The following is a 57,671-nucleotide window of genomic DNA, read 5'->3' as shown; positions in this document are numbered from 1 at the left end:
CTTCGCGCAGTTTGTGCAATGCGCCGGCCTTGACCCCGGCGATATGCCAGGTGCTGGTCTTGCGGAATTCCACCAGCAGGATCGGGCAAGGGAAACTTTCGAACAGCTGGCGGGCAATGTCCTGCAATGGTTCCAGGTCGGTACGGCCGAAATACAGGGTCAGGGTGAAGCCTTCGGTTTCACCGTAGGGGTGATTGGCCAAGGCACTTTCCAGGCTGCGCGCCATCTCGTCGAGGGCCAATCCGTATAACGACTTTCGGGTCAACTCACTGATACTTCTGACCGAGGGAATAACGTTGTGACCGCGCGCCTCGGCCAACAACGAACAATAATAACCGTGGCCTAGATATTTATAGTTACGGCATAAGTTTATGACTTGTACGCGCTTGCCGCTGTCTGTCTCGCGAGACTGTTCCAGGTATTCCTGGGCCGTCACGACATCCTCGCTTGGCAGGTACGAAGCCCAGTCATCACGCCGTTCCACGATGATCACCAACTGACTTGACTTATTGTCCAGCTGCAGTGGATAAATAACGCCAGTTGCACTTGAGTTTGAACGTTCCCCGGACCAAGCCGGTAAAGGTTCCTGAAACGAAGACATGTTGGAAGCCCTGTGTTGGGTAGACACGGTTTCTATTAAGCACGAAGTTTTTCGAATGTCCCGTTTCATTACGCAACTTTTACGGCGGCCCTATGCAGATCGAATTTCGCCTGGCAACTGTCGACGACTTGCCGGCCCTGCTGGCACTGGAAAACCAGTGTTTCGCCCTGGACCGGCTCACCCCGCGCAGCTTCCGCTGGATGCTCTCCCACGCCAACGCCAGCCTGCTGGTGGCCCAACGTGACGGCCAATTGATGGGCTATGCGTTGCTGCTGTTCCATCGTGGTACGTCACTGGCGCGCCTGTACTCCATCGCCATCGCCGCACAGGCACGCGGCCAGGGGCTTGGCGCGCGCCTGCTGGAACAAGCCGAACGTTGCGCCCTGGACCACGAACGCGCCTACCTGCGGCTGGAGGTGCGCACCGACAACCCCACGGCCATCGCCCTGTACGAACGCCATGGCTACCGGCGCTTCGCCCAGGTGGACGACTACTACGAGGACCACGCCAGTGCCCTGCGCTACGAGAAACGCATCCTCCAGCACCCGGCGGGCGAGACGCGGCCAGTCCCCTACTACGCCCAGACCACCGACTTCACCTGTGGCCCGGCCTGCCTGCTGATGGCCATGGCCGCCCTGCAGCCGCAACGCCTGCCCACCCGCCGCGAGGAACTGCGCCTGTGGCGCGAGGCGACCACCGTGTTCATGACCTCCGGCCACGGCGGCTGCAGCCCCCACGGCCTGGCCCTGGCCGCCTGGCGCCGGGGTTTTCGCGTACAACTGCGGCTCAATACTGAAGGGCCGTTGTTTCTCGACGGCGTGCGCCAGGCGGGCAAGAAAGAGGTCATGCGCCTGGTCCACGAGGATTTCTGCGCCGAGTTGCAGGGCAGCGACGTGCAGATCGCCCGGCAGGCGCCCGACCTGCCTCGGGTGCTGGCCGAAGGCGGCCTGGCACTGGTGCTGATCAGCAACTACCGGCTGACCGGCAGCAAGGCGCCGCACTGGGTGCTGGTCACCGCTTGCGACGACGATTTCGTCTACCTGCACGACCCCGATATCGACCATGGCCGCCATCGCCAGGCCCTGGATTGCCAGCACCTGCCGGTGAGCCACCAGGAGTTCCAGCGCATGAGCCTGTTCGGCGGGCGCAAGCTGCGCGCGGCGGTTGAGGTGTACGCAACGGCGGCGTAAACGAAAAAAGCCCCGGGTTACCGGGGCGGTAAGCGGTTGGTGAGGCACAGTTGATTACAGCTTTTCCTCCCCATCGGCGTTAATGTATAGCCCCTCTTCACAGCCTGGAATGGACACCATGGCGATCATCCTCGATGACCCCGACCTCGAGCAGGTCGAACACTACCGTGACGACTCGCACCTGCGTGGCGAGTTGAACGCCCTGACCGAACAGACGTACGGCTTCGATTTCGAAGCCTGGTACGTGGCGGGCTTCTGGGAGGACAACTACCAGCCCTGCTCGCTGGTTCGCCAAGGGCGGATGCTGGCCAATGTCTCGGTCAGCCCGCTGGCCTTCATTCACCAAGGGCAGTACCTGCACTGTGCGCAGATCGGCACGGCGATGACCCGGCCCGAGGCCCGTGGCCGGGGCTACAGCCGCCACCTGATGGAGTGCCTGGTGCAACGCTGGGCGTCACCGTGCGACCTGTTGTTCCTGTTCGCCAATGGCACCGTGCTGGACTTCTACCCGAAGTTCGGTTTTCGCCGGGTGATCGAACGGGAGCATTACCTGGAATGGTCCGGGGCACGGAGCGCCAGCAGTTTCAGCCCGGTGGACCTGGACGACGGAGGGCAATTGCAGCGCTTCATGGCGGCGGTGGCGGGCAGTTGCCCACAGGCGCGCTTGAGCCTGATGCCCAATGTGGCGCTGACGATGTTCTATTGCGACGGGCCGTACCGGGAAGCGTTGTTCTATTCACCTCGGCATGAGGCCTATGTGGTGGTGGAGCAGGAAGGCGAGCGGATGGTGCTGGTGGATGTGTTCTGTGCGCGGGTGATCGAGTTCCAGGAAGTACTGCCTGAACTGGTTCGATCAGAAACGCGGGAGGTGGTATTGGGCTTCACGCCTTTGCGGGTGGAAGGTTTCGCCACGCGGGTTGTGGATAACGACGATGCGCTGTTCGTCTGGGGGGCGTCAGAGACGCCGCTCGATAACACGCCGATGCGATTTCCAATGCTCTCGCATACCTGATATCGACATTGCTCCTGGCACCCGCTGCGCGGGTGATCGCGGCTGAAGCCGCTCCTACCCCGACCGCGCCAACCTCAAGCCTTGCGCGATCCCTGTAGGAGCCAGCCTTGCTGGCGAACACCAGCAAAGCCGGTACCAGGTTCGCGGCGATCCGAAAAGCCCACAGGGGCTGTTACTGTTCACCAGGTCAGGCAGATCTTGCCGAAATGCTTGTTGCTTTCCTGGTACTTGAACGCCTCGACCATCTGCTCCAACTCGAAATGCTTGTCCACCACCGGGCGTAGGCCATTGGCGTCGATGGCCCGGACCATCGCCTGCTGCTGCGCGCGGCTGCCCACCAGCACACCCTGCAGACGGATCTGCCGCACCAGCGCCTGCACCAGCGGCAACTGCCCCGCCACCCCGGTGAGGATACCGATCAACGACACATGCCCACCGATGCGCGCGGCGATCATCGATTGCTCCAGCGTCGCCGGGCCGCCGACTTCGATCACATGGTCGACGCCGCGGTTGTCGGTCAGCTCACGTACTTTCTCACCCCAGGCCGGGGTGCTCCTGTAGTTGATCAGGTGATCGGCGCCGAGCGCCTTGAGGCGCTCCAGCTTGGCATCGCTGGACGACGTGGCGATCACCGTGGCGCCCGCCAGCTTGGCGAACTGCAAGGCGAAGATCGACACGCCCCCCGTGCCCTGCACCAGCACGCTGTCGCCCGGCTTGAGGTGATCGTCGCTCATCAGCGCGCGCCAGGCGGTGAGGCCGGCGGTGGTCAGGGTCGCGGCCTCGGCGTGGCTGTAGCCCTTGGGCGCGTGGGTGAACGATGTGGCGCGCGCCGTTACCTGCGCGCGGGCGTAGCCGTCGACACCATCGCCCGGCACGCTGGCGAAGCCTTCGACCTGGGCCTGGCCGTCGAGCCAACTGGGGAAGAAGGTGCTCACCACCGCGTCGCCAACCTTGAATTCACTGACACCGGCGCCGACCGCGATCACCTCGCCGGCGCCATCGGCCATGGGAATGCGCCGCTCGCTCGGGCCCCACATGCCGCTGACCACGGCGAAGTCGTGGTAGTTGAGGGAGCTGGCGTGCAGGCGCACGGTGATTTCGCCGGCCTGGGGCGCGGCGGCTTCGCAGGTGCCGAGCTGGACCTTGTCATAGCCGCCACCGGGCAGGACGTAGAGGGCCTTGGTGCTCATGGGTGGGGTCTCCATCGGGAAAAAGGTGCAGTGCAGCTTAGGCCCTGACAGGCCTGTTCGCCTGTAGGAGCGGCTTCAGCCGCGATGCGGGTATCGCGCTGTCTGGCACCCGCTTCGCGGGTGATCGCGGCTAAAGCCGCTCCTACAGAGGTCGTATCAGGTCAATGGGTTGAGAGAGCAACGCTTGCAGCGCCCGGCAGTCCGCCGCATGCCAGTCGGCCAGCGCCGGCCATGGATTGTCCGGCAGGTTCACCAGCACGGTACGGGTGCCCGCCGCCCGGCCACAATCGAGGTCGAAGCGGTAGTCGCCGACCATCACCATCTCGCCAGGTTCGACAGCCCAGGCCTGGGCGATCTGCAGCAACCCGTCCGGGCTCGGCTTGGGCGCCGCCTCGTCACGACCAAGAATGTGTTCCACCGGGAAGCAGTCATCCAGGCCGATCGCCTCAAGGGTGACATGGGCCAGCTCGCGGGCATTGCGGGTGAGGATCGCCAGTCGGCAACCGCGCGCGTGCAACTCGCGCACCAGCTCCACCGCCCCGTCCGCCGCCTTCGAGGCGATTGCCAGGTCGCGTTCGTGTTCCAGCAGCCAGGCATGCTTGGCCGCAGCTTCCGCCGCCGGCAACGCCGCCAGGTGGGTGAGGATGTCGTGCGACGCCGGGATGTCCAGGGCTTCGCGAATGGCCGCGAAGTCATGCACGGCTACGGTCAGGGTGCCGTCCATGTCGAACACCCAGTGGCGGATCTGCCCCAGGCTCATGCCCAGTCCTTGCGATGGCGGATCAAGCCTTCCTGGGTCGAGGACGCCACCAGTTGCCCGGCGCGGTTGAAGATGCAGCCGCGGGTGAAACCACGGGCATTGCCGGCCCAGGGGCTGTCGGTGGCGTACAGCAGCCAGTCGTCGGCGCGCAGGTCGCGGTGGAACCACAGCGAGTGGTCGAGGCTGGCGATCTGCATGTCCTTCTGCCACACCGACTTGCCGTGGGGCAGCAGCGCGGTGGTCAGCAGGCCGAAGTCCGAGGCGTAGGCCAGCAGGTACTTGTGCAGCGCGGGGATGTCCGGCAGCGTGCCGTCGGCGCGGAACCAGGCGTACTTGACCGGGTCGCCCGGCTTGGGGTTGAACGGGTCGCGCTCGGTGACCGGGCGGATCTCGATGGGCTTGGCGCACAGTACCTTGTCGCGGATACGCTCGGGCAACTGGTCGGCCATGGCGCGGGCCAGTTCCACTTCGCACGGCAGGTTCTCGGGGCCGACCACATCGGGCATTTGTGCCTGGTGCTCAAACCCCTCTTCGTCGTACTGGAACGACGCACTGCAGGTGAAGATCGGCTGGCCTTTCTGGATCGCCGTTACCCGCCGGGTGCTGAAGCTGCCGCCATCGCGCACACGGTCCACCGAGTACACCACCGGCATGCTGGCATCGCCCGGGCGCAGGAAGTAGCCGTGCAGCGAATGCACATGGCGGGCGTCCTCGACCGTCTGGCTGGCCGCCGACAGCGACTGCCCAAGCACCTGGCCACCGTACAGTTGACGGAAGCCCAGGTCCTGGCTGCGTCCGCGGAACAGGTTTTCCTCGATCGATTCGAGGCTCAGCAGGTCGACAAGGTCGTCCAGTACGTGGCTCATGGAAGGTTCTCCTGGCAAGGCATTACGGCGCTGTTATAACGGCAGATGATACAGCGTTTGTCATTCACCCCGTCGATGCTCGCGTATTCAGCCGCGCAGGTTCTGCTGCCACTGCGCGCGGTCGATGCGGTACAGCACGTGGGGGCGCAGGGGGTGGCCAACGGGCAGGCGCGGGTGCTCGAAAGCACCGGCCGGGTCGTGGCGCATGCCGATGGCCTGCATGACCTTCTGCGACGGCAGGTTGCCTTCGGTGGTGAACGACACCACTTCGTCCAGGTGCAATTGGGCGAATGCGCAGCGCAGGCAGGTCCACGCCGCCTCGCTGGCGAAGCCCAGCCCCCAATGGCGCCGCGCCAGGCGCCAGCCAATCTCCACCGCCGGGCCGAACGGCGCGTCGAAATTGACATTGAGCAGCCCGGTCATGCCGATGAATGCACCGCTGTCCTTGCGCTCCAGCGCCCACAGGCCGAAACCGTACTCGTTGAAGTGGCCGCGGATCCTGCCGATCAGCGCGGCCGCCTCCACGCGCGTCATCGGCGCGGGGAAATAGCGCATCACCTGGGGGTCGGCGCACAGGGCGGCGAACTCGCGCAGATCGTCGTCCTGCCATTGGCGCAGCACCAGCCGGGCACTTTCCAGTTCAGGGATGGGGGTCATCAGGGCGGCTCCGAAATCGCGGCTTGCCAGTGTATAGCGTAGGCCGTCGGCGCATCTTCACCCAGGCGCCGGCCAGCGGATGTTTTTTTCACATCCGCTTCACTGCTCTCCAACGGCCCGCTTCGCAGAATGCCGGCAATCACAGCGGCCACAATCGACGCCGCACTGCCAATGGAGCGACGCATGCTTTCCAGCAATACCCTGGACAACCCGGCCAACCCGCCCCGCCCAGCACGCCGCCGATCGCGCAAGGTGCTGGGCGCCGCCCTTGGCCTGATCATGGCCCTGGCCGGGGTGACCACCTGGCTGGCGACGAGGACGCACATCGTGGACCTTGGCAACGAACAGCAACTGAGCGACAGCGGCCTGCTGCAGGACTGGAAGGACGGCGCGGTGATCGTGATGATCCGCCACGCCGAACGCTGCGACAGCGCCCCCGGCCCGTGCCTGGACGACCCCACCGGTATTACCGTGAAAGGCAGCCAGGCGGCGCGGCGCGTCGGCCTGGGCCTGGAGCAACTCGGGCTGGCCAACGCCGACCTGCTCACCAGTCCCAAGCTGCGCACGCGCCAGACCGCGCACTTCATCCTTGGCCAGGCGGTGGACAGCGCCGACTGGCTGGAAAGCTGCGACCGTCAGTTCGCCAGCGAGGCCTTGGCCCGCAAGCGTGTGGGGCACAATCTGGTGCTGGTCACCCACAACGGCTGCATCGACCACTTCCAGCGCCAGCACAACGTACCCGGTGGCGAACGCGAGAGCGGCTATGCCAGCGCCCTGTTCGTCTCGGTCAATGCCGAGGGCAAGGCGCGGATCCTCGGGCGCATGAACGAGCCCGACTGGCAGCGGGTGCTGGCCAGCAGCGGCCGTTGAACTAACGCCAGGCCAGCATCACCACACCGATCGTGATCAGGCTGATGCCGGCCCACTGGCGCAGGTCGAGCCGCTCACCCAGCAAGGTCACCCCCAGCACCGCCACCAGGACCACGCTCAACTTGTCCACAGGCGCCACCTGCGCGGCCTGGCCCAGCTGCAAGGCGCGGAAGTAGCAGATCCACGACGCCCCGGTGGCCAGGCCCGAGAGCACCAGGAACAAGTAGCTGCGCGGCGAAATCGAGCCCAGCGCCTGGTACTGCCCGGTGGCGTAGAGGATCAGCGCCAGGCTCACCAGCACCACCACCGTGCGCAGCAGGGTGGCGAAGTCGGAGTTGATGCCGGCCACCCCGACCTTGGCGAAGATCGCCGTCAGCGCCGCGAACAGCGCCGACAGGAGGGCCCAGAATGTCCAGGATGACAGCAGACCGTTACCCATGCCCTTCCCCATGTCGATTGCGATGCGCAACAGGATAGCGCCCCGCCCGGCACTGCTGGCAAGATCAGCACTGGCCCCGACCACGACACCTCCATGCCGCTGCCACTGATCTACCACGACGACTACAGCCCCGAGTTCCCCGCGGACCACCGCTTCCCGATGGACAAGTTCCGCCTGCTGCGCGACCACCTGGTCGACAGCGGGCTGACCACCGACCAGGCCCTGCTGCGCCCGGAGATCTGCCCCAACGACATCCTCGCCCTGGCCCACGACCGCGACTACATCGAGCGCTACATGAACGGCGAGCTGTCGCGGGAGGACCAGCGCCGCCTGGGCCTGCCCTGGAGCGAGGCCCTGGCCCGACGCACCGTGCGCGCGGTCGGCGGCTCGCTGCTCGCCGCCGAGATGGCGCTGCGGCACGGCATCGCCTGCCACCTGGCCGGCGGCACCCACCACGCCCACTACGACCACCCGGCCGGCTTCTGCATCTTCAACGACCTGGCGGTGATCAGCCATTACCTGCTGGCGGCCGGCCGCGTGCACCGGGTGCTGATCTTCGACTGCGACGTGCACCAGGGCGACGGCACCGCGCGAATCCTCCAGGACACCCCCGAGGCAATCACCGTATCGCTGCACTGCGAGCAGAATTTCCCGGCGCGCAAGGCCCAGAGCGACTGGGACATTCCCCTGCCACGGGGCATGCACGACGACGCCTACCTCAAGGTGGTGGACGATGCGCTGAACTACCTGCTGCCGCTGTACCAGCCGGACCTGGTGCTGTACGACGCCGGCGTCGATGTGCACAAGGACGATGCCCTGGGCTACCTGCACCTGACCGACGAAGGCCTGGCCGCCCGCGACGAACGGGTGCTGCGCCAGTGCCTGGGCCGCGATATCCCGGTGGTCGGGGTGATCGGTGGCGGCTACAGCAAGGACCGCGCGGCCCTGGCCCGGCGTCACGGCATCCTTCATCACAGTGCGGCGCGGGTCATCGGTTGTTCACAATGACTGTGGAACCGCCTGTGGATAACCTGCGGGAAAGCCCGTCCAGCCCTTTAACCACCTGACCTGCAAGAAGTTGATCGTTTTTTGAGCAGTGTTTCATCCAGGCCTGCTGGGGTAGAATGCGCGCTCTTTTCCACAGCCTGTCGCCCGCCATGAACGATCCCCGCCCCACCTCCCAACCCTCAGTCGCCGTGATCGGTGGCGGCCCCGCCGGCCTGATGGCCGCCGAGGCGCTGGCCAGCCGCGGTGTGGCGGTGCAGGTGTTCGACGCCATGCCGTCGGTGGGCCGCAAGTTCCTGCTGGCGGGCGTGGGCGGCATGAACATCACTCATTCCGAGCCCTACCCGGCGTTCGTCGGCCGCTATGCCGAACGCCGCGACGCGATCGACGCCCTGCTGCGCGACTTCGACGCCGATACCCTGCGTCAGTGGATTCATGGCCTGGGTATCGAAACCTTCGTCGGCAGCTCGGGCCGGGTGTTCCCCCGCGACATGAAAGCCGCGCCCCTGCTGCGCGCCTGGCTCAAGCGCCTGCGCGATGCCGGGGTGGTTATCCACACCCGCCACCGCTGGCTGGGCTGGAACGCCGATGGCAGCCTGCGGATCGCTTATCCACAGGGCGAGCTGGCAGTGCACGCCGATGCCGTTGTCCTCGCCTTGGGGGGCGGCAGTTGGGCGCGGCTGGGTTCGGACGGCGCGTGGACAAACCTGCTGGGCGAACGGGGTGTGGATATCTCACCCTTGCAGGCAAGCAACTGCGGCTTCGAGGTCAAAGGCTGGAGTGCGTTGCTCAAGGACAAGTTCGCCGGCGCGCCGCTGAAGAACATTGCCCTGAGCGTGCCCGGCATGGCACCGCGCAAGGGCGAATTCATCCTCACCGCGCAAGGGGTGGAAGGCAGCCTGGTGTATGCCTGGTCGGCTGCCGTGCGTGAAGCGATCAACCGTGACGGGCATGGCACGCTGCTGCTCGACCTGCTGCCGGAGCGCCCTGTGGACAAGATCGCCCAGGCCCTGGCCAAGCCGCGTGGCTCGCGGTCGATGGCCAAGCACCTGCAGGGTCAACTGGGGATCGACGGGGTGAAGGCGGCGTTGCTGCGTGAACTCACGGACCAGGCGACCTTTGCCGACCCCGAGCGGTTGGCGGCGGCGATCAAGGCACTGCCGATCACCCTGGTGCGCACGCGGCCGCTGGACGAGGCGATCAGCAGTGCTGGCGGGGTGCGTTTCGAAGGGTTGGATGAGGGCTTGATGGTGGCGAAGCTGCCGAGCGTGTTCTGCGCGGGGGAAATGCTGGACTGGGAGGCGCCTACAGGGGGGTACCTGTTGACGGCGTGCTTTGCCAGTGGACTCAGGGCTGGCCAGGCAGCAGCAAACTGGCTCTTGTCGCGCACCTGAATCGCTCATTGTAGGAGCGGCCTTGTGCCGCGAAAGGGCCGCAAGCGGCCCCGGCGATCTTTGCTTAACGCTGATATCTGGGGCCGCTACGCGGCCCTTTCGCGGCACAAGGCCGCTCCTACAGGGATCTCGCAGGGCTTCACCTACCTCACGGCTTGGGCTTGCGCGGCTTGCCGCCGAAGCTCGGCACCTTGCGCACCGCCTTGACCGACGGCGCCGATGCGCCCGACTCGGTGCTGTCCATCCAGCGCCCCAGGCCACGCTTGGCGCTGTTCTCCTTGGGTTTCTTGGGTTTCTTCGGTTTCTTCAGCACCTGCCCGCTGGCATCGGTCACCGGCACCCGGTGCTCGGGAATGAAGTCCGGCTCTTCATGGCGCGGCAGCACCTGGCGGATCAGCGTCTCGATCGACGCCAGCAGTTGCACTTCGTCAGCGCACACCAGCGAGATCGCCTCGCCCTTGTTGCCCGCGCGCCCGGTACGGCCGATGCGGTGCACATAGTCCTCGGCGACGATCGGCAGGTCGAGGTTGACCACCAGCGGCAGGTCGTCGATGTCCAGGCCACGGGCGGCGACGTCGGTGGCCACCAGCACCTGGACCTCGCGGGCCTTGAAGCTGTCCAGCGCCCGCTGGCGGGTCGCCTGCGGGCGATCACCATGGATGCCGTCGGCGTTGACGCCTTCGGCGAGCAACCGCTCGACCAGTTGGTCCACGCCATTGCGGGTCTTGGCGAACACCAGCACCTGCTTCCAGCGCTGCTTGCGCAGCAGGTGGCAGAACAGGTCGGCCTTGCGCTTCTTGTCCACCGGCACCAGCCACTGCTTGACCGTGCTGGCGGCGGCGTTGCGCGGGCTGACTTCGATGCTCAGCGGATCGTTCAGCGCCAGGCCCGCGAGCAGGCGGATCTGGTCGGAGAAGGTGGCGGAGAACAGCAGCGTCTGGCGCTTGCGCGGCAGCGCCGCGTACACCGCCTGCAGCTCCTCGGCGAAGCCCAGGTCGAGCATGCGGTCGGCTTCGTCGAGCACCAGGGTCTGCACCTGGCCGAACTTGATCGCGTTCTGGCGGAACAGGTCGAGCAGGCGGCCCGGGGTGGCCACCAGCAGGTCGACGCCACGGCGCAGGCGCATCATCTGCGGGTTGATGCTGACCCCGCCATACACCGCGTAGGTCGACAGCGGCAGGTTCTCGGCGTACTCGCGCACATTGGCGTGAACCTGCTCGGCCAGCTCGCGGGTCGGCACCAGCACCAGCGCGCGCACCGAGTTGGCGGCGACCTTCTCGCCCTCCAGGGCCAGGCGCTGCAGCACCGGCAGGGCGAAGCCCGCGGTCTTGCCGGTGCCGGTCTGGGCCGCGGCCATCAGGTCGCGGCCGGCGAGCACGGCGGGAATGGCCTGGGCCTGGACCGGGGTCGGGGTGGTGTAGTCCAGTGCCTGCAGGGTGCGCAGCAGCGGTTCGATCAGGCCGAGTTTGGCGAAATTCATGGCAATACCGTCAGGGGGTTCAGCGAAGGCGGCAAGTTTACCCCAGCGCCACGGCCATCCAAAGGCCCTGTATACGCGGGTTTATCTGCGAATGGGCTGCGCAACAGCCCCTTGCGATGTCCAAAAAGCAAACGTTTTCAACCAGTTACAAATAGCCTGAAAAAGCGTTTCAGCTTCGCCCCGCCTTGCCGATAACCCCTGCACGAATCAGCAGGGCTCCCCACAAGAACAACGCCCAGCGATTGAGATCAAGTGAGCGACATCATTTTCTGGGAGAGCGTGCATGAACAGCTGGTTCGCCAACATCAGCGTCAACCTCAAACTCGGCCTGGGCTTCGGCCTGGTCCTCGTACTGACCGGCCTGCTGGCCCTGACCGGCTGGAACAGCCTGGGCAGCCTTATCGACCGCAGCAACTGGATGAGCGACATCAGCCAGCTCAACAATGACCTGACCAACCTGCGCGTGGCGCGCCTGCAATGGATGCTGACCAACGGCGACGACGCTTCGGCGGCCAACGTCCAGGCCAAGCTCGACGCCTTCGGCAGCCAGCAGCAACACCTGGTCAACTCCTTCAAGAGCCCGGAAAACGTCAAGCTGCTGCGCGAGCAAGGCCAGAGCATCAGCGAGTACCGGGTTTCGCTGGAGAAGATGCGCCAGGGCTACAAGACCACCCTCACCGCCCGCGATGCGATGAACCAGGCCGCCGGCCGCGCCAACGAGGCGATCGAGGCCATCAGCGCCGCCGTGCTGTCCAACGCCGAAAGTGATGCCAGCCGCCTGGCCCAGTACCTGCTGATCAGCAAGGCCAAGCAGCAACTGGTGCAGGTGCGCCTGGACGTGCGCAGCTACATCGCCGACCTCACCACTGAAACCGAGCAAGCCGCCGTGCGCCAGCTGGAGAGCGCCCTGGCCGAGATCGACAGCCTCAAGCGCCAGCTGCCAGGCGAAGCTTCGCGCATCCAGCAGTTCGAAAGCGCCGTGCTCGCCTACCGCGACGCCGTGCGCCAGTTCCGCGACGCCACCGCCGCCATCGGCGTGGCCCGTGCCGAAATGACCGTGCAGGGCGCCGACATCGTCAAGCGCAGCGACGAGCTGTACAAGATCCAGATCGAACGCCGCGACGCCGAAAGCATCCAGGCCCGCAGCCTGCAGACCACCGCCACCCTGCTGGCGCTGTTGGTCGGCATTCTCGCGGCCTTCATCATCACCCGCCAGATCACCCGCCCGCTGCGCGAGACCATGGACGTGGTGAACAAGATCGCCAGCGGCGACCTCACCCAGAACCTGCGTGTCACCCGCCGCGATGAGCTGGGCGCCCTGCAAGAAGGCATCGCACGCATGGGCACCACCCTGCGCGACCTGATCACCGGCATCCGCGATGGCGTCACCCAGATCGCCAGCGCCGCCGAAGAGCTGTCGGCGGTGACCGAGCAGACCAGCGCCGGCGCCAACAGCCAGAAAGTCGAAACCGACCAGGTGGCCACCGCCATGCACGAAATGGCCGCCACCGTGCAGGAGGTCGCGCGCAACGCCGAGCAGGCCTCCCACGCCGCGACCAACGCCGACGACGAAGCCCGCACCGGTGACAAGGTGGTCAGCGAAGCGATCAGCCAGATCGAACGCCTGGCCCGCGAAGTGCACCGCTCCACCGAAGCCATGACCCTGCTGCAGCAGGAAAGCCAGAAGATCGGCAGCGTGATGGACGTGATCAAGTCGGTGGCCGAGCAGACCAACCTGCTGGCGCTCAACGCCGCCATCGAAGCGGCCCGTGCCGGTGAAGCCGGCCGTGGTTTCGCCGTGGTCGCCGACGAAGTGCGTGGCCTGGCCCAGCGCACCCAGCAGTCCACCGAAGAGATCGAAGGCCTGATCGCCAGCCTGCAGAACGGCACCCAGCAGGTCGCCGAAGTCATGAACGGCAGCCGCAGCCTGACCGACAGCAGCGTCGAGTTGGCGCGCAAGGCCGGTGGCTCGCTGGAGAGCATCACCCGCACGGTGTCGAACATCCAGTCGATGAACCAGCAGATTGCCGCCGCCGCCGAGCAGCAGAGCGCCGTGGCCGAGGAGATCAGCCGCAGCATCCTGAATGTGCGCGATGTATCCGAGCAGACCGCCGCAGCCAGCGACGAGACCGCCGCCTCCAGCGTCGAGCTGGCGCGCCTGGGTGGTCACCTGCAGACGCTGGTCAGCCAGTTCCGCGTCTGACCTCAAGAGCCTGGGGCCGCTTTGCGGCCCTTTCGCGGCACAAGGCCGCTCCTACAGGAATGTGCGATCCCCTGTAGGAGCGGCCTTGTGCCGCGAAAGGAGGGCAACGCCCTCCCAAGGCTGCAACGATTTACTTGACGATCATCCCCACCCCACGGCCACGCGGGTCGGACGCGGTCTCCAGCGTCTCCCCGGTCACCCGGATCGCCTGGATGTCGCCCATCTCCCAGCCCTGGTCCTCCAGCACATAGCCCATCTTCTTCAAGTCATCGGCCACCTGCCCGGTCAGCGGTGCGTAGCTGTCGAAGTAGATCGTGTCCTTGGGCAGCAACTGGTGATGCACGCGCTGCGCCGCCACCGCCTTCTCCAGCGGCATCTGGTAGTCGTACAGGTTGTTCATCACCTGGAAGATCGAAGTGAAGATCCGCGAACCACCCGGCGTGCCCACCACCAGCACCACCTTGCCATCGCGGGTCACCAGGCTCGGGCTCATCGACGACAGCATGCGCTTGCCCGGGGCGATGGCGTTGGCGTCACCGCCGACCACGCCAAAGGCATTGGCCGCGCCGGGCTTGGCGCTGAAGTCGTCCATCTCGTCGTTGAGCAGGAAGCCCGCGCCTTTCACCACCACGCCGCTGCCGTAGTCGAGGTTGAGGGTGTAGGTGTTGCTCACCGCATTGCCCTGTTTGTCGACGATGGAGAAGTGCGTGGTCTGGTGCGGCTCCAGCCCCGGCTTGACCTTGTCGGTCTCGGAAATGGCGCTCGGGTTGACCTGGGCGGCGCGCTTGGCCAGGTAGTCCTTGGCGATCAACTGGTCGACCGGCACCTGGGTGAAGGCCGGGTCGCCCAGGTAGTCGGCGCGGTCGGCGAACACCCGCTTCTCGATTTCGGCCAGCAGGTGGATGTACTGGGCGGAGTTGTGCCCGACCCCCTTGAAGTCCGCCGCGCGGTCCTCCTTGATGCCCAGCAGCTGGGCCAGCGCCACGCCACCGGAGCTGGGTGGCGGCGCGGTGTAGACCACGTTGCCGCGCCAGTCGATGGCGATCGGGTTGCGCCACACCGCCTTGTAGTCCTTCAGGTCTTGCTTGGTGATCAGCCCCTTGTCGGCCTGCATCTGCGCCACCAGCAGGTCGGCGGTCTTGCCCTGGTAGAACTCGCTCACTCCCTGGTCGGCGATGCGCTCCAGGGTCTTGGCCAGTTCCGGCTGCTTGAACAGCTCACCGACTTTCATATTGCCGAAATAGTCGTTGAAGTTGGTGGCGGTCTTGAACATGCCCTGGGCGTCGTCGCGGTACTGGTACTGCTTCTGGGCAATCTTGAAACCGTTCTGGGCGTAGCCGATGGCCGGGGTCAGCAGCTCGCTCCACTTGAGCTTGCCGAACTTCTGGTGCGCCTCCCACAGGCCCATCACCGTGCCTGGCACACCGGCGGCGCGGGCACCGACCAGGCTCAGGTTCTCGATCACCTCGCCCTTGTCATCCAGGTACATGGTCTTGGTGGCAGCCTTGGGCGCCACTTCGCGGTAGTCGAGGAAATACGGCTTGCCGTCGACGAACAAGGTCATGAAGCCACCGCCGCCGATGTTGCCGGCCTCGGGGTAGGTGACGGCCAGCGTGAAAGCAGTCGCGACCGCGGCATCCACCGCGTTGCCGCCCTTCTTGAGAATGTCGGCGGCCACCTGTGCGCCATATTGATCAGGCGCGGCCACAGCACCACCTTCCAACGTCACGGCAAAGGCGGAAGAACAGCTCAGGATCGCGGCCCCGAGGGCCAGCGACTGGGACAGAACGATACGCATGGGCACTTCCTAGTGTTGTTTTTGTTGATCAGTCATTAAGGCCGAAGGCATTCGACTAAGCAATTCACGTAGGAAAATTCCGGCGCCAAAGGATAGGGCCTGTCGCGTTCAGGCAACTTCTAGCAGGCGTAGACCGCCAATTTTTTCTGGATGAAGTCGAGGAAACACTGGATACGCAGGGCCAGTTGGGTGTTGCGGTAGTACACCGCGTGGATCGGCTGGCGATAGCCGTTGTTGTGCTCGGCGAGCAGCACCTGCAGGCGGCCCGAGCGAATGTCCTCGTGGGTCATGAAGTGCGACAGGCTGACGATCCCTTCGCCGGCCAAGGCCAGCTGGCGCAGCGTCTCGCCACTGGAGGCGAGCAACTGCGGGCGGATCGCCCAATGGTCGCCCTGGGCATGGCGCAGCGGCCACTGGTTGAGCGAATCGAGGGTACTGAAGCCCAGCAGACAATGGCCATTGAGTTCATCGACCGTCTGCGGTGTGCCGTTTCGCGCCAGGTACTCGGGGCTGGCGAGCACCTGCACCGGGCTGCAGCCCAGCGAGCGGGCATGCAGGCTGGAGTCGGCCAGTTCGCCGATACGGATGGCCACGTCGGTGCTTTGCTCCAGCAGGTCGATGATCAGGTCATCGGTGTTCAGCTCCAGCTCGATGCCTGGGTACTGCTGACGAAACTCGCCGATCCACGGCAGGATCGCATGCAGCATGAAGGGTGCCGCGGCATTGATGCGCAGACGCCCGGACGGCGTCTGGCGGTGCATCGACAGGCGCTCTTCCATGTCGTCGATCTGCTCGAGAATAAGCCGCGCGCGCTCGAGGAAGAACCGCCCCTCTTCGGTCAGGTCCATGCGCCGGGTGGTGCGGTTGACCAGGGTGGTGCCGAGCTTGTCCTCCAGCCGCGACAACGTGCGGCTGACCGCCGATGGCGTCTGGCCGATCTGCTCGGCTGCGGCCGAGATCGAGCCGCAGTCGATGACGGCGACGAAAACCTGGAGTTCTTCGGAGCGAGTTTTCACGCGAGTGAGCCTGGTGGGAAGATGCCGTGATTGATAGCCGTTGATCAACGTACATGCAAGCGCCTAGCCCCCTGTAGGAGCGGCTTCAGCCGCGATGCAGGCACCGCGGTTCTGGCACCCGCTTCGCGGGTGATCGCGGCTGAAGCCGCTCCTACAGAGGTCGTGTCAAAGCGTTCAGGCCTTGCCGAACACCTCGCCCAGGTGCTGCTCATACGCCGCCAGCGCCGCCGGCACATCCGGGCGCTTCATCACATCCACCGCCAGGAAGGTCGGCAGCCCGCTCATACCGAGGAACTGGTTGGCCTTGTGGAACGGGAAATACACCGCATCCACGCCTTTGCCTTCGAAGAAATCACTGGGGTCGTCGAACGCCTGCTGCGGCGCGTTCCAGGTCAGCGACAACATGTACTGCTTGCCCTGCACCAGGCCACCGCTGCCGTACTTCTGCGAGGCATCGGAACGGGTCCGGCCATCGCTGGCATACAGGCTGCCATGCCCGGCGGTGAACACCTCGTCGACATACTTCTTCACGGTCCACGGCGCGCCCATCCACCAGCCCGGCATCTGGTAGATCACCACATCGGCCCAGAGGAATTTCTCGACTTCTTCCTGGAGGTCGTAACCACCGTCGATGAAGGTCTGTTTCACATCGAAGCCAGCGCGGTCCAGATGGGCCAGGGCGGCGTCGTGCAGGGTCTGGTTCAGGCGACCGTCGGAATGGGCGAACTGTTTGCCACCGTTGAGCAGGAGGATCTTTTTCATCACGGGCCTCGAAAGTATCGGTATCGATCCGAGGCGGGGGTGCCTGCCGACCGAGTCATTTGGAATGGCGGCAGGTTAAGGAGACACAAGCAGGGGAAAAAGCGGCGTGAGGTCAAAATACATTTGCCTCATAGTCACGAATGATAAACATATTGTTGATTTAGAATGCCTTCATCCCGTCATCCATAGAGGCAAACCCAATGAGCGAGCCGTACGCCTTCATCCTCAAAGCCAAGACCCATCCGGAAAAAGCCGAAGCCTTCGAGCAGTTGTTCCGTGCCTACGTCGAGCCCAGCCGCCTGGAGCCGGGCTGCATCGAGTACCACATGCTGCGCGACAAGGAAGACCCGAGCCTGTTCGTGTTCTTCGAGGTCTGGGCCAGCAAGGCCGACCTGGACGTGCACTCGGCGCTGCCGCACATGGTCGCGTTCGGCGAGAAACGCATGGAGTTTCTGGAGCGCGATTTCGATATCCAACTGATCGACATGCTCAGCGCCTCGTCGGCCAGCCGCTGAATCGGCAACGACGAAGGGGCCACGTGGTGGCCCCTCATGCTCAATGCGCCACGGCCAGCTCGCGCAGCGCCGCCGAGGCGAGAAAGCCCGAACGCGAGGCGTAGCGATGGTCACGCTTGACCTTCTCGTCGATCCGCTGCAGCAGGTTCTCCGGCAGCGTCGCGTTGAAGCGTACCGCCTTGCCCAGGTACGGGGTGACGTCGAACTCCACCACCGCCCAGACGCCGCCAGCGTAGTCGGGGTTGGCCACATGCACGTCCACTTCCTGGGCCTGGGGCAGCGCCTCGCCATCGGCCACCAGCCCTTCGAAATGCAGCGCCAGGGCCTCCTGGACGTTGTCCAGCGCCTGGGAAACGCTGGCACCGGCGGAGAAGCAGCCAGGCACGTCGGGCACGATCACGCCGTAATCCGAGTCCTCGTCCTTGTGCAGCACAACTGGAAATTTCATGGTTTGTCTCCATTGATCTTCGGGGTGACAGATCACCCTGGATAGCATCATCGGCCTCATTTCAGGCCCGCCTGTTTAAGGATGCTGTGGGCGGTGCCCCTGGGCAGGTCGCTCTTGGGATGTGGCACCGTGACGCGCCCCCGCTTGAACGGGTGCCTGAACTGATGATGGCTGCCCTTCACCTCGACTTCGTACCAGCCATCGGCCTCGATGAGCTGAATCACGTCCCTGCTGCGCATTCGGCATTCCTTTGGCAGGCGATGTGTAGCGTACACATCGGCATGGGTAAAAACAAAGCCAAATACACACCATGCACACCGCAACCGACAAGCGGCGCATTCCTTCAGCCACGCGAGCCTTGTCTGGTTCACAAGTAGGCGATTTGCAGCTTGCCCCCGGCCAGCCCGATTCCCCACAATCTGCGCCATGCCGCACCATGACAGGGAGTTTCACGTGCCATCGATCTACCAGCTCAAACCTCGCTTCCAGGCACTGCTGCGCCCTTCGGTCCAGCGCCTGTATGACCGTGGTATCACGGCCAACCAGGTCACCGTCAGCGCTGCCGTCGTCTCCGTCCTGCTGGGCCTGCTGCTGGCCAAATTGCCCCACCTGACCTGGCTGTTCATCCTCGTGCCGATCTGGATGCTGCTGCGCATGGCGCTCAACGCGGTGGACGGCATGCTGGCCCGCGAGTTCGGCCAGCAATCGAAACTGGGCGCCTACCTCAACGAACTGTGCGACGTGATCGCCGATGCCGCGCTGTACCTGCCCTTCGCCTTGCTGGCAGGTGTCTCGCCCACTTTGGTGGTACTGGTGGTGCTGTTCGCGGTGATCAGCGAATACGCCGGAGTAATGGGCCCCCTGGCCGGCGCCTCGCGCCGCTATGACGGGCCGATGGGCAAGAGCGATCGAGCGTTCGCCTTCGGCGTACTGGGCACCGGCGTCGCCATCGGCCTGTTGAATGCTGCATGGATCAACGGCCTGCTGCTGGTCATCCTGCTGCTCTCGCTCTATACCCTGTACAACCGGGTTCGCCACGGCCTGATCGAAGCCCGCTGAGCCCTCCGCTGTCGAACAAGGATATTCGCCATGCGCCAAGCGCAATCGCTGCATTTCTCCAGCCATGACGGGGTCGAGCTGCACTACCGTCACTGGCCCGCCACCCGCAACGAACACCAGCCTCGCCGCGCCGTGGTGATGTTCCACCGCGGCCACGAGCACGGCGGGCGCCTGGCGCACCTGGCCGACGAGCTGGACCTGCCCGGTTACGACTTCTTCGCCTGGGACGCCCGCGGCCACGGCCAGTCGCCGGGCGCTCGCGGCGACAGCCCGGGCTTCGCCACCAGCGTGCGCGATGTGCAGACCTTCATCGAGCATATCCAGGCGCAGCACGGCATCGCCGAGCCGGACATGGTGGTGCTGGCGCAAAGTGTCGGCGCCGTGCTGATCGCCACCTGGGCCCACGACTACGCGCCGAGGGTGCGCTGCCTGGTGCTGGCCTCGCCGGCATTCAAGGTCAAGCTCTATGTGCCCTTCGCCCGGCCCGGGCTGAAGCTGCTCAAGGCCTGGCGCGGCAACTTCTTCGTCAACAGCTACGTCAAGCCGCGCCTGCTGACCCACGATCCGGAGCGGGTCATGTCGTATGTGGCCGACCCACTGATCAGCCGCCCCATCTCGGTCACCATGCTGCTGGGCCTGTATGACGCCGCCGACCGCGTGGTGGCCGACGCCCAGGCGATCCAGGTCCCCACGCAACTGCTGATCTCCGGCGCCGACTTCGTGGTCGAGCGCAAGCCCCAGGAGCAGTTCTTCGAGCGCCTGGGCAGTGCGCGCAAAGAGAAACACATCCTCCCCGGCTTCTTCCACGACACCCTCGGCGAGCGCGACCGCGCCCATGCCCTGGCGCGGATCAAGCGCTTTGTCGAACACTGCTTCGATGCCCCGGTGCCCGCGCCTTCGCTGCTCGACGCCGACAAGGCTGGCGCCAGCTGCGCCGAGGCCGAGAGCCTGGCCGCGCCGCTGCCGCGCAACTCGCCACGCGATCTCTACTGGCGCGCCACCCGCGCCAGCCTGCGGCTGGGCAAGGGCCTTTCCGAGGGCGTGAAGCTGGGCTTCGACACCGGCTTCGACTCCGGCTCCACCCTCGATTATGTCTACCGCAACCAAGCGACCGGCAAAGGGCGGATCGGCGAATTGATCGACCGCAACTACCTCGACGCCATTGGCTGGCGCGGCATCCGCCAGCGCAAGCTGAACGTCGAAGAACTGCTGCGCCTGGCCATCGCCAGGCTGCGTGAGCTACACCGCCCGGTGCGCATCGTCGACATCGCCGCCGGCCATGGCCGCTACATCCTCGAAGCGCTGCAAGGCCTGCAGCAACTGCCCGAGTCGATCCTGCTGCGCGACTACAGCGAGCTGAACGTGCAACAGGGCAGCGCGCTGATCAACGAAAAGGGCCTGGGCGACATCGCCCAGTTCATCCAGGGTGATGCCTTCGACCGCCAAAGCCTGGCCAGCCTCGACCCGCGCCCTACCCTGGCGGTGGTCTCGGGCTTGTATGAGCTGTTCCCCAGCAATGAAATGGTAGGCAACTCGCTGGCGGGCCTGGCCGATGCCGTCGAGGACGGCGGCTACCTGGTCTACACCGGCCAGCCCTGGCACCCGCAGTTGGAGATGATCGCTCGTGCCCTGACCAGCCACCGCGGCGGTGAGGCCTGGGTGATGCGCCGGCGCAGCCAGGCGGAGATGGACCAGTTGGTGGAAGCGGCCGGATTCCGCAAGATCGCCCAGCGCATCGACGAATGGGGCATCTTCAGCGTCAGCCTGGCGCAGCGGGTGCGTTGATGGCGCGTGAAGCGGGGCTGGTTCGCCGGGGCGTGCTCTGGCTGTTGCTGCTCGGGCCGTTCTTTTTCCTCAGCTACGGCCTGACCAACACCTACACCGCAGGCCGTGATGACATCGGCAGCCTGGTGTTCGCCTGGGAACGGCACATGCCGCTGTGGCCGTGGACGATCATCCCGTACTGGTCAATCGACCTGCTCTACGGGTTGTCGTTCCTGCTGCCGCTGACACGCCGGGAGATGGACCGCCATGCCCTGGCCCTGCTCACCGCGCAGTTCATCAGCGTCGCTTGCTTCCTGCTCTGGCCGCTGCGCTTCACCTTCGAGCGCCCCGAGCTGTCGGGGCTGTTCGGCTGGTTGTTCGATGTGCTGATGGGCTTCGACAAGCCCTACAACCAGGCGCCGTCGCTGCATATCGCGTTGCTGGTGATCATCTGGACGATGTTTGCCCGGCATACCCAGCAGCGTCTGTGGCGCTGGCTGGTGCATGGCTGGATGGGGTTGATCGGCCTGTCGGTGCTGACCACCTGGCAGCATCATTTCATCGATGTGCCGACTGGGGCACTGGCCGGTTTCGTCTGTCTGTGGTTGTGGCCACGGCAGGGGGCTTTACCTTGGCAGACAGCCCGATTTGCGCGTGCCCCCAAACGTTGGCGGCTGGCACTGCGCTACGCGCTGGGGGCCATGCTGCTCGCGGTGATCGCATTCAAGCTCGGACATGCGGCATTGTGGTTGCTGTGGCCTGCCGTGTCGCTGCTGCTGGTGGGGCTGAACTATGCCGTAGTCGGGGCAGGTGGTTTCCAGAAAGGCGCGGATGGCCGACTGTCCATTGCCGCGACCTGCTTGCTGGCACCCTACCTGCTGGCCGCCTGGGCCAATTCGCGGCTGTGGACATGGCGGCATCCCCAGCCGGACGAAGTGTGTGATGGCGTGCACCTCGGGCGCCTGCCTGGGCGCAGCGATGCTTCATCATTCGCCGGCATTGTCGATTTATGCGCTGAGCTCCCCGGCCCATTCGCCGGCAAGCCGGCGCCTACACAGAGCGCGTCGCCACGGCGTTACCACAACCTGCCAACACTCGACTTGGTCGCCCCCAGCAGCCAACTGCTGCAGCAAGCAGCCAAGGCCATCGAAGACCTGCGCCAGCAAGGCCCTCTGCTGGTCTGCTGCGCCCTGGGGTATTCACGCAGCGCCAGCGCGGTGGCCGCCTGGCTGGTGCTCAGCGGTCGCTGCAACGATGTTGATGAGGCCGAAACGCTGATCCGCAAGGCCCGCCCCGGCGTAGTCTTTCACCCGGCCCATCGCCTCGCCCTGCAACAGTTGGAAGCGCACCCATGAACCTGTTCGTCGTCGCCAGCCTGCTCGCTCGCGGGCGCCAACTGGAACGCCTGTCGGATGGCATCACCCTGTTGGCCCTGGCCTGTAGCCTCGCACCGTTGCTGGGCATGCCGCTGCCTGTGCTGTCCAGCGTGCTCTGCGCGGCATTGCTGGTGATCGGCCTGGCTCACAAGTACTGGGCCATCCGTGTCGCCCTGGATGCCGAGCTGTTCGCCCGTCTAGGCGCCAGCAGCGACCTGCCCGCCGCCACCCAGGCCCTGGACCACGCGCTGTTCGACCTGCGCCTGAAACCCACCGCCAGCGACACCCGCGACTGGCCGGCCCGCAGCCAGGGCGCCCTGGCCCTGCTGCGGCGCCAGGCCCTGTGCCTCGCGGTACAGGTCGTACTCGCTCTCGTTCTCCCCTTCACCGGATAAGACCGCCGCCATGCTCGCCAGCCTGACCGCCTTCGTCATCACCTCCGCCGCCCGCCTGATCACCGGCGCCCGCGCCCTGTGGCTGGGCTGCACGCCGCAACCGGTGCAACGCCTGTACTTCGCCAACCACAGCAGCCACGGCGACTTCGTGCTGCTCTGGGCGGCATTGCCCGAGGCTTTGCGCCGTCACACCCGCCCTGTGGCCGGCGCCGACTACTGGTGCAAGCCGGGCATCCGCGACTTCCTCATCCGCCAGGTGTTCAATGGCGTGCTGATCGACCGCCAGCGCCCGGCCGGCGAGGGCAACCCGCTGCAACCGGTGCTCGATGCCTTCGCCCAGGGTGACTCGCTGATTTTCTTCCCCGAAGGCACGCGCAACCTCACCGACGACCCGCTGCTACCGTTCAAGAGCGGCCTGTTCCACCTGGCCTCGGCCAACCCGCAGGTCGAACTGGTGCCGGTGTGGATCGCCAACCTCAACCGGGTCATGCCCAAGGGCCGTGCCCTGCCGCTACCCCTGCTGTGCACCCTGAGCTTCGGCGAACCGCTGCACCTGCAAGCCGACGAAGACAAGCACGCGTTTCTCGAGCGGGCCCGCCAGGCCCTGCTGAACCTGGCCCCGAAGGAAGCCTGAGATGGACCACAACACCCTGTCGCTGTTCGCCGGCATCGGCGCCCTGCTGCTGCTCGCCAGCCTGATCGGCCGCCTGCTCAAGCGGCGTGCCGGCCCTGCCCCGCACGCGGTGATCGACAACCTCAACGCCCGCATCAACGCCTGGTGGGTGATGGTGCTGGTGATCGGCATCGCCTTCCTGTTCGGCAAGTACGGGGTGATCGTGCTGTTCTACGGCGTGTCGTTCTATGCCCTGCGCGAGTTCATGACCCTCACCCCCACCCGGCGCAGCGACTACCCGGCGCTGGTGGCGGCGTTCTATGTGGCGCTGCCGGTGCAGTACCTGCTGATCGCCGTGGACTGGTACGGGATGTTCAGCATCTTCATCCCGGTGTACCTGTTCCTGTTGCTGCCGATCCTCGCCAGCTTCGGCGGCGACACCACGCGCTTCCTCGAACGCGCCTCGAAGGTGCAGTGGGGCTTGATGATCGCGGTGTACTGCGTGTCGTCGGTGCCCGCGCTGATGACCCTGGATATCCCTGGCTACGAAGGCCGTAACCTGCTGCTGATCGCCTGGCTGATCCTCGTGGTGCAGATCAGCGACGTGCTGCAGTACGTGTGCGGCAAGCTGTTCGGCAAGCGCAAGGTGGCGCCCAACCTGTCGCCGTCGAAGACCGTCGAGGGGCTGGCCGGTGGCGTGGCCCTGGCCACGCTGGTCGGCGCGCTGCTGTGCTGGATCACCCCGTTCACCTTCTGGCAGGCGGCGCTGATGGCGCTGACCGTCAATGCCATGGGCTTCTTCGGTGGGCTGGTGATGTCGGCGATCAAGCGCGACCGCGGAGTGAAGGATTGGGGCCACATGATCGAAGGCCACGGCGGCATGCTCGACCGCATGGATTCGGTGTGCTTCGCCGCGCCGGTGTTCTTCCACTTTGTGCGTTACTGGTGGGCGTAGGGCTGCGCGACCTCTGTAGGAGCGGCTTCAGCCGCGATCACCCGCAAAGCGGGTGCCAGGCACCGCGTTGCCTGCATCGCGGCTGAAGCCGCTCCTACACCCTGCGTGACAAGAGACCCTGCCATAGCGCGGGCAGACAGCTGGACGTCGAGCCCAGGCAACTGCACGGGCGGCGATGCCCCTATGGTGATGCCTCACCTCACCCGCTGCCTGGAGCCACGCCATGTCCGATTTCATCACCGTCCTGCGCGAAACCTGCCCCACCCCCGTCGTCGACGCCACCAAGTGGAAGCGCATCGGCGGCGACCCGCACACCGTCAACCTCAACGCCTACCTGTCCGCCGACGGCAGCAAGATCATGGGCACCTGGATCTGCACGCCGGGCACGTTCGAGGTCCACTACGAGAAGTGGGAGTACTGCCACTTCCTCGACGGGTACTGCATCGTCACCCCCGAAGGCGAAGCGCCCAAGCATCTGAAAGCGGGTGATGTGTTCGTGATCGAACCTGGCATGAAAGGCACCTGGGAAGTGGTGGAGACGGTGCGCAAGTATTTCGTGTTCGCCTGACCGCTCGCATAAGCGTTGCCAGCACCGGCGACACAGCCAAGGCCAAACAACCCCACCTGGTAGAAGTTCCTTTACCCAACAGAAGTGGGGTTGCACGAGCGTCGACACTTTCGCGGGCAGATTCATTCGACTACATCGAGCGGTCCCTTGCCCCATGCATGCACCCTGGAATGGGCCGTAGGGCCGAACAGCAAGATCTGAAGTCTCCAGCCCTTTCCAAACTGTCCGTGGAGGTGGGCTAGACCCCGTCATCAAACGCTGGCAAAAGTAACTCCATCACGGCTTCCTTCAGGAAGACATGCCCACTCCCTCCAGTCGGCGTCACGAACTTGACTCTCAGCTTCGAGGTGTGTTCAGGCACATCCATTATTCTTTTGGCATCCAACCTGTGCCAGGTCACATCCGTCCCGGAAGGGCCCAATGGCTCGTCAAAAATCCTGGCTCCATCGCTCCCGTCATCCTCAATCAAGAACACAGCGAGCCGGCATCCGAGTAACCGTTCGTGGCTGTACAGGCACCCAAGCTTGTATTCAGGGCGCCCCTCACTGAGTGGGTTCGCTGGAACGGGAAGCTCAATGTCCTGCCAGATGTTAGCTTCCGCACGAACCAGGACATAAGTGCTGCCATCAGGTTCCGTGAGGAAGTCGTAATATGTGTTTCTTTTATTACACTTCCAAGGTGTAAGGTGCTGATCTTCATAACCGATGCTACCGACGGGAAACAAATGGCCCAACAGTACTGAATGACTCTTGGTTTCCTCTTCGCTTGAGGCATTCGGCATTAGGCTTGAGCTAATGGACATGGGTATCTCCTGTGTCATGTTTTACAAACCGATAGAAAAGCCAGAAACAACGGTCACTCTCTCAGCGGCCAGGCAAACAACACTCAACTCCGCCTGAAGGCCACCGTTTGCGCTTCGGCAACGATCAAGGGAGCTTCAAATACTTTTCGACCAGTTCATTGACGTCCGATTCGAAGCCCGCCCCGCCAGGCAAGGCCAGGTAACGGACCTCCAGGATGATGTCGCTGAGACTATTGATCAGCTCTTCTTGCGCTGCATGACGAGGGAACTTCAGGTGCCAATCGGACACCGCGCCCGTGCCTTCGAATGGCAGATAACGATCATCCGTCTCGGCGGCGGTCACCAGGCCGATGTCCTGGCTGGCCGAAGACAGGCAGACCTGCTGCCGCGCACGCAAGCTCATCATCACGTAGCGCCCGTCGCCCGCATCATCGCTCTCCTGCACTTCAGGCGTCAGGAACAACACGGCCTCGCGATCGGGTTGGGTCACCAACCGGCTAAGGGTCTGGGTCAAGGTTGCGCGGATGTTCTGGTAGGGGCCCAGCAGAGCAGGCAGTGTCAACGCCACACTGTGCAGACGACGCAGGTAGTGCCCCGGGTAATCCTGGTCGTACAGCATTTCCGACAGGCTGAATTTCAGTTCGCCATTGTCTGCCAGCGCCTCGAGCACCTTCTCCCAGTTTTCGAGCACTTCGCCGCCCGCGTCGAAGACCAGCTTCTGGCCCAGCAATGCCTGCAGCGACACCGTTTTGCGAAGCTCCAGGTGCCGCTCATGCCTCAGCAGTGCCTCCGTCTCCAACCGATGCAGGTCAAGCCGCAACTCGCCACCGGCATTCAGGCCGTAACGGTCCGCCTGCCAGATAGGCGTGCGGATGATCTGCCTGTCGTAGTTGCCCGTCTCGAACTGCCAGCAGGCCTGGGCACTGTTGCACAGGCTGACCGCCACATCGAACAAGGTCGCGTGCCAGGTGGTGGCCTGGGAGCGCAGCCATCGATAGAGCGACACGCTGGTGGATTTGTTCTGGTAGTACGCATACAACTGCTGCGAGTGCGCCAGGGCCTTGCGGCTGTGCGCCAGCGAGGCCTGGGCGGCCAGCGTCGTATGCTTTTGCGCTTCGAGTTGCTTGTCGATGACGTCCAGCTCCTTGCCGGCCAGCTTGGCTTGCAACTGCCATTCCTGGCGGCGGCGGCGGTAGCCTTCCGTTTCTCGCAACACATCGGCTGAGATCACCAAGGCACCTGCAGCGATTTCCGCGATCATTCCCGTCGCATTCAACGCACCTTCATACTTCTGGCCACCGTTGGCCATCCCAAAGACATTGGGCGCCAGGGAAGCCAGCTGGGCGGCAGCATAGACAGCGCTCAAGCCCGTGGATATTCCACGTCCCAGGGCACTGTTTGCTATCGCCGCCGTTTCCCCTGGCGATAGATTATCTTCGTACAAGCGCTGGTAGTGGTCCCGCCGCAACACCGTAGCGGCACGCTGGCCCATCAACACGCCCTCGTTCTTCTGTTGCTGGCTGAGCAACTGCTCCTGAATACCGATGGTGTAACCCGCGATTTCCGCAGCCTGCTGGTACTGCATCGCTTCCAGTTCGGTACGTTCTTCCAGCTCCAGGAAGCTGCGCAACTGCTCGCCGTACTGGATCAGCGCGGTCACCGTTTCCTGGGCCTTGGCCACCAGGGTGCGGAATCGGTAAGGCGGTACCACGGTGCGATAGCCCAGCAGGTGAGCCAGGTTGGCATTGCCGCCCATGCGCGCCATCAGCAGGTCGAACGGGTTCGCCGCTGGTGCATACAGCGGCAGCTCCATCGGATAGCCCTCGATGCTCAGGAAGTGGCGCAGGTTATAGAAGCGCTGCGCCAGAAGCTCCCAGGTATCCAGCAATGCTCGGTTAGCCGGCAAACGAAAGGCCGGATGCGCCGCTGCACCGGCCCAGAAGAATGTGGACAATTGCTTGGGCAGGTTCTCCGGCTTGACGGCGTGAGCGTGGTGCTCCAACAGCTCGCCGCCGTCCGACATAGCCAGCAGCTCGGACACGGTTCGTGGAGCCCAGGTATCGATCGAACGTGCGTCCGGCGCCTCGCCCATCAGGTCCGCCGCCATTCGGTACAGCAGCCAGGCATTGGCAAGGCTGTCGCGGGTTTGCCGACGGTATTGAAGATCGGCTTCACCGATCAGCAGGCCCACAGACTGCACGAAGACAGCCTTGCGGTAATGCGAAGGGTTGCGCAGCGCAATGGCATGCGGATCGATCAGCTCATGCTCGGGCGCGGCAGCCTCGGTATCGTCCTGCATCAACCATGCGCAGTTCCAATAATCGACCCCACGCGATTCCGTTGGCGCTTGCTTGCTTTGCGGGTTGAAGATCAGCCCCAGCCAGCGGCGGGCCTCTTCGAAGCGCTCCTCCTCCTGCAGACGCGAGGCAATCAGGTGGGGCACATGGAAGAACAGTTCGCGCAAATACATGCCGTTGGCATCGTACACGTTCAGCAATGGGTCTTCGGCTGACCGGCGCCAGACCTGATACACGCCGCCGCTACCCTCAGGGTCGTAGTCCGGCTCCTGCAGATGCTGCGCATCCCAGCTGAATACCGCCTGGGGGGTGACCTGGGCACGATTGATCAGGTCCGGGACCTGCTGGGAGTTCAAGCGTGCGGCCAGTGGCGAGCCTGAACCATGGATGAACTTGAGGACCAGGAAGTCAGTACCGTCTACCTGTTGATGAATGTGCGGCATCGTATCCAGGTCAAGGGTGGAAATGGATGATCGCTTCAGCGTGAACGTCGTTACCTTCTGCCCCTTCTGGCCAACCGTAAACTTGACCTCGTCCTTCCCCTCAGGCCAGGCAAGGCTCTCCCAGCTGCTGCTGGCGGCACCGTTGTAAGTGAACGGACCGGTCCACAATGGGGTGGGGGTGTCCACGACCTTCAATTCCATGTCATCCACGGTTGTGATCACAGGGAGCACAATGATGACGTTACTCCCGTCCACCAGCACCGACGGCACTTTGCTTCCATCGACACTGACAGTGAACCCTGCACCTTCACGGACTTCCGTGGCTTTATAGCCCGTTAGCGCGCTTATCAGCTTTTCTGACGCCTCGATCTCTTTCGTTGCCTCATGCCATCCATAAGATGTCTCTTTGAAGTCGCCTTTGGACAGCGTAATTGAGGAGATCGCCGAGTGCCCCAGTGCAAGCGTGTTAAAGTCAGGCGCTCCGGACGTCAAACAGCGAAGTTCAAGTTTTCCCGAAGCAGTGGAGCGCACCTGAACCTGGCCTAAACTACTTCCCAGTGTGATCAGACCAGCACCGAGACTCACCGCGTATATCAGATAGTACTTACGCACTTCGGTAGAGCGGGCACGCACGTACAGCTCGTACTTGCCTTTGCCCTGCTGCTGCAGAAGGACATCAAGATCCAGATGGGGATCGACGCCGTCCGATTCGACACTCTGCACCTGGAAGTCACTGGAGCTCACGCGCCGCTGGAAGTTCAACTTACCTGGTTCGTCGCTAAAGTGTTTAAACAGCACGCCCATGAGACCGTCGTTCTCAGTCCCACTCTCGGGAGGGAAGTCCACATCAGCCACCGCACGCTTCAGCACATCGCGCTGCACAATATAATGTTTTTCATATTTGCCATCGTCATGGGTGGCAAGTGCAACGTACAACTGGTCATCACTACCCTGTGCACGCCCTAATGCAAGCACCAATAATCTGTAAGGTGTCGGGTCAAACACTGCCCCATCAATATCCTCGCTCCAGAGGAGTTCCGGAGCCGACCACTGCTTATCCAGCCCCAGATAGATGATCTCGAGCTTCAGCGTGTAGCGCTCCTGCTCGGTTCCGTCAGCGAGTTGTACCGTGACTGGCGCCCCATAGTGCAACCAGACCATATGCAGGCGCCCGCAGAACAGCACCAGCCGGCCATGGAGCAGCGTACTCCCTGCCGGCAGGGTGATCGGCTGCCATTCCGTCCAGGCGTCGGGCTGGATATAGGTGGAGGCTTGGTCCAGGCGCACATCGACCTGCCGCCAGTAGTACTGGGGAGGTGAAGCCGTGTCCTTGCCCAGCAGGTAGTAATTCGAATTGGCGAAGTTGAAGCCGTCGAACCGTTCGCTGTCCAGATTATCCTCGCGGTAATCGATGTAACCGGACTGCACCCGGATGCTGTTCTGGTGCTCATAGTGCTTGAGGTAAGTCAGCAATGCATTCTGCACGGCGGCATCGGTAATCCGCCCCTGGCTCAGGTCGTTTTCCAGGGTCTTGAACAGCGTTGTCTTGTCCAGCCGCAGGTCGGCGCGGATATAGTTTTCGGGATAATCTTCCAGCATCTGGTACGCCGCCCAGATCGAGTAGTTCGACATGGCCTGCTGCCAGAAGGTCCTCACCTTAGGATCAAAGTCCTCCGGATACCCAGGCTCGAGGTTGTTCAAGATCGAGTTTATATAAGACTGGGTACACGCCAATGCTTCAGCCAGGTAAGACGTCGTCACCTTGGAGGTGACCTGGGTATCCATCATGAAGTAACGGTCCAGGTGCTCGGCCGTGATCATGTTCAGGGCACCCGCCTGCAACGTGTCCGGCAGCACGTGATGCATCACATAGGCACTCAGCGCGTCACGCCACTGTTCCGCCAGGGCGTCGGTCAATTCACTGTTCATAAAGACCTCTTCGAAAGGGGGAGCCAGGTGAAAGACCAGCGGTCAGCCCTGGGAGGGTTTGACGACGACATCACGCTCTATCGCTTTCATCATCTGCTTGCACCAAAGTCCGAACTTCAGCTCCACTTCGTCACGCAGTGCCGTGTTTTCGCAATCGATCGTCCACCTCACCACGCCGGCGACGACAGGATTTTCGGAGCCCAGTGGCGGCGTGAACTTCAATCCCAGTGAGGCGTCCGAATCGCGACCGGAATAGAGAAGCTGCATGGGCAGTTTCACCAACGGATGATCGTCTGGCAGTCGGTAGGTCAGGGTGTACTGCTTCTTGCCCGTTTGCGGCTGGATCAGGATGATCTTGTCGATAATGGGTTCGTCTGGGCCGGCTTCTTCTTTAAGCGTGATTGCCACGTCCAGCGGAACCATGAATTCGACACCTTCGAAGCGGTGGGGCGGCCCGTCATTCACAGTTGCGATAACAGTCCTGGGCCCCGGCGTTGTGCCTCGCAAAGCGAAGCGAGCGATACCCTCTGGCCCGGTAATCATCGGGTAGGTCTCAACCTCCCCGCCCTCGACACTCCAGACGACCGGGTAATTGGCAACGGGTTTGTTATCGGAGCTGGCGACACGGACCGCATACTCGCCAGCGCTGATGCCGTCCGCGATTGGCCACCGCTCGTCACCCTCATAGGTAATGTTGCTGGCATTGGCCAATACGTCGATGGACATCTCTTTTGAGTAGTACGACCTGGGCTCAGGTTCTGCCGTCGTCAGGATTGCAGTCACGGTCAATTCCCCTGCAATGGCGCCCTTCAAGGTAGCCCCTGCCTTGCCTTCATCACCACTCTCAGAATCCGCCACGATTTCGACACTAGGATCAGAGCAGGACCACGTGATCCTCTGAAACTTGAACGGATCGCCGTTCAGGCCAAGTACCGTTGCCTCGAGCTCAATGTCGTCACCCTCAACAGCCCATGACATCAGCACAACCGAGTTGATATAGGCCTTATCCTCGAAGCCCACCTCGAAGACCACGGGATCGCCATTGAGCGGCGCGTACCAGACAGCCACCTCGCCTTTGCCTGCTTCCCGGCTGCGCAGCTCGATGGTGCTCCAGCCCTCTTCGTCCGTCAGCGTTTCCCCAACGGTGGAGTCGAAGTACCCGATCTTGCTGGCCCAGTTCACCAGACGGTCTATACCCACGTTGCCGTAAATATCCTTCAATCTTGCCCTGAACCTGTAAACCCCTTCACCTCCCGCCAACTTGTCGAGGTCCCCTGCCTCCGGCTTGCCTTCGATGATGTCCACTTCCAACGTGGTTTCGTCGCAGTCGATCATGATCGGAGGCGCGATGGCTTGGCTGTCCAGCAGGTAGGTCCCCTTCACATGGGCGACCCCCTGCTGCTCCCCGGCCTGCAGCACCACCTGTGCAACCCCCATCCTGTCGGTGTAGCTGTAGAAGTCGAGCAGCTTGCCGAGGTCGGTGGACCAGGCCACCCGAATATCGGATACCGGTTGGTTGTTCATATCCAGCAAGGTCAGTGACACCGTGGTGGCTTCGGTACCGTCATCTTTTTTTGCAATCAACCGCGATTCGCTCACTTCGCACCGTGAAGACAAGCTCTGGCGCAGTTCCACCTCGTCACGGCGCTGTTCGGGATCACGACGCAAGCTGCTGAGCATCTCTTGCGCGACGCTGCGGTAGGCGTGTGTATCGGAGTAGGCCGTGAGCCGACTGAGCTTCATCAGCGACACAGCGCTCAGCCCGGTGCGTTCGCACAGTTGCCGGGTATTCAACAGGGTGAGCAGTTGCGCCAGATTGCGAATGATGCCATCGGGCGCTACCTCGGCCGCCACGTCGAGCACTTCGCGGATCCCCCACCCCAACCAGGTCGCGACCTTGTCGGCGGCGATATCCTTGATCAGCCGTTGTTCATTGGCGGTCAACTCCCCCTGTGCCTCGATCGCGGCAAAATAGCCCAGCAACTGTGCTTCCGTTTGCCTGGCCGAACGCAGGCAGCGCGTGTAGCGCTCAAGGAAATACAGGGTATGCAAGGTCAGCTCTGTGCTCTTCAGGCTGAAACGCGACCTTTCCGAGCCCTTCAGCACACTGGAGAACAACGCAGGGCTCAAGTCGAACTGGGTGGCAACCTGGGCACATCTCTTCATGCGCAGGAGCAGCGGCATCATTGCTTTCAGGGGCTCGGGCGCGAGGATGTCCGGGTTGAAGCCCACTGCACTCGACATCAGCGAATGCACTGTTCCTTCGGCCCAGTAGATCACCGGGATCACCTTCTCGGCATTGAGCGCCAGCACGTGTGACAAGCGCTCCTGCACTACCCCCCATTGCTGTACCCGAATGCGCAGTACCACCCCCTTGACCAGTGTTTTCAAGCGTTCGACTTCATCGACTGCCAACCCGGGCAACTCGATCCCGTCGCCTGATGAATCGACGATCAGCTGATCGATCACCGCGTTGACTTCCCGTTGGCCGAAGTTCTCGTAGTCGAGATAGTCGAAGTCCCGTGCACTACTACCGGTAGCCCTGATCAGGCCATTTTCATCCACCAGGTTCGTCAGTACATCTTGCCAGCGCTTGCTCACCAACCCGGGGACACCGGCCTCCGCCATGTCCTGATCAAAGTTGCGAAAAGGCAACAGGTCGCCCTTGAGCTCCATGAGCAGGGTCTTGAACTCCTGGGGCACCATGTCCACTGTCTCGATCGGCAGCAGTTGCTGGACCAGCCAGGCGATAGGCAGCTGCTGCTCCTGGCACCAGAGCACGCACTGACAGACGGCATAGGTGACGCTGACGGTGTCTGTCCGCGAGAAGTGCTCATACATGGCGTTTCTGGGGTCACCCGCCAGTTGCAGGGCATAGAGGCCTTCCGGATTCAGCACTTCCAGAAGCGACAACAGTTCGATCGTTGTGATCGAAAGCAGCCTGGCCAACAAGGTAACCCGATAGAACGCACTGAAGGTCGTGATCGAACGTGTCAGTGTTTCGCCTCCTTGCCCCTGCATGATCAGGCGCGACAAGTAGCGAAAGGTTTCCATGTTGATGCCGAGCCCTCGGCATAATTGATCGATGGTGCGTTTGCTCTCGCTGTCTTCGCCACTGAGCTTGAATGCCGTTCCATCGATCACCAGCGGCGTAACGGTATCGCTATTGAACACTCGGTCGAAGTGGCTGCGCTTATCACCGATGGCATACACACCCATATCCGACATCAGCGCGGCGAACGCTTCGGCACTGCAGGAGAAGCGTGCCTGCAAGTACTGGAACAGCCCCAACCCTCTGACGGTGTTGACCGTCATCAACAGCGGCGATTCCTCGGGCTCCCTTCTCCCGAGTTCAGCCAGCACGTGCCTTTCCGCATCGATAATCGCACACACTACCTGGTCCGTTTCCGAGTAGGACAGCTTCAGCGCATGGGCCAGGCGCACCAGGCGGTTGAGCCGGTCACAGCGGGGCTCGGATAAATTCAGGAACCGGTGGTGTTCGGGGGCATCAGGGGCACTTTCGACTGAAACAGGATCTTCTTCGCCACTGTTCAGGAACCGCGCGCCGAACAGGCCAGGGCTGACAGGCAGGCTGGAGCCACCGGCATTCTCTGACAAGGAGGGGGCATGCGCAGACAAGCCGAACAGCGACTCCATCCCATCCTGCGTCAACTCCAGTGCCTGACAGAAGTTCACCACATTCTGCAAGGTCGGGTAGCCTGCGACCCCGAAGTTTATGCGGTAGAAGTTGCTGGCTGTTTCCAATAGACGCGCGGTGTGTTGTTGCTCATTTCCTGCCGGCAAGGCCAGCAACCGGCGAGTCTGCGGGTTGAAACTGACACTTGCGGTCCTGAAAGGTGAAGGCTCCAGGAGAATGGCGCGCAATGCCGGCCCCAGCGAGGAGTTCTGCTGAAGGGCCATGTTCGATATTGTCGAGTGGGCACCTGGCTGAATGAAATAGGGGCTGTCGATATCCGACAGGTGCGTGAAATCGCTGATGTGCAGCTGATTGAACGCCAGTACTGTGCGGATCTGCTCCCAGTGGGTCTCGTAGGGAAAATGCCTGAACGGGTACCGCACGTCGAGCAGCTTGTCCTCGACGGAAGCCAGGTCCTGCGGATGCGCTTTGCGATGGTCGTCGATGGCACGCTCCATGACATGATTGACGATCTCGACCTGGGTCACCTCACGGTTCATGGTTGTTTCGTCGATCGACAGGTCGAACAGGTCGGGGCGCCGAGTCTCCAGACGCAGGACTTTGTCGGCATCACCTTGCCTTTCGATGTGTTCGCGGGCAAAGGTCAGCATGTCGATCAGGTAGGCCGCCGGTGATGTGGTGGCATCCACGGCACCTGGGTGGGTGTGATTGGCCCATGAAGGGTTGAACTGGTTTTCGAAGGTGGGGCCGCTGGTCAGCGCCAGGGGCCCCTTCATTTCATCCGCCGCTCGGCGGATGCCTGTGCTCAGGCGCTTTTCCCGGAACACACGCATCATGGCCGCCGCTGCGACGTCAAGGCGCGCCTTGAGCCGCCTCGCCTCGCTCGCTCGAAGCGGGGGGTAAAGCGCCATCAGCGACGTTGGCGTCTTGCACTGCAAGTCCAGAATCGACGCCTGCAATAAATCCATGTCGGCGAACTTGGCTTTGATTCCAGGTTCGGTATCAAGAATCCTCTCGAACAACGCAACGTGTTTGCGACCTTTGCGTTTGGCCATGTTGCCCCCTTGGCATCCTGGACATGAGCGCACCCGACAACCCACCCGTGGTAGCGCTGTTGTGGTTTACGCCGGATGCTAGGCCTGTGCCGCGAATCGAGAAACTGGCAAAAATGCCAGGTCCGCGGCGCTTGAAACATGAAGCCTCGGTCGCCTGGTTCGCCGGCAAGCCGGCTCCTACGGGATCGGTGCAGGTCCTGTAGGAGCCGGCTTGCCGGCGAAGAGGCCAACGCGATATCTCGCGCTGGCCCCCACGCACGCAAAAAAAAATCGCGAACCCGACACCCTTCCCCCTGGTGCGCAGTTACAGGGGGAAGGCCATCCGGCCCGCGATGAAGTCCAGCTTGCTCCGTCAGTCTTGCTTGCGATAACCCTCGACGATCGCCGAGAAGTCCTTGCCACCCTCGCCGCGCAGGCTCATGGCCTGGTACAGCTGCTGGGCCACCGCGCCGAGGATCACCGGTTGGTGCGCCTGGCGCGCGGCCTCGGTGGCCAGCCCCAGGTCCTTGAGCATCAGCTCGGCGCCGAAACCACCGGTGTAGCCGCGCGAGGCCGGGGCGGTGTCGATGATGCCCGGCCACGGGTTGTAGGTGTCCGAGCTCCAGCAGCGCCCCGTCGAGCTGTTGATGATGCCGGCCAGCACCTTGGTGTCGATGCCCAGCGCGTTGCCCAGGGCCATGGCCTCGGACACACCGATCATCGAGATGCCCAGCAGCAGGTTGTTGCAGATCTTGGCGATCTGGCCAGTGCCAACTTCACCGCAGTGCACGATATTGCGGCCCATCTGCGCCAGCACCGGCTGGAGCGTGGCGAACAGCTCGGCGCTGGCGCCAACCATGAAGGTCAGGGTGCCGGCCGCCGCGCCACCGGTACCGCCGGAGACCGGCGCGTCACCCATGTCGACGCCTTTGGCCGTCGCGGCCTTCGACACTTCACGGGCGGTCTGCGGGTCGATGGTGCTGCAATCCACGGTCGGGGTGCCGGGGCGGATGCCGGCCAGCACGCCGGTTTCTTCGTCCAGGTAAACGCTGCGCACATGGGCGGCGGCGGGCAGCATGGTGATCACCAGCTCGCTGTCGGCGGCGGCCGCTTTCGGCGAAGCGCTGACCTGCCCACCCAGCCCGGCAAGCTCCGCCAGCACGGTCTGGTTCAGGTCGAACAGGTTGAGCTGGTGGCCGGCCTTGATCAGGTTGCGGGCCATGGGCGCGCCCATGTTGCCCAGGCCAATGAATGCGATACGCATGGCGAGCTCCTTAGCGCAGGCTGATGGTGGTGTTCACACCGTCGTTGACGCTGTCGTCGTCGAACCAGCGGGCGGTGACGGTCTTGGTCTGAGTGTAGAACTGCACCACCTGCTTGCCGTACGGGCCGAGATCGCCAAGTTTGGAGCCACGGGAGCCTGTGAAGCTGAAGAACGGCACCGGCACCGGGATCGGAATGTTGATACCCACCTGGCCGATATCGATCTCGCTCTGGAACTTGCGCGCCGCCGCGCCGCTTTGGGTGAACAGGCCGGTGCCGTTACCAAACGGGTTGGCGTTGACCAGGGCGATGGCCTCGTCGAGGGTGTCCACTTCGAGCGTCACCAGCACCGGGCCGAAGATTTCCTGGGTGTAGACCTGCATGTCGGTCTTCACCCCGGAGAACAGGGTCGGGCCGATGAAGTTGCCTTGCTCGTAGCCCTGCACCTTCACGTCACGGCCGTCGAGCTCGAGCTTGGCGCCTTCCTTGATACCGCTTTCGATCAAGCCCAGCACACGCTCCTTGGCGCGCTTGGAGACCACCGGGCCGACGTCGGTGCCTGGCTCGTTGCCGGCGTTGACCTTGAGCTTGCTCGCCGCGTCCCTGATATCCGGCAGCCACTCGCGGGCCTTGCCCACCAGCACCGCCACCGAGGTGGCCATGCAACGTTGGCCGGCCGCGCCGAAGGCGGCGCCGACCAGGGCGTTGACGGTCTGCACGCGGTTGGCGTCGGGTAGCACCACGGCGTGGTTCTTGGCGCCCATCATCGACTGCACGCGCTTGCCGTGCTGGCTGCCCAGGTTGTAGACGTGGGTACCGACCTCGGTCGAACCGACGAACGAGATCGCCTTGATGTCCTTGTGGGTGCAGATCGCATCGACCACCTGCTTGCCGCCGTGCACCACGTTGAGCACGCCGGCGGGGATGCCGGCCTGCAGCGCCAGCTCGACCAGCATCATGGTCGACAGCGGGTCCTGCTCGGACGGCTTGAGCACGAAGGTGTTGCCACAGACGATGGCCATCGGGAACATCCACAGCGGGATCATCGCCGGGAAGTTGAACGGGGTGATGCCGGCGCACACGCCGATCGGCTGGCGCAGGGTGTAGGTGTCGACACCGCCGGCGACGTTCTCGGCGAACTCGCCCATCTGCAGGGTGCCGATGGACGCCGCGTGCTCGACCACTTCCAGGCCGCGGAAGATATCGCCCTCGGCGTCGGCAATGGTCTTGCCCTGCTCGGCGCTGAGCGTGACGGCGATGCGCTTGCTGTGCTCGCGGATCAGCGCCTGCAACTTGAGCATGATGCGCATGCGCGCGCCGATGGGGGTGTCGCGCCAGGTCTTGAAGGCGCGTTCGGCGGCGGCCACGGCGGCGTCGACTTCCTCGACGGTGGCGAACGGCACCCGCGCCAACACTTGTTGCGTGGCCGGGTTGACGATGTCGCGCCATTCGGTGGTCTTCGACTCGACCCATTGGCCGTCGATCAGCAGCTTGACCTGCTCGACCTGGGTCTGGGCGGGGGTCTGGGGTGCGTTCATCTGCGCTCTCCTTGGAATTATTGTCGGAACGAAGACGCCTACGCCGGAGCGAACACGGGGTGGCGCTTAGGGGCTGAGTTCGAGTATAGATGTGCAAACATCCAACAAGAATGCACAAAAAAACCGGATCATCATGCAAAAAGACCTCACCTCCCTGAGCGCGCTGAACTGGGACGACCTCAAGTTCTTTCTTGAGGTAGCGCGCACCCGCAAGGCCAGCAGTGCGGCCAAGCGCCTGGCCGTGGACTACACCACGGTGTCGCGGCGCATCGGTTCACTGGAAGGGGCGCTGGGCACTTTGCTGTTCGAGAAATCACGGACCAACGGCTTCGTCCTCACCGCCGAGGGCCAGCGTCTGCTGGGCTATGCGGAGTCGATCGAAAGCACCCTGCACATGGCCTGCGAGCAGGTGTCAGGCTCGGGCGTGGCCTTGTCGGGGCATGTGCGCATGGGCTGCACCGAAGGCTTCGGCAGCTTTTTCGTCACCCCACAACTGAGCCACTTCGTCGATGCCTGGCCGGCGATCTCGGTGGATATCCTGCCGTTGCCGCACTTCATCAGCCTGTCCAAGCGCGAGGCGGATATCGTCATTGCCCTGGAGCGGCCCGAACATGGGCCGTATGTGTGCTGCAAGCTGTGCGACTACCGCCTGCGCCTGTACGCGACCCAGGATTATCTCGACCGCCATGAGCCGATTCGCGAAGTCGCCGATCTGGCGCGCCACCCGTTCATCAGCTATGTGGACGACCTGGCGTTCAGCTCGGAGCTGCTGTACCTGGCCAACCTGATCCCCAACGCCAACGCGCACCTGCGCAGCACCAGCGTGATCGCCCAGTACACGGCGGCGTTGCAGGGGCGTGGGCTGGCGATCCTGCCGTGCTTCCTGGCGGCGCAGGATCCGCGGCTGGTAACGGTGTTGCCGGAGGAGATCGAGGTGACGCGGCAGTTCTGGATGTACTGCCGGGAGGATCTGCGCAAGTTGAAGCGGATCACCTTGCTGTGGGATTACATCCGTGAAGTGACCGAGGCCAATGCGCCGTTGCTGATGGGGGAGACGCGGGAAATGCGCTTTGCTCAGGATTGATAGACAAGGAGTAAGGGTGCTTAATCCTACCCCCAGCGATGCACAGCAGGACTCCAATCAAGGCGATGGCCGAGGGCATTGAGCTACATTGGATAACCTAGAATAACCCACCGCAAAACTCGGATAAACCCCGATACCCAATCGACGCTACGCATTCGCCTTTCATGACAAACCCAATGTTTACGGGGCGAATGGACGGTCTGGACTAAGCAAAGGGTGTTCCTCACCATGAAAAATAGTTTTTCAAAACGCGGCAAATGAAAAAGTCAACCCGCTAGGGGTTGCATTTCGTCTGGACTCGTGTAACACGACAACCTGCCCCAGTGGGCAGAAAAGATCATCGAGAAACCTCTACACGACCATGGTGTGAACAAATCACCCGGAAATCGCAGGAGGTTTTTTAACGCCTGGATTTTGGCTGACCACCACCGACGGTCTATGCAGCTCTTCGTAGCACCCTGCGTGGCTGGACTCCGCCTTGACTACAGCCTCGGGGAAGAGATTCCACTTTTCGCACCGCTGACCACCGATGTTCTGGTATGTGGCGTAGGGTACAACTCTGCCGACAGACGCAAGGCAATGGGATTGTCCTACCACGAACCCACATGCCTCTCGCACAGTCGCTGGATTGAAATGCTTCGCCGATGCTACGAGTCAGACGCTCCAGCCTATGCAGGATGTACGGCATGTAAGAAGTGTGCCACTTTTGACTCGATCAGTCCTGATGTATGGCCTAACATACGCTCCGACCCCGATGTGGGGAGACAAGGGAAGGTTGGAGGGGTTATGAAATTCTTGTTGAAGTGGGCGTTTATCATCTTTGGTGGCCTGATGGTGATTGGCATAATCAGCAACGCCATGAAAAGTCCAGAGGAGCGTGCTGCGGAGCAGACTGCGAGAGAGCAGCGTCAGGTAGAGCGCCAGCAGGCTGAGGCAGAACAGCGTCAGGCCGCAATTGAGGCTGAGAAGAAAGCTATCGCTGATATGCCCACTGTAACGGCACAAGGTCTTGCGTCCGCCTACGACGCCAACACTGTCGCCGCTGATGCACGATTCAAGGGTAAACGATTCAAGGTGACTGGCACCGTAGCGGACATCAACACCGACTTCACAGGCGATCCGTACCTCACTCTGCGAGGAGGAGTAAACCAGTTCATGGAGCCGCAATTCGGGTTTGAAAAATCTGACTCTGAACAGCTGGCCGTCCTTCGCAAAGGAAGCAAAGTTACACTGCTCTGCACTGGTCGTGGCGACGTCGCCAAAATCCCAATGTCGAAAGATTGCAGCCTTCTGTAATCCATTCTCGGGGCGGCAGGGGTCTCTGCCTACCGCCCAGCTAATTCCCGCTCGATCTCAGTACGCCAGCTCAAGACGGGCAGCCATCATTCGGCTGTATAAAATTCTTTATAGAATCTGTTGAGGTTCTTTGCTGGTTCTTGATAGGATTCCACCTGACTTAATATCGAGTCTTGTCTGGTTCTAGGTGAGGTATCTGCCATGAGTGACTTCTATACGAAGCTTGAGGCGAAGCGGAAGCGGGCAGCGCTGACTGAGTCCATGACAATTCGGGTAACGGTTGAGGAGGATGCCGCTATCAAGGAGCTTGCAACCGTCTATGACCTGACTCGTCAGGACCTGATACATGATCTGATAATTGAATACGTCCTACCCGCATGGAGGAAAGTCTCAGCAGAATCGATGGCTCAGACGGCACCACCGCCTCCAAGAGATGATGGCAACCAGTTCCATTACGTCCTCAACACCAACAAGGCCAACTCCTCTGAAGATCATGATGCGATGCTATCTGAGGAGATCGCAGCGGCGTTTGAGGATGGATACAAGGAAAAGATTGATCGTCTGAAAAAGGACGATATTGTCTTCCTGTACGAGTCTGGGAAGGGCATCGTGGCATTTGGTTTGGCGAATGGTAAGACAGAGGAGCGAGACCACTTTGGTGTGGCAGGAAAGACAAGATACCAGCGTCTTTACGGGTTTGAGCGACTTGAGAAGCCGATCTCAGCGAAGGATATCTGCCAGCGTCTCGGTCGAAACATAAAGTTTGCCCAAACACTGACGTATCTGAGCGACGGCAAAAAGCTGCTTGATTCGCTGATTGGCTGAATGGCTGAATGCGTCCGCTGGCAGCGGTGTGTTCTTTCGAGTATAGGTCAACGAGCACAGCCAGACACAACGGTCACAAGATCGCCGCCTTCTACACAGAGAGCGAATCAGGGACCAAGCTCCATCGCCCAGAACTGTTTCGTTTACTCGACGACAGTCATGATGACGATGTATTGCTGATTGAGCAGGTGGACAAGCTTTCTCGCCTCTCCCCTGATGACTGGGCAAGCCTGAAAACCATCATCGCCGCCAAGAAATTCAGGGTGGTATCGCTCGACTTGGCTACTAGTCATGCGGCATTGAAGCCAGCCCAAGGTCAAGACGACTTCACCAAAGGCATGATCAACGCTGTCAACGGGATGCTGCTCGATATGCTCGCTGTGGTTGCACGCAAAGAGTATGAAAACCGTCGCCGCCGTCAGGCTGAGGGGCTCGAGAAAGCCAAGGCCAGAGAGGTTTACAAAGGCCGACAAGTCGATCAGACACTTCATAACCGTATCAAGGAATGTCTCGATGCAGGCAAGATTATCCGCAAGACTGCTGAGATTGTTGGCTGTGCAGTATCTACGGTGCAGCGAGTGAAGGCAGCGTGACTCTCTGGCGCAAGCTACGCCTCTGCTAACCAGATAGAGGGAACGAAACCGGAACCGCCCCAATTTATTTTCAAATCAAGAACACCTCTCCTTTGGCCGCTCGCACATAGCTTAACAGCCCTCGCTTGAAGCTCAGTTTCCAAACATCACCTACACCAGCTTATTTTTCCAACCAGAAATTTAGGCCAAGTCCAAAGTGTAGGACCGTCGCGGCGCGGGGAAAGGATTTCAATTCGAAACCGCTTTACACTGAGTTACTACCAATTCCAACCACAGTGCAAACACGCACCCCGCACCTCTCACAAACACAAGCCAGTGGGAGACCACCGCGTCAATTGGACGGAGCGAGCGAAGAGTCCACTTGTAGTAAGAAACCCATTGAAACGATGAAACTATAAGTATCATCTGGACGAACACCGCCTCGACTATCGCTTAAAGATCGCGACCAGAATCCATAGCCCAATGATCCAAACCCACCAAGGAACTCCACCCGTTTTTTGCAATTTGGTCGGCACACTGCCTTGTGGCAATGACTGACCCACGGAAGCATTGGCCGGTTTGGTAGCCAATAGCGGAGAAGTGCTTTGAGGCGAACTTTTATTCGCCTGTGAACTTTGAATTTTTTGCAAGATTGCTGCGTTCGCAGTTTGAGGCGAATGATTGCCCGTCGTCAACAGGCTTGCCCCAGTAACAGGAGACGTAAGTGGCTCTCGCCCCCGAAGGCGCTCAATCACTTCCTGATTCTTACCGAGAACAGAAACATTATTAGCTGAAGCCTTCGCCGCCAGCCTAAATATTGCCTCAGCCGAAGTGATTTGTTTAATTTGATTTTGGCTAGAAATATCTATCGCAATATGACTGTAGCGATACTTCTTGCTCGCATATACAGGCTCAACCAACCCTACAACACTAACCCAACCTCCCACTAAGGACGAGTTCGGGGCACTCTTCATTTTCGCTAGTGCAGAGGGCCAGATACTTAACTTAACTATGCTGCCTTGCCATGGACCAAAGTTTACAAACACATACGAACGCCCACCTTTCTTTGTAGCTCCATGTTTGACCTCAACCACTTTCCCTACAAGCTCAACCATATTCCCAATATTCTTAACAAAGGCATTGTAATCAGTTGCATTAAGAACAGGATACTGAGAAAAATACGTAACTGGAGTAGCAGGCCGGGTTTTAATTGTAAACTGCTGTTGCGAAATCCCTTTCTTTACCAAGAAATCTGCAAGACTCGGAACTTGATCAAAACCACCTAAACATACAGCAGCGAATGCTTTCGCATCATCCGAATGCACTGAGCTAGAAATCAATCTTTGAAAAACTTTAGAAGAACCCGGGTCAGAAAAATCGGAAGCCCTAAAAACAAATGAATCCCAATCAGACTGACTTTCATCCCATAAATCGGGATCCTTTTCCAAGGCTTTCAGAGCAACAACTAAACTTATAAATGAAAACCGATCAAGGGATGAATTAAAATGAACTCCCGTACGACTGGGGTGCTGAAAGTTCCTATGACCAATTTCAGCTGCACCTAATTGCTTTATTTCAGGAACAAACATTCCATCATAATCAATTAACTGAACAACCTTACCGCTCTGACTAACCATCAGGTTACCCGGCTGCAAGTCACCATGTGCAATTACCTGAGACTCCAAATAAGCAGAAAGCTTAACTAGACTTTCACGGAGATCAGCCAAAGCCCTGCCATTACGAAAGTTATCAGAAACAAACTCACCTAATGTATCTCCAACTGCCCACGCCATCTTTACTACCGGAAATTTACCACCCTGAATCTGTACTCCCTGCGGCTGAAATTCGAAAGGGACGAAGTAGCTCGACGATAAATTTTTCAGCTTGGCACTAACTGCCTTGTAGCGCGATTCCAAATCAGGAGATTGCTTATGAAAGCATCGAACAGCATACTTTCTAGCCCCAACTGAAATAGTGTAAGTCAGTGCAAAACCGCCACACATAACCTTTGGAAGACCGAGACCACTTGTCGAAATACTCCCACCCTTCAACTCACCATCCAGTAGGGCAACCCGGGGATGCTGAAGTGCTTCTTGATACTGCTCGAGACTAGGATAAGCCATATCTACACCTTAGAATCTCAAACGAATCAAAGTGGTGTCATCGAGCTTCATTGTCTTATTTTCTCGAGACTTTTCTACAAATTCAGCGAACTCAAACTCCGAATCTATAGACAGAAGCAGGCGCCACTCTTCACGTCCTTCACTAATTGTTTTGTAGCACCAATGACCAATGGCATCCGTCATCAAAAGCACAGTAGTATTAGAACTTACAGCCGAAACCATAACATGCTTAGTATTGAAGAGCGGATCATTGACAAAATCGTTATGTTCATTTCGCGTACTTAACAATTCCGGACGCCCCTCAAACTGCTCAGGAGTAGTCAACGGGAAACACTTGGTTACTTCCTCACCTTCACAAACAACTACGACAGAATCTCCGACTGCAATAAATTCCACTTCAGAGCGTGCATCATTGTATTCACACGAGATCAAAGTAGCAAAACTACCTCGCTCAAAAGCCAAAGCCTTTGACCAAGACATCTTTGACGGATCATGAATAGTGGCATACGTTTTCACAGCCTGATAGATGGACGCTGGAGAAACACCCAAACCGGCACATGACATGCCACAAAGTATCGTCGCCCATGATTTGCTATCAAACGACTCAGAAGCACCATCACTAAGGCTAGCCACCTTTCCATTGATACTAAAAAGGTAGCTATCCTCATTCAGATGTTCAGCGTCGCTATCTTTTGCCACAGACGCAGCGAAATCTACGAACATAAAACTCACCGAAGTTGTGATGCACGAGTCCCAATATCGAAAAACTCAACAATTTCGGCAGCATCCGCGTTAAACACAAATCCACGAGATTCGGAATTCACAGAATACCCCTTCTCTTGTGCGAACTTAACTAGATGCTCTGGAAGGTTGCTCGACATACTAAAAAGAAGCTTGGCATAGGAGTCTGGCAATCCGTTTTCGGAAGCAGGGAACTTAACAGGGCTTGAGTCATTAGCACTAACATGAATATTCAAGAGCAGTACTTGCCCGTCATTGGTGCCTATTTGCCTAAGCATCGTAGCGAGCTCTTCAGGGTCACCATCGGTTGACTCGCCATCGGTGACATGCAAAACAGTTGGTGGATAGCTGTTCGGATGCTGATCGCACCACGCCACCAAAGCTTCAGCGGCACCGGTTAACGCTGCACGCATTGGGGTGCCTCCGTTGCTCACCGGCTGAAACCATACTGGGAACTTAACGGTCTGCTCTACCAATCCACCAGCTCCATCTGGAACCTTCTTAGTACGATCCTCAATCAGTAGAGGGTTGGCCTCAATTGCTGAGATCGGATGAAGAACTTGGCCACCCAAAGCTCCAGAAAAACCATTCGAGACACCAGTATGCCCATAACCAAGGACGCCTATGTCAAAGTAATCACGCACACCTTCTGATTTAGTGCAGCGAGTGACGAGGTTCATCAAAGTCCGGTTCAGGACATCAGCAACAAACTGAGCCTTTGTTCTCTCTCCTGCCATCCTGTCCCCCATGGAACCGGATTGATCCACAAGAAACAAAAAAGCTGTAGGATCACTACGTTGAATCGAGGCGGTGTATGTCATTGCTTTCTCCCTCCTTGAATTTCGGTCTAGTACCATCTGCATGCCGATACCACAGCACTATGCCACTATCTTGAGACATTCAGTGACAGGGCACAAGTCGCAGAAAGGATCACATCCATCAGGAGGAAGAAAGCATGGTATGCGGAGCAGTGACTGTCAGGCCAACGCAGACGACCATGGCAATTAGAGTCAGAGCTTTGAGATATTTCGACAGGTAATATCAAACCGCAGTGCACCACTCAGGTGTACCTAAACGCTGTCACACTTCAAGATTTTTTAGCGAGAAATACTTGTGAATTCAAGGGATTGCGTAATGGAGACGGCCCCACCAGTCACCTCCAGCATCAGTTGTTAGTCTATAACTGCGATCGAATCTCTTCCAGAATGCTTCACTCACGTTCACTTGCGCCCGACTGCCCGGCGCAAGCGTTTTACCAGTGGCATAAAGTAAACACGTCTCCATTCAGATCAATCCGACGCCACCACGATCGATACGCGACGGTTCTCCAGGCGCCCGGCGCTGGTGCGGTTGTCCGCCACCGGCTGGCTGCTGCCCAGCCCGCGGGTCTGGATGTTCTGCGGCTGCATGCCAATGCCGATCAACGCCTTGGCCACGCTCTGGGCGCGGCGCTCCGACAACTGCTGGTTGTAGGCCGCCTTGCCCGAGGCATCGGCATGGCCATCAATGCGCACGCGCTGGATATCCACCGACAGCAACGCCTTGCCGATGCGCTCGACGATCGATTCGCTGGCGCTGTTGAGGCTGTCCAGGTCACTGCCGAACAGCACCTTGCCGGACAGGTCGAACGCCCAGCCCTCGTCGGTCGGGGCGAAACCCTCGCGCTTGAGCACGGCCACCTGCTCGGGGGTCAAGCCCTTGGGCGGCACGCTCTGGCAGCCCACAAGGGCAAGCAGTGCCAGCAGCACGGCCAGAACGGGAAAACGCAGGAAAGGTAGGCGGTAGATCACGGTTCAGCTCCTGTTCTTAACGTCAGTGGCCTGGCGTTCCGGCTGGGCCACTTGCCAATGGCCACGGCGCTTGCGCTTGGCCTGGTACATCGCCGCGTCGGCGGCATTGAGCAGACTGGCCGGGTCTTGGCCATCGTTCGGGTAATAGGCGATACCGACACTCAGCGAGGTGGTGATGCTGTTGCCATCCTCCAGTTGCACCGGCAGCTTCATGCTGGCGACGATCTTCTCGGCGATGCGCTCGGCGTCCTCGCGCGCCAGCAGCGGCGACAGCAGCACGGCGAACTCGTCACCGCCCAGGCGCGCCATCAAGTCCTGTTCGCGCAACTGCGCGCGTACCCGGCTGGCAACACTGATCAGCACCTGGTCACCCACCGCGTGGCCGAGGCTGTCGTTGATCTGCTTGAAGTGATCGCTGTCGAGGAACAGCAACGCCAGGTGTTCCTGCTGGCGGGCGGCGTTACGCAGGCTGCGGGTCAGGCGGCCCTCGAAGAAGGCGCGGTTGGGCAGGCCGGTCAGGCTGTCGTGGCTGGCCTGGTGCGCCAGGGTCTCGTTCTCGCTCTGCAGGTGGCTCTGCCAGACCTCCAGTTCGTCGAGCAGCGCATTGAAGTCATTGCCCAGCTCGTTGAGTTCGGCGATCTGGGTTTCCGGCACGCGCCGGTCGAAACTGCGCTCGCGCCGGGCGGCGTGGGCGACGCTGGCCAAGTGGCGCAACGGGCGGATGATATCGCCGAACAGGCGGCGCGACAGGTACAGGGCAAGCACCGCGCTGAGCACGGTGCACACCAGGATGCCCACCAGGCCGCTGAGCAGGAAGCGCACCAGGCTGCCGCCCTGCCCGGTCAGCTCGATATGGCCAACTTTCTGGCCCATGTGCTGCACCGGCAGGTTGATCGGTTCCTCCAGCAGGCTGCGCGCCACCTGGCTCTGCAACTGCGCCATCATCCCCTGCTCGTCGCGCTGCCAGTGGGCGAGCAAGTCACCGTCGTTGTCATAGACCTTGGCGTCGGCGATCTCTTCGGTGGCGGCGATCAACGCCAGGGCTTCATTGGCTGCGGCACTGTCGTCGAAGACCACGGCGGCCTCGACGGTGTAATTGATGGAACGGGCGATCAAGTGCAGGTTGTGGTTGGCGTAGACCCGCAGCGCCGCAACGCCCAGCAGGGTCACCAGCACCCCGGCCAGGCCCGCGGCGAGCAACGCCACGCTCAGGTGGCCTCGGCCGAGCACCGCGCGCAGGGTCGGTCGGCTGAAACGTCGCTTCATGGTTGCCCCGCCCGGCGCCGCGACAGCTGCAGCACGCTGGGGTGGATGCGCACGCCGCTGCGGGCCACCGAATCGAGGTTGACGTCAAAGGCCACCTGCTGGTCGCCCACCCGCAGGCAGAACAGGCTGCCAACGGTGCACGGGTCGTCGGCCTCGCTGATGCTCAGCACCGGGTGGCTGTTGATGGCCTTGAACAACTGCTCGCGCTGGGCGCTGTCGAGCTTGCCGATGTACACCGCGTCGCAGCCGCTGCTGACACTGGCGTCGCCGGCCAGCAGGCGCCGTACCTGCAAGGCGTGCCCGGAATTCTGCACATTGCCCTTGATCAGGTCGTCCGCGTATTCGGTGGGGCCGACCAGGCACAAGCGCAAGGGGTTGGGCTCGGCGGGCCAGCGCGCATAGCTGAGGATGCCCAGCACCACCTGGGTCACGGCCTTGGCCCGCTGCTGGACCTGCGCGTCCGACGCGGCGCTGCCCGCCCAGGCAGGAGCGCCGTTCGACAACAGCATGGCCGTCAGCAGCGAGAGCACACAGCCCATCACGCGTCTCAAGGCCGAGACAGCCACTGTCATGGAGGGAAATCTCTCAGAGGGTTTCCGGATAATGCCGCAACGATAGCACACCGCGTCGCTACACCCGCATCACACCTGTTCCAGCATCAGCCCGGAGACACGCCTGACCTTGCGCCCGACAGCCTCCTCGAACACCCCGGTCCGTGGCTCGACCAGGCTGAAGCAGTGCTTGGCCCGGGTAATGCCGGTGTACACCAGTTCCTTGGTCAGCACCGGGTTGAGCGCATCGGGCAGCACCAGCGCGGTGTGGCTGAACTCCGAGCCCTGGGACTTGTGCACGGTCATGGCGAACACGGTCTCCACTTCGCTCAGGCGGCTGGGCAGGACGAAACGCACGCCGCCACTGCCGTCGTTGCGCGGGAAGGCGACGCGCAGCAGGGCCTGGCCCTGATCGTCCGGCAGGCGCAGGGCGATGCCGATATCGCCGTTCATCAGGCCCAGGCCATAGTCGTTGCGCGTCACCAGCACAGGGCGCCCTTCGTACCAGGCTTGCTGGCTGTCGATCAGCCCGGCGTTGTGCAGCACCCGCGCCACCCGCTCGTTCAGGCCTTCGACGCCCCAGGCGCCCTTGCGCACGGCGCAAAGCAACTGGAAGTCCTCGAAGCTGCGCAGCACTTCCCCGGCCCATTGCTCCCAGCGCGGATCGTCGCCGGGGGTACCGGGCGGCGGACGCAGGCGGCCGATGGCGCGCAGGTAGCCGCGATAGCCTTGCGGGCCGTCGACACCTTGGTTGAGGCCATCAAGCAGCAGGCGGTCGAAGCGCTTGTCGTGCTCGCCACCCAAGGTCAGGCAGAAGACATCCTGTGGTTGGCTCGCCAACAACTCTCGAGCTTCCCTGGCCTGCTGACGATTGACCAGACGCGCCAGTTGGCCGATGCCACTGCCTTCACCGAAGCGACGGGAGTGACGCAGCATGACGATCTGCTGGGCCAGCGGGTTGCGCTGGCCATCGCCCGGTTTCAGGCCGATGCCACTCAGCGACTGCCCACCCACCTGCTCCAGCCAGGCAAGGGTCTGCGGCCAGTAGCAGCCGTCTTCCGCGTCGCGGCACAGGTCGCCCAGCACCGCCCCGGCTTCTACCGACGCCAGCTGATCCTTGTCACCCAGCAACACCAAGCGCGCATTGGGTGGCAGGGCATCGAGCAGGTTGGCCATCATTTCCAGGTCGATCATCGACGCCTCGTCGACCACCAGCACATCCAGCGGCAGTGGGTTGCCCGCATGATGGCGGAAATGGCGCGAGCCCGGGCGGCTGCCGAGCAGGCGGTGAACAGTGCTGACTTCGGTGGGAATGTGCGCACGCACTTCATCAGCCACCTGCAGCCGCTCGACTTGTTGCCCGATGGACTCGGTCAGGCGTGCCGCCGCCTTGCCGGTGGGCGCCGCCAGGCGGATGCGCAAGGGGCGCCCCTGCTCCACCGCAGGCGCCTGCAACAGGCCGAGCAAGCGCACCACGGTGGTGGTCTTGCCGGTGCCGGGGCCACCGGTGATGACACTGAAACCGGCGCGGGTGGCCAGGGCGCAGGCCAGTTTCTGCCAGTCCACTTCGGCAGCCGGCGTACCGCCTTCGAACAGCTGCGCCAGGCGCAGCGAGAGGTCGCCCTGCTGAGGTTGCAGGCGAGCCAGACGCTCGTGCAGGGCAGCGTCGATGCGCCGCTCGTAGGTCCAGTAGCGCCGCAGGTACAGGCGCTGTGCGCTGAGCACCAATGGCCGGGAGCGCTGCTCAATGGCATCGCCATTGGCCACCAGAGCGCTTTCGCCGATGCGCTGCAGCCAGGTGCCCAGGTCGAGGCTGGCCAGCAGTTGCGAAGGCAGCAGCAATGGCCCGGCCAGGGCATCCCCTTCCGGTGGCAACGACAAGGCGAAGTCCGGCTCGGCCAAGGTCTGCGCCAGGTCCAGGCAGACATGGCCATGGCCCAACTGATGGCTGGCCAAGGCCGCCGCCAGCAGCACCAGTGGGTCGCAGCCAGGGGCACGCTCTTCGAGAAAGCTCACGAACGCCCGGTCCAGGGCGCGCAGCCAGCCGCGTTCCACCCAACGGTCGAGCAGGGCCAGCAGATCCTGGCTGTCGCGCAGGGGCGCCAGCGCGCTCAGGTGCTCGGCTTGCAGCGCGGTGGGCAGCAGGTCATCGAGGCTTCGGCTCATGGCGCGGCTCCGGCAAACAGGTCCTGCTGTTCGGGGGCATTGATACCCCGGAACAATGCGTCCAGCGCCTCGATCAGCGCACGGGGCGGCCGGGCGTGATACAGGCCATGGCCCGCAGGCGTCACGCCACGCAGGAAGATGAACAGGGCACCGCCGACATGGCGGTCGTAGTCATAGCCAGGCAGGCGGGCGCGCAATTGCCGATGCAGGGCCAGCAGGTAGAGCACGTATTGCAAGTCATAGCGGTGCTCGAGGATCGCCTGCTCCATGGCCAGCGGCCCGTAGGCCTGGGCATCCGGGCCGAGCCAGTTGGACTTGTAGTCCGCCACGTAGTAGCGCCCGTCCAGCTCGAAGGCCAGGTCGATGAAGCCCTTGAACATGCCATTGAGCTGGGTCGGCTGCGCGCCCGGGCGGGCCGTGCCGCCATGGGTGTGGCGCAGCACCAGCTGGTCGAGCTGCACGGCATCGACGTTGTGGCTGGCGAACCAGAACTCCATCTCGATCTGGTACTGGCCCAGTTCGGCGAGGGTGAGGTGGGTATCCGTCAGCGGCATCGGCTGTACCAGCATCTGCTGCAACCACTGGGTGAGCGTGGGGATCCAGCCTTTCCAGTCGCGCCGGTTGCAGCGTCGGGCAACGGTGTCCTCGAGCCGATCCGGCTGTGCGGCGACCTCGGCGAAACCTTCATTGCCAGCCCACTCCAGCAGGCCGTGGAGGAAGGTACCGGGGTTCGGGCCACGGGGGAAACGGTGGATATCGCCCGCCTCGGCCGGTACTTCGCGCAATTGCAGGCTGTCCAGCACCTCGTCGTCCAGCAGTTGCTGGGCCTGGGAGCTGTCGGCGACCAGGGTCTGGTCACCCACGCGCAAGGCGCTGTAGGAAGCGATCCACCAGTGCTCGGCCGCCGCGCGTCGCGGCTTGCGTGGCGGCAGCAGCTCACGCTGGCTCTCGGGCATGCGATAGCACTGCGCGTCCGCCTCCGGCACCGGCCCACTGGCGATGGCCGGGTTGGCTGCGACCAGCATCCGCAACCATTCGCTCAGTTCGCTCGACGCCTTCAGCGCCGAGCCGCCGCCGAGCAGGTAGCCCAGGGCCGAGCGGTGCAGCTGCGAACTGCGCTGGGTACCGCGCTTGAGGTCGGCGACACCCAGCCAGCACGCATGCTGGGCACGGGTCAGGGCGACATAGAGCAGGCGCAGGTCTTCGGCCAGACGCTCGTCGTCGGCGCGCTCGATCTGCTCGGCATCGGGGGTGAGCGTCAAGTGCGCCAAGCCGTCGTCGTCATGCCAGGCCAGGGGCAGGCGTTGTCCATCCACCGGTTTGCTGGTGCAGATGAACGGCAGGTACACCAGGGGGTACTCCAGGCCCTTGGACTTGTGGATGGTCACCACCTTGACCAGTTGCTCGTCGCTTTCCAGGCGCAGGATCTGCTCCTCCCCCACCTGCCCGGCATTGGCCAGGTGCTCGGCGAGGTGGCGGATCAGCGCCTGTTCGCCATCGAGCTCACCGGCCGCCTGTTGCAGCAGCTCGGCCAGGTGCAGCAGGTTGGTCAGCACCCGCTCGCCATCACTGCGCGCCATCAGGCTGCGCGGCAGCTGGAAGTCGTGCAGCAACCGGCGCAGCATCGGCAGCACGCCCTGGCGTTGCCAGGTGTCGCGGTAACGCCGGAAGCGCATCACCCAGTTCTCCCAGACCCGCTCGTCCTGGTTCAGCCGCTCCAGGTCGATCAACGGCAGGTCGAGGGTGATGCTGGCCAGGGCGGCCTTGAGCAGGCGCTCGGAATCCGGCTCGGCGCAGGCCTTGAGCCAGGCCAGCAAGTCATGGGCTTCCTGGGCGGCGAACACCGAGTCCTTGTCCGACAGGTACACGCTACGCACATCGCGGGCGGCCAACTCGGCACGAACCAGCTGCGCCTCGCGGCCATCGCGCACCAGGATGGCGATATCCGAGGGTAGGCAGGGGCGCAGCGTGCCGTCCTTGTCGGCAAAACCACTGACGCCCCGCTGCCCACTATTGAGCAATTCCACGATATGGCTGGCGCAACTGGCTGCGAGGCGCTGACGGTAGAGCGTGTTGGAGACCGGTTCGTCAGCCTCCAGTTGCCAGCAGTGCAAGGCTGCGATGGGCTGACCGTCGACCAGCAAGTGCTCGGCGCGCCCCTTGGCGTGGACTTCGACGAACGGCAACGGGTTGTCGCCGTGGGCGCGGAACAGGAAGGCGCCGCGCCCTTCACTACGCGCCTCGGCCTGGAGGAATACACGGTTCACCGCCGCGACCATGGCCTGGCTCGAACGGAAGTTGGTGTCCAGGCTGTGCAGGCGGCCGCGGGTGGCACGGCGCGCCGCCAGGTAGGTGTAGATATCGGCACCGCGGAAGGCGTAGATGGCCTGCTTCGGGTCACCGATCATGAACAGTCCGGTATCCGGGTTGTTCTCGCTGATGCGATAGATGCGCTCGAAGATGCCGTACTGCACCGGGTCGGTGTCCTGGAACTCGTCGATCAGCGCTACTGGAAACTGCTCGCGGATCAACCCGGCCAGGCGCTCGCCGGCCTCGCTGCCCAGGGCATGCTGCAAGCGCAGGAGCATGTCGTCGAAACCCATCTCCGCGCGGCGGCGCTTCTCCACTTCGAAGCGCGCCGACACCCAGGCGGCGGCATGTTCGAGCAATCGGACATCGGGGCTGGCCAGCCCCTGCAACTGTTCGCGCAGGCTTTCCATGGCGCGCAGGGCCGGGTGCTCCGGTGGCTCACCGGACTTCCACGCCTCGGCCATGCCGGCGCTGGTCAGCCGGGTGAAACCGGTGCCCAGGTCCAGCTCCATGGCCTGCTCGTCGCCCGCCCAGGCGCGCAGCTTGTCGAACCAGGGCTCGAAGTAGCGTGCCTGTAATTTGCGGCCATCGGCCTGCTTGGCGGCCACGGCATCGCGGCACAGCTGTTGCAACTCATCCGCCCAAGCGCTCCACGGTGCCTTGAGCTGGCCCAACTGCTCGCTGCGCTGGCGTAGGGTGGCTTCGATCAAGGCCTGGGGTTCGGCGTCGTCCTGCTCGCCGTGCACCCGGCCGAACAACGGGCGGATACGCGGCAGCAATGCATCGGGGCTGCCCCAGTTGCCACGCACCCAGGCCAGTGCCTCGCCACGCATGCCATAGCAGAAGCGTCGCCAGTAATCGCGCATCACTTGGCCGAGCAGTTCACTGTGATCGGTTTCCAGACTCTGGGTGAACAGGCTGCCGCTGTCGAAAGCGTGCTCGCGCAGCATCCGCTGGCACCAACCGTGGATGGTCGACACCGCGGCCTCGTCCATCCACTGCACGGCGATCTCCAGGCGGCTTGCGCAGCGCGGCCAATGCGCCTGTGGATAATCGTCGCGCAGCTGGTGCAGCAGTGGGTCGGCATCGTCCAGCTCGTCACGGAAGAACCGCGCGGCCTCAGCCAGCCGTGTGCGGATACGTTCGCGCAGCTCCTTGGTGGCCGCGTCGGTGAAGGTCACCACGAGGATCTGCGGGGGCAACAGTTCACGGGCAAAGCCCTGCTCGCCGCCGTGCCCCAGGATCAGGCGCAGGTACAACGCCGAGATGGTGAAGGTCTTGCCGGTACCGGCGCTCGCTTCGATCAGTTGGCTGCCGTGCAGTGGGAAGCGCAACGCCAGGGGGCGGGCTTGGCTCATTGGGCACTCTCCGGATTACCCAGGGTCTGCCAGGGTGCTGCGAACAGGGGGCGGTACAGCGTTTCACACCAACCCTCGAAAGTCTCGTCCAGGGCAAGGGTGGCGAAGTCGCGGTATTGGCGGGCCAGGGCCAGGCTCTCGCTGCGTTCGCCGTAGCTGATCTGCCCGTCACCTTCGTAGGCGCGGGTGGCGGCGGCCAGGGCCTTGTCCGGGTCTTCCTGGGCCAGCCAGGCGAACGCGGTCTTGGCCGCCACCGGCAGCGGCGTATTCATGCCAGCCTGGCGCGCCACCAGCAACTCGCCCAGACGCTCCGCGGCCTCGGCTTGCGGCAACGGGGCGAGCAGCAAGGTCAGGTCGCTGGCCACCAGCGCACTGTGCAGGGGGTAACCCGAGGCACACGCGGCCAGGTGCATGACCCAGGCCGGAATCAACCGATGCCACTTCAGGCTGTGACGCCCGGCACCGAGGGTATTGGGCACGGTGGCGATGCTCAGCAGGCTCTGGTCCTCGGCCTGGTACACGCGCCCCAGCCAACCCTCCAGGCGATGCGCTCCCTGTTCGAAATGAATCGGCAAGGCACCTTCGACCAACGTCGGCCAACGCTGCAGTAGTTGACGGTGGCGTTGCAACAGGTCCGGCAGCGGCTGGATCAGCTCGGCCTGCAACGCTTCACCGAAGCCGGCCAGGGGCAGCAAGCCGCAGGCCTGCAGGCGTCGGGCCTGGGCCTGCAAGGCGCGCTCGGCGTTGTCCGGGTCGGCCAGTGCCGCGCCCAGCAGGCTTTCGCTCAGGCCATAGCGTTGCAGCGCATCGAGGACGAAGGGTTCTTCATCCGGCGTCGGCGCTTCCAGCGCCTCGAAGAAGACCTTGAGGCGCTGGCTGAAAAAGTGCCGCACAGGGTGGCGCAGGAAATCCTGCAACTGCACCAGGCTCAATGGCTCATCGTTGCTGTAGGCCGACAGCGAAGTGTGCTGCGCATCGTTGTCCACCTCCTGCTGGTGCAGCACCCGCCACTCATGGGCGAAGCTGAACAACGGGCTGCCTTTCTGGAAATAACGCAGGCTGAATGGCTGCAGCGGGTGTTCCTGGGTCAGTGTGTGCAACAACTGTTGGCCCGGGTCTTCCCGTTGCCCCTGCCGAGCACCTGCCAGTTGCCAACCCGCGGCCAGGTGGTCGCGCAGTTGGCCAACCAGGACCGAAGCAGGCCGCTCGCTGTTATCACGAATGCTCCGCCCGACCCAGCTGACATAAAGCTGGTCGCGGGCCGACAGTAACGCCTCGAGCAACAGGTAGCGGTCGTCCTCACGGCGGGAACGATCACCCGGGCGGTAATCACTGGCCATCAGGTCGAAATCGAGTGGCGGCTGGGCACGCGGGTAGTCACCATCGTTCATGCCCAGCAGGCAGACCACGCGGAACGGGATGGCGCGCATGGGCATCAGGGTGCAGAAGTTCACCGAGCCGGCGAGGAAGCGCTGAGACAACTTGCCTTGGTCCAGGCCCGACAACCAGGCCTCGCGAACCACGGTGAGCGGCAACAGATCCTGCAGGCCGACTGCATCGCAGGTCTCCAGCCAGGTGTCGCGCAGATCCTGTAGCTGCACCAGCAGCAACTCGTCGTGTTCGTCTTCAGCCAGGAAGAAGATCTGCAGCAGGGCATGCAGGCGCTCGCCCCACTGTGTCGCCGTGGCCGGTTGCGAGAGCGCCTGGCAGGCGATGTCCAGGGCATCGAGCAAGGCCACCAGCGGGCCGATCAGGGCCGCATCGAGCCCGCCGATCTCATCGTACGGCTCGATACCGTCACAGCCCTCACCCACGCCCACGGCGTAACCCAGCAGCATGCGCCGCAAGCCGAATCGCCAGCTGTTCTGCTCCAGCCCTTCGGGCAGTCCCAGGCTGGCGCGCTGCTCGGCGCTCAGGCCCCAGCGGATGCCGGAGCCTTCGATCCAGCGATGCAGGGTGGGCAGGTCGCTCTCCTGGATGGCGAAGCGGGCCCGTACCGCTGGAACATCCAGCAGGTCGAGCACCTCGCTGACGGCGAAACGGCTGTCGGGCAGCTTCAGCAGATGCTCGAGGGCGATCAGCAACGGGTCACGGCCGCGTTGCCCCTGGTCGGTCAGGGTGAAGGGGATGTAGCGGGGGTCGCTGCGCTCCAACTGGCCGAACACGGCGCGGATGTGCGGGGCATAGGTGTCGATCGCCGGCAGCATGACGATGATGTCCCGGGGCCGCAGCGTAGGGTCGGCACTGAAGCGAGCCAGCAACTGGTCATGCAGGATCTCGACTTCGCGCTGAGGGCTATGGGCCACATGAAAGCGCACGGAGCGATCCTTCGCCGGATCGACTGCTGGCCACTGCTCACGGGTTTCTGCCAGTGGGCGCAGTTCGAGGATGTCGTCCTGGAGCTGGTTGAGCAGCGTCTGGGGATCAGCGTCGCTGAACAAGTCGATGCGGCCGTCACTGAAGACCGTCTGGTAGCTACCCGGGTCGTCGTAGCTGTCGAGCAGGTTGATATAGTCACGGCCCTGCTTGCCCCAGGCGGCGAGCAGCGGGTGGGCGTGCTGGTGCAGCAACTCGTCATCCAGTTGCATGGGCATGCCCTGCTTGCGCTGCTGGCGCTTGTACTGGTGACGCAGCAGGTCTTTGTCGGCAACGATATCGCCCCAGTGGTGGCGGCAAGGGTTGTGCACGCACAGCAGCACCTGGCTGAAACGGGCAAGGCCCGCCAGCGCCTCGAGAATCTGTGCGGGCAGCGACGAGATGCCGAACACGATCAGCCGGGCCGGCAAGCCGGCAGGCGCCTGCTCCAGGCTGTTGATGCGTTTGATAAAGCGCTGGTGCACACCGGCGCGGCTCTGGGCCATGCCCTCTTCGCCCACATCTTCAAGCAATATCCGCCACAGTTCGGCCTGCCAGCGGTTACCTGCCGCCAAAGGCTTGCGCTCACCGCGTGCGGTGTTGAGCACATGGGCGCCGGACGCCCAGTCCTTGAGCCAGTCGGCACGGTAGACCTGGTACTGGTCGAACAGGTCGGCCAGGCGCTCGGCCAGCTGGTAGCGCTTGCGCAGGTCACTGTCATCGGTGAGGAACCGGCGCAGGGGCTCGAAGTGCGGCCATTCGATCACCTCCGGGAGCAGCCGCATCAGGCGCCAGGTGAGCGGCGCCTTGTCCAGCAACGATACTTCGGGGATTTCATCGCGCCCCAGTACGCGGCGGTACAGCTGCCACATGAAACTACCGGGCAATTGCACATCGATGGCGGCGGCGATGCCGCACCCGCCCTGGTCATCGTCCTGAGGATCCTCGGCCAGGGCCAGTTTCAACCACTGGGCGATGCCATTGCTCTGCACCAGGGCGATTTCGTTTTCCAGGGGCGCCAGGGGGTAGCGACGCATCACGCTCACCACCAGGTTGCGCAGGTCATCCAGGCGGTTGCCCTGGACGATCATGAAGCCTGGGTGAAGTGAGGTGGTCATTGCCATTGGGGCTCTCTGGTAGGGCGGTGGTACTGGTACGGAACCTTATCACGGGGTGCAGATCCTGTAGGAGCCGGCTTGCCGGCGAAGGGCGCGCCGCGGTGGATGGCACCGGCATGGCCGGTGTTCGCCGGCAAGGCCGACTCCTACGAGGGGAAGATTTTTCCGGGGCGCAAAGACAAAACCCCTACCTGCATGCGCAGATAGGGGTTTTGC

General features: G+C 62.5%; 44 protein-coding genes and 1 pseudogene (1 of these 45 running past the window's edge). 19 read left to right on the top strand and 26 right to left on the bottom strand.

Annotated features, from left to right (window positions below; all coding sequences use genetic code 11):
• A protein-coding gene (locus P5705_RS11280; RefSeq protein ID WP_277460935.1) for a RimK family protein crosses the window boundary here: on the bottom strand, window positions 1-601 show its start. It extends 986 nt beyond the left edge of the window; only the first 601 of its 1,587 coding nucleotides appear in the window; it begins with the start codon at window positions 599-601; its stop codon lies beyond the left edge, outside the window.
• 92 nt (window positions 602-693) lie between these two features.
• Between P5705_RS11280 and P5705_RS11275 the strand changes: the two genes are divergently transcribed.
• Together P5705_RS11275 and P5705_RS11270 are read left to right on the top strand one after the other, a co-directional pair.
• Window positions 694-1,791, top strand: coding sequence for a peptidase C39 family protein (locus P5705_RS11275; protein ID WP_277460934.1), 1,098 nt, complete (start codon window positions 694-696; stop codon window positions 1,789-1,791).
• A gap of 118 nt (window positions 1,792-1,909) precedes the next feature.
• Entirely contained in the window at window positions 1,910-2,803 is an 894-nt protein-coding gene (locus P5705_RS11270) for a GNAT family N-acetyltransferase (RefSeq protein ID WP_277460933.1), read from the top strand.
• Window positions 2,804-2,982: 179 nt separating this feature from the next.
• On the opposite strand, the gene P5705_RS11265 is transcribed toward P5705_RS11270, so the two are convergent.
• The 4 genes from P5705_RS11265 to P5705_RS11250 form a co-directional block, all read right to left on the bottom strand.
• The gene (locus P5705_RS11265) at window positions 2,983-3,993 is read right to left on the bottom strand and encodes a zinc-dependent alcohol dehydrogenase family protein (protein ID WP_277460932.1); all 1,011 of its coding nucleotides are present in this window, start codon (window positions 3,991-3,993) and stop codon (window positions 2,983-2,985) included.
• A gap of 142 nt (window positions 3,994-4,135) precedes the next feature.
• On the bottom strand, window positions 4,136-4,753 hold the full coding sequence (locus P5705_RS11260) for an HAD family hydrolase (protein WP_277460931.1): 618 nt from the start codon (window positions 4,751-4,753) through the stop codon (window positions 4,136-4,138).
• Entirely contained in the window at window positions 4,750-5,619 is an 870-nt protein-coding gene (tesB, locus tag P5705_RS11255; RefSeq protein WP_277460930.1) for an acyl-CoA thioesterase II, read from the bottom strand. The genes P5705_RS11260 and tesB overlap by 4 nt, the downstream gene beginning before the upstream one ends.
• An 87-nt stretch (window positions 5,620-5,706) precedes the next feature.
• Entirely contained in the window at window positions 5,707-6,276 is a 570-nt protein-coding gene (locus P5705_RS11250) for a GNAT family N-acetyltransferase (RefSeq protein ID WP_277460929.1), read from the bottom strand.
• Window positions 6,277-6,459: 183 nt separating this feature from the next.
• On the opposite strand from P5705_RS11250, the gene P5705_RS11245 reads away from it, so the two are divergent.
• The gene (locus P5705_RS11245) at window positions 6,460-7,146 is read left to right on the top strand and encodes a histidine phosphatase family protein (protein ID WP_277460928.1); all 687 of its coding nucleotides are present in this window, start codon (window positions 6,460-6,462) and stop codon (window positions 7,144-7,146) included.
• A 1-nt stretch (window position 7,147) separates the two neighbouring features.
• On the opposite strand, the gene P5705_RS11240 is transcribed toward P5705_RS11245, so the two are convergent.
• Complete coding sequence (locus P5705_RS11240; protein WP_277460927.1) at window positions 7,148-7,585, bottom strand: EamA family transporter; 438 nt, start codon at window positions 7,583-7,585, stop codon at window positions 7,148-7,150.
• 93 nt (window positions 7,586-7,678) lie between these two features.
• On the opposite strand from P5705_RS11240, the gene P5705_RS11235 reads away from it, so the two are divergent.
• On the top strand, window positions 7,679-8,593 hold the full coding sequence (locus P5705_RS11235; RefSeq protein WP_277460926.1) for a histone deacetylase family protein: 915 nt from the start codon (window positions 7,679-7,681) through the stop codon (window positions 8,591-8,593).
• Window positions 8,594-8,742: 149 nt separating this feature from the next.
• A complete protein-coding gene (locus tag P5705_RS11230) occupies window positions 8,743-9,984 on the top strand; it encodes a TIGR03862 family flavoprotein (protein WP_277460925.1) in 1,242 nt (413 codons plus the stop codon).
• Window positions 9,985-10,132: 148 nt separating this feature from the next.
• On the opposite strand, the gene P5705_RS11225 is transcribed toward P5705_RS11230, so the two are convergent.
• Window positions 10,133-11,464, bottom strand: coding sequence for a DEAD/DEAH box helicase (locus tag P5705_RS11225; RefSeq protein ID WP_277460923.1), 1,332 nt, complete (start codon window positions 11,462-11,464; stop codon window positions 10,133-10,135).
• A 418-nt stretch (window positions 11,465-11,882) separates the two neighbouring features.
• On the opposite strand from P5705_RS11225, the pseudogene P5705_RS26380 reads away from it, so the two are divergent.
• Both P5705_RS26380 and P5705_RS26375 read left to right on the top strand, forming a co-directional pair.
• Window positions 11,883-12,764, top strand: a pseudogene (locus tag P5705_RS26380) (methyl-accepting chemotaxis protein); the annotation flags it as partial.
• Window positions 12,765-12,803: 39 nt separating this feature from the next.
• Window positions 12,804-13,667 carry a methyl-accepting chemotaxis protein gene (locus P5705_RS26375; protein WP_431196941.1) on the top strand — a complete coding sequence of 288 codons (864 nt, stop codon included), beginning with the start codon at window positions 12,804-12,806 and terminating at the stop codon, window positions 13,665-13,667.
• 130 nt (window positions 13,668-13,797) lie between these two features.
• On the opposite strand, the gene ggt is transcribed toward P5705_RS26375, so the two are convergent.
• The 3 genes from ggt to P5705_RS11205 all read right to left on the bottom strand — a co-directional run bounded on the left by ggt (window position 13,798) and on the right by P5705_RS11205 (window position 17,243).
• Complete coding sequence (gene ggt, locus P5705_RS11215) at window positions 13,798-15,465, bottom strand: gamma-glutamyltransferase (RefSeq protein ID WP_277460920.1); 1,668 nt, start codon at window positions 15,463-15,465, stop codon at window positions 13,798-13,800.
• Window positions 15,466-15,584: 119 nt separating this feature from the next.
• Window positions 15,585-16,481, bottom strand: coding sequence for a LysR family transcriptional regulator (locus P5705_RS11210; RefSeq protein ID WP_277460919.1), 897 nt, complete (start codon window positions 16,479-16,481; stop codon window positions 15,585-15,587).
• A gap of 174 nt (window positions 16,482-16,655) precedes the next feature.
• Window positions 16,656-17,243 (bottom strand): NAD(P)H-dependent oxidoreductase, encoded by a 588-nt coding sequence (locus P5705_RS11205; protein ID WP_277460918.1) that lies wholly within the window; start codon window positions 17,241-17,243, stop codon window positions 16,656-16,658.
• A gap of 200 nt (window positions 17,244-17,443) precedes the next feature.
• Here P5705_RS11205 and P5705_RS11200 point away from each other — a divergent pair, with 200 nt between their 5' ends.
• The gene (locus tag P5705_RS11200; RefSeq protein WP_277460917.1) at window positions 17,444-17,758 is read left to right on the top strand and encodes a putative quinol monooxygenase; all 315 of its coding nucleotides are present in this window, start codon (window positions 17,444-17,446) and stop codon (window positions 17,756-17,758) included.
• A 40-nt stretch (window positions 17,759-17,798) separates the two neighbouring features.
• Here P5705_RS11200 and P5705_RS11195 read toward each other — a convergent pair whose 3' ends face one another.
• Both P5705_RS11195 and P5705_RS11190 read right to left on the bottom strand, forming a co-directional pair.
• Window positions 17,799-18,206, bottom strand: a complete 408-nt coding sequence (locus tag P5705_RS11195; protein ID WP_277460916.1) for a type II toxin-antitoxin system HicB family antitoxin — start codon at window positions 18,204-18,206, stop codon at window positions 17,799-17,801.
• Between the two features lie 56 nt (window positions 18,207-18,262).
• Window positions 18,263-18,445: a type II toxin-antitoxin system HicA family toxin gene (locus P5705_RS11190; protein WP_044487636.1), complete on the bottom strand. Its 183-nt coding sequence runs from the start codon at window positions 18,443-18,445 to the stop codon at window positions 18,263-18,265.
• A gap of 214 nt (window positions 18,446-18,659) precedes the next feature.
• Between P5705_RS11190 and P5705_RS11185 the strand changes: the two genes are divergently transcribed.
• From P5705_RS11185 to P5705_RS11155, 7 genes are all read left to right on the top strand, one after another.
• A complete protein-coding gene (locus tag P5705_RS11185) occupies window positions 18,660-19,265 on the top strand; it encodes a CDP-alcohol phosphatidyltransferase family protein (RefSeq protein ID WP_277460915.1) in 606 nt (201 codons plus the stop codon).
• Window positions 19,266-19,295: 30 nt separating this feature from the next.
• Window positions 19,296-21,050 (top strand): bifunctional alpha/beta hydrolase/class I SAM-dependent methyltransferase, encoded by a 1,755-nt coding sequence (locus tag P5705_RS11180; RefSeq protein WP_277460914.1) that lies wholly within the window; start codon window positions 19,296-19,298, stop codon window positions 21,048-21,050.
• Complete coding sequence (locus tag P5705_RS11175) at window positions 21,050-22,384, top strand: phosphatase PAP2/dual specificity phosphatase family protein (protein WP_277460913.1); 1,335 nt, start codon at window positions 21,050-21,052, stop codon at window positions 22,382-22,384. The genes P5705_RS11180 and P5705_RS11175 overlap by 1 nt, the downstream gene beginning before the upstream one ends.
• Window positions 22,381-22,800: a hypothetical protein gene (locus P5705_RS11170; protein WP_277460912.1), complete on the top strand. Its 420-nt coding sequence runs from the start codon at window positions 22,381-22,383 to the stop codon at window positions 22,798-22,800. The genes P5705_RS11175 and P5705_RS11170 overlap by 4 nt, the downstream gene beginning before the upstream one ends.
• Window positions 22,801-22,810: 10 nt before the next feature.
• A complete protein-coding gene (locus P5705_RS11165; RefSeq protein WP_277460911.1) occupies window positions 22,811-23,434 on the top strand; it encodes a lysophospholipid acyltransferase family protein in 624 nt (207 codons plus the stop codon).
• 1 nt (window position 23,435) lies between these two features.
• The gene (locus P5705_RS11160; RefSeq protein WP_277460910.1) at window positions 23,436-24,368 is read left to right on the top strand and encodes a phosphatidate cytidylyltransferase; all 933 of its coding nucleotides are present in this window, start codon (window positions 23,436-23,438) and stop codon (window positions 24,366-24,368) included.
• 223 nt (window positions 24,369-24,591) lie between these two features.
• Window positions 24,592-24,936: a cupin domain-containing protein gene (locus P5705_RS11155; protein ID WP_213659460.1), complete on the top strand. Its 345-nt coding sequence runs from the start codon at window positions 24,592-24,594 to the stop codon at window positions 24,934-24,936.
• Between the two features lie 238 nt (window positions 24,937-25,174).
• On the opposite strand, the gene P5705_RS11150 is transcribed toward P5705_RS11155, so the two are convergent.
• From P5705_RS11150 to P5705_RS11130, 5 genes are all read right to left on the bottom strand, one after another.
• On the bottom strand, window positions 25,175-25,738 hold the full coding sequence (locus P5705_RS11150; protein WP_277460909.1) for a hypothetical protein: 564 nt from the start codon (window positions 25,736-25,738) through the stop codon (window positions 25,175-25,177).
• A gap of 124 nt (window positions 25,739-25,862) precedes the next feature.
• Window positions 25,863-30,407, bottom strand: a complete 4,545-nt coding sequence (locus P5705_RS11145) for a neuraminidase-like domain-containing protein (protein ID WP_277460907.1) — start codon at window positions 30,405-30,407, stop codon at window positions 25,863-25,865.
• Between the two features lie 42 nt (window positions 30,408-30,449).
• Window positions 30,450-35,120, bottom strand: a complete 4,671-nt coding sequence (locus P5705_RS11140; protein ID WP_277460906.1) for an Ig-like domain-containing protein — start codon at window positions 35,118-35,120, stop codon at window positions 30,450-30,452.
• A gap of 352 nt (window positions 35,121-35,472) precedes the next feature.
• A complete protein-coding gene (gene mmsB, locus P5705_RS11135; RefSeq protein WP_277460905.1) occupies window positions 35,473-36,363 on the bottom strand; it encodes a 3-hydroxyisobutyrate dehydrogenase in 891 nt (296 codons plus the stop codon).
• Between the two features lie 10 nt (window positions 36,364-36,373).
• Window positions 36,374-37,900, bottom strand: coding sequence for a CoA-acylating methylmalonate-semialdehyde dehydrogenase (locus P5705_RS11130; RefSeq protein ID WP_277460904.1), 1,527 nt, complete (start codon window positions 37,898-37,900; stop codon window positions 36,374-36,376).
• Between the two features lie 133 nt (window positions 37,901-38,033).
• Between P5705_RS11130 and P5705_RS11125 the strand changes: the two genes are divergently transcribed.
• The 4 genes from P5705_RS11125 to P5705_RS11110 all read left to right on the top strand — a co-directional run bounded on the left by P5705_RS11125 (window position 38,034) and on the right by P5705_RS11110 (window position 41,698).
• Entirely contained in the window at window positions 38,034-38,984 is a 951-nt protein-coding gene (locus tag P5705_RS11125; RefSeq protein ID WP_277460903.1) for a LysR family transcriptional regulator, read from the top strand.
• A gap of 786 nt (window positions 38,985-39,770) precedes the next feature.
• On the top strand, window positions 39,771-40,280 hold the full coding sequence (locus P5705_RS11120; RefSeq protein WP_277460902.1) for an OB-fold protein: 510 nt from the start codon (window positions 39,771-39,773) through the stop codon (window positions 40,278-40,280).
• A gap of 201 nt (window positions 40,281-40,481) precedes the next feature.
• Complete coding sequence (locus P5705_RS11115) at window positions 40,482-41,105, top strand: hypothetical protein (protein WP_277460901.1); 624 nt, start codon at window positions 40,482-40,484, stop codon at window positions 41,103-41,105.
• Between the two features lie 8 nt (window positions 41,106-41,113).
• The gene (locus P5705_RS11110) at window positions 41,114-41,698 is read left to right on the top strand and encodes a recombinase family protein (protein WP_277460900.1); all 585 of its coding nucleotides are present in this window, start codon (window positions 41,114-41,116) and stop codon (window positions 41,696-41,698) included.
• 425 nt (window positions 41,699-42,123) lie between these two features.
• Here P5705_RS11110 and P5705_RS11105 read toward each other — a convergent pair whose 3' ends face one another.
• The 9 genes from P5705_RS11105 to recC all read right to left on the bottom strand — a co-directional run bounded on the left by P5705_RS11105 (window position 42,124) and on the right by recC (window position 57,461).
• On the bottom strand, window positions 42,124-43,800 hold the full coding sequence (locus P5705_RS11105; RefSeq protein ID WP_277460898.1) for a phosphotransferase family protein: 1,677 nt from the start codon (window positions 43,798-43,800) through the stop codon (window positions 42,124-42,126).
• A 9-nt stretch (window positions 43,801-43,809) separates the two neighbouring features.
• On the bottom strand, window positions 43,810-44,523 hold the full coding sequence (locus P5705_RS11100) for a hypothetical protein (protein ID WP_277460897.1): 714 nt from the start codon (window positions 44,521-44,523) through the stop codon (window positions 43,810-43,812).
• A gap of 5 nt (window positions 44,524-44,528) precedes the next feature.
• A complete protein-coding gene (locus P5705_RS11095; protein ID WP_277460896.1) occupies window positions 44,529-45,362 on the bottom strand; it encodes a vWA domain-containing protein in 834 nt (277 codons plus the stop codon).
• Between the two features lie 468 nt (window positions 45,363-45,830).
• Window positions 45,831-46,331: an OmpA family protein gene (locus tag P5705_RS11090; protein ID WP_277460895.1), complete on the bottom strand. Its 501-nt coding sequence runs from the start codon at window positions 46,329-46,331 to the stop codon at window positions 45,831-45,833.
• A 3-nt stretch (window positions 46,332-46,334) separates the two neighbouring features.
• Complete coding sequence (locus tag P5705_RS11085; RefSeq protein WP_277460894.1) at window positions 46,335-47,597, bottom strand: diguanylate cyclase domain-containing protein; 1,263 nt, start codon at window positions 47,595-47,597, stop codon at window positions 46,335-46,337.
• Window positions 47,594-48,169 (bottom strand): YfiR family protein, encoded by a 576-nt coding sequence (locus tag P5705_RS11080; protein ID WP_277460893.1) that lies wholly within the window; start codon window positions 48,167-48,169, stop codon window positions 47,594-47,596. The genes P5705_RS11085 and P5705_RS11080 overlap by 4 nt, the downstream gene beginning before the upstream one ends.
• Before the next feature lie 69 nt (window positions 48,170-48,238).
• Entirely contained in the window at window positions 48,239-50,314 is a 2,076-nt protein-coding gene (gene recD / locus P5705_RS11075) for an exodeoxyribonuclease V subunit alpha (protein ID WP_277460892.1), read from the bottom strand.
• Window positions 50,311-53,982 (bottom strand): exodeoxyribonuclease V subunit beta, encoded by a 3,672-nt coding sequence (recB, locus tag P5705_RS11070; protein WP_277460891.1) that lies wholly within the window; start codon window positions 53,980-53,982, stop codon window positions 50,311-50,313. Before recB ends, recD begins: the two co-directional genes overlap by 4 nt.
• Window positions 53,979-57,461, bottom strand: coding sequence for an exodeoxyribonuclease V subunit gamma (gene recC, locus P5705_RS11065; protein ID WP_277460890.1), 3,483 nt, complete (start codon window positions 57,459-57,461; stop codon window positions 53,979-53,981). Before recC ends, recB begins: the two co-directional genes overlap by 4 nt.
• Between the last annotated feature and the right edge of the window lie 210 nt (window positions 57,462-57,671).

The organism is Pseudomonas entomophila (assembly GCF_029478665.1).
GTDB lineage: Bacteria > Pseudomonadota > Gammaproteobacteria > Pseudomonadales > Pseudomonadaceae > Aquipseudomonas > Aquipseudomonas entomophila_F.
Note: the sequence above shows the minus strand (reverse complement) of the source record. Positions and strands in the feature narration are given on the sequence as shown.

Coding starts and splice junctions, on each gene's coding strand:
- recB (WP_277460891.1), bottom strand. CDS start 53,982: ATGAGCCAAGCCCGCCCCCTGGCGTTGCGCTTCCCACTGCACGGCAGC.
- P5705_RS11145 (WP_277460907.1), bottom strand. CDS start 30,407: ATGAACAGTGAATTGACCGACGCCCTGGCGGAACAGTGGCGTGACGCG.
- P5705_RS11170 (WP_277460912.1), top strand. CDS start 22,381: ATGAACCTGTTCGTCGTCGCCAGCCTGCTCGCTCGCGGGCGCCAACTG.
- P5705_RS11250 (WP_277460929.1), bottom strand. CDS start 6,276: ATGACCCCCATCCCTGAACTGGAAAGTGCCCGGCTGGTGCTGCGCCAA.
- P5705_RS26375 (WP_431196941.1), top strand. CDS start 12,804: ATGGGCACCACCCTGCGCGACCTGATCACCGGCATCCGCGATGGCGTC.
- P5705_RS11100 (WP_277460897.1), bottom strand. CDS start 44,523: ATGTTCGTAGATTTCGCTGCGTCTGTGGCAAAAGATAGCGACGCTGAA.
- tesB (WP_277460930.1), bottom strand. CDS start 5,619: ATGAGCCACGTACTGGACGACCTTGTCGACCTGCTGAGCCTCGAATCG.
- P5705_RS11120 (WP_277460902.1), top strand. CDS start 39,771: ATGAAATTCTTGTTGAAGTGGGCGTTTATCATCTTTGGTGGCCTGATG.
- P5705_RS11275 (WP_277460934.1), top strand. CDS start 694: ATGCAGATCGAATTTCGCCTGGCAACTGTCGACGACTTGCCGGCCCTG.
- P5705_RS11115 (WP_277460901.1), top strand. CDS start 40,482: ATGAGTGACTTCTATACGAAGCTTGAGGCGAAGCGGAAGCGGGCAGCG.
- recD (WP_277460892.1), bottom strand. CDS start 50,314: ATGAGCCGAAGCCTCGATGACCTGCTGCCCACCGCGCTGCAAGCCGAG.
- P5705_RS11080 (WP_277460893.1), bottom strand. CDS start 48,169: ATGACAGTGGCTGTCTCGGCCTTGAGACGCGTGATGGGCTGTGTGCTC.
- P5705_RS11085 (WP_277460894.1), bottom strand. CDS start 47,597: ATGAAGCGACGTTTCAGCCGACCGACCCTGCGCGCGGTGCTCGGCCGA.
- P5705_RS11205 (WP_277460918.1), bottom strand. CDS start 17,243: ATGAAAAAGATCCTCCTGCTCAACGGTGGCAAACAGTTCGCCCATTCC.
- P5705_RS11270 (WP_277460933.1), top strand. CDS start 1,910: ATGGCGATCATCCTCGATGACCCCGACCTCGAGCAGGTCGAACACTAC.
- P5705_RS11165 (WP_277460911.1), top strand. CDS start 22,811: ATGCTCGCCAGCCTGACCGCCTTCGTCATCACCTCCGCCGCCCGCCTG.
- P5705_RS11125 (WP_277460903.1), top strand. CDS start 38,034: ATGCAAAAAGACCTCACCTCCCTGAGCGCGCTGAACTGGGACGACCTC.
- P5705_RS11245 (WP_277460928.1), top strand. CDS start 6,460: ATGCTTTCCAGCAATACCCTGGACAACCCGGCCAACCCGCCCCGCCCA.
- P5705_RS11260 (WP_277460931.1), bottom strand. CDS start 4,753: ATGAGCCTGGGGCAGATCCGCCACTGGGTGTTCGACATGGACGGCACC.
- P5705_RS11240 (WP_277460927.1), bottom strand. CDS start 7,585: ATGGGTAACGGTCTGCTGTCATCCTGGACATTCTGGGCCCTCCTGTCG.
- P5705_RS11190 (WP_044487636.1), bottom strand. CDS start 18,445: ATGCGCAGCAGGGACGTGATTCAGCTCATCGAGGCCGATGGCTGGTAC.
- recC (WP_277460890.1), bottom strand. CDS start 57,461: ATGGCAATGACCACCTCACTTCACCCAGGCTTCATGATCGTCCAGGGC.
- P5705_RS11130 (WP_277460904.1), bottom strand. CDS start 37,900: ATGAACGCACCCCAGACCCCCGCCCAGACCCAGGTCGAGCAGGTCAAG.
- P5705_RS11230 (WP_277460925.1), top strand. CDS start 8,743: ATGAACGATCCCCGCCCCACCTCCCAACCCTCAGTCGCCGTGATCGGT.
- P5705_RS11265 (WP_277460932.1), bottom strand. CDS start 3,993: ATGAGCACCAAGGCCCTCTACGTCCTGCCCGGTGGCGGCTATGACAAG.
- P5705_RS11110 (WP_277460900.1), top strand. CDS start 41,114: ATGCGTCCGCTGGCAGCGGTGTGTTCTTTCGAGTATAGGTCAACGAGC.
- P5705_RS11195 (WP_277460916.1), bottom strand. CDS start 18,206: ATGAAATTTCCAGTTGTGCTGCACAAGGACGAGGACTCGGATTACGGC.
- P5705_RS11180 (WP_277460914.1), top strand. CDS start 19,296: ATGCGCCAAGCGCAATCGCTGCATTTCTCCAGCCATGACGGGGTCGAG.
- mmsB (WP_277460905.1), bottom strand. CDS start 36,363: ATGCGTATCGCATTCATTGGCCTGGGCAACATGGGCGCGCCCATGGCC.
- ggt (WP_277460920.1), bottom strand. CDS start 15,465: ATGCGTATCGTTCTGTCCCAGTCGCTGGCCCTCGGGGCCGCGATCCTG.
- P5705_RS11140 (WP_277460906.1), bottom strand. CDS start 35,120: ATGGCCAAACGCAAAGGTCGCAAACACGTTGCGTTGTTCGAGAGGATT.
- P5705_RS11095 (WP_277460896.1), bottom strand. CDS start 45,362: ATGACATACACCGCCTCGATTCAACGTAGTGATCCTACAGCTTTTTTG.
- P5705_RS11155 (WP_213659460.1), top strand. CDS start 24,592: ATGTCCGATTTCATCACCGTCCTGCGCGAAACCTGCCCCACCCCCGTC.
- P5705_RS11160 (WP_277460910.1), top strand. CDS start 23,436: ATGGACCACAACACCCTGTCGCTGTTCGCCGGCATCGGCGCCCTGCTG.
- P5705_RS11200 (WP_277460917.1), top strand. CDS start 17,444: ATGAGCGAGCCGTACGCCTTCATCCTCAAAGCCAAGACCCATCCGGAA.
- P5705_RS11105 (WP_277460898.1), bottom strand. CDS start 43,800: ATGGCTTATCCTAGTCTCGAGCAGTATCAAGAAGCACTTCAGCATCCC.
- P5705_RS11235 (WP_277460926.1), top strand. CDS start 7,679: ATGCCGCTGCCACTGATCTACCACGACGACTACAGCCCCGAGTTCCCC.
- P5705_RS11225 (WP_277460923.1), bottom strand. CDS start 11,464: ATGAATTTCGCCAAACTCGGCCTGATCGAACCGCTGCTGCGCACCCTG.
- P5705_RS11150 (WP_277460909.1), bottom strand. CDS start 25,738: ATGTCCATTAGCTCAAGCCTAATGCCGAATGCCTCAAGCGAAGAGGAA.
- P5705_RS11175 (WP_277460913.1), top strand. CDS start 21,050: ATGGCGCGTGAAGCGGGGCTGGTTCGCCGGGGCGTGCTCTGGCTGTTG.